General features: G+C 65.6%; 56 protein-coding genes, 1 tRNA gene and 1 pseudogene (1 of these 58 running past the window's edge). 21 read left to right on the plus strand and 37 right to left on the minus strand.

Going from position 1 to position 55,840, the window contains the following annotated elements; translation table 11 throughout:
• Positions 1–177 precede the first annotated feature (177 nt).
• The gene (locus tag WI26_RS33115) at positions 178–453 is read right to left on the minus strand and encodes a DUF2964 family protein (RefSeq protein WP_330996096.1); all 276 of its coding nucleotides are present in this window, start codon (positions 451–453) and stop codon (positions 178–180) included.
• Positions 454–844: 391 nt separating this feature from the next.
• Here WI26_RS33115 and WI26_RS23955 point away from each other — a divergent pair, with 391 nt between their 5' ends.
• The 8 genes from WI26_RS23955 (at position 845) to WI26_RS23985 (ending at position 6,196) form a co-directional block, all read left to right on the plus strand.
• Positions 845–2,734 carry a sigma-54-dependent Fis family transcriptional regulator gene (locus tag WI26_RS23955; protein WP_059538966.1) on the plus strand — a complete coding sequence of 630 codons (1,890 nt, stop codon included), beginning with the start codon at positions 845–847 and terminating at the stop codon, positions 2,732–2,734.
• Between the two features lie 99 nt (positions 2,735–2,833).
• Positions 2,834–3,136 carry a 2Fe-2S iron-sulfur cluster-binding protein gene (locus tag WI26_RS23960; RefSeq protein ID WP_059466787.1) on the plus strand — a complete coding sequence of 101 codons (303 nt, stop codon included), beginning with the start codon at positions 2,834–2,836 and terminating at the stop codon, positions 3,134–3,136.
• 56 nt (positions 3,137–3,192) lie between these two features.
• Entirely contained in the window at positions 3,193–3,687 is a 495-nt protein-coding gene (locus WI26_RS23965; protein ID WP_069227402.1) for an SRPBCC family protein, read from the plus strand.
• A 104-nt stretch (positions 3,688–3,791) separates the two neighbouring features.
• Positions 3,792–4,169, plus strand: coding sequence for a DUF2946 domain-containing protein (locus WI26_RS23970; RefSeq protein WP_069227403.1), 378 nt, complete (start codon positions 3,792–3,794; stop codon positions 4,167–4,169).
• Positions 4,170–4,392: 223 nt separating this feature from the next.
• Entirely contained in the window at positions 4,393–4,758 is a 366-nt protein-coding gene (gene copC / locus WI26_RS23975) for a copper homeostasis periplasmic binding protein CopC (RefSeq protein WP_069227404.1), read from the plus strand.
• A 61-nt stretch (positions 4,759–4,819) separates the two neighbouring features.
• Positions 4,820–5,266: a copper chaperone PCu(A)C gene (locus WI26_RS23980; RefSeq protein ID WP_069227405.1), complete on the plus strand. Its 447-nt coding sequence runs from the start codon at positions 4,820–4,822 to the stop codon at positions 5,264–5,266.
• Between the two features lie 32 nt (positions 5,267–5,298).
• Entirely contained in the window at positions 5,299–5,475 is a 177-nt protein-coding gene (locus WI26_RS32790; RefSeq protein WP_167359260.1) for a hypothetical protein, read from the plus strand.
• A gap of 91 nt (positions 5,476–5,566) precedes the next feature.
• Positions 5,567–6,196, plus strand: coding sequence for a LysE family translocator (locus WI26_RS23985; protein WP_069227406.1), 630 nt, complete (start codon positions 5,567–5,569; stop codon positions 6,194–6,196).
• Positions 6,197–6,240: 44 nt separating this feature from the next.
• On the opposite strand, the gene WI26_RS23990 is transcribed toward WI26_RS23985, so the two are convergent.
• Complete coding sequence (locus tag WI26_RS23990; RefSeq protein WP_069227407.1) at positions 6,241–7,566, minus strand: leucine-rich repeat-containing protein kinase family protein; 1,326 nt, start codon at positions 7,564–7,566, stop codon at positions 6,241–6,243.
• 140 nt (positions 7,567–7,706) lie between these two features.
• On the opposite strand from WI26_RS23990, the gene WI26_RS23995 reads away from it, so the two are divergent.
• A tRNA-Leu gene (locus tag WI26_RS23995) sits at positions 7,707–7,791 on the plus strand.
• A gap of 157 nt (positions 7,792–7,948) precedes the next feature.
• On the opposite strand, the gene WI26_RS24000 is transcribed toward WI26_RS23995, so the two are convergent.
• Positions 7,949–8,800, minus strand: a complete 852-nt coding sequence (locus WI26_RS24000) for a LysR substrate-binding domain-containing protein (RefSeq protein WP_069227408.1) — start codon at positions 8,798–8,800, stop codon at positions 7,949–7,951.
• A gap of 113 nt (positions 8,801–8,913) precedes the next feature.
• Between WI26_RS24000 and WI26_RS24005 the strand changes: the two genes are divergently transcribed.
• Positions 8,914–9,576, plus strand: coding sequence for an FMN-dependent NADH-azoreductase (locus WI26_RS24005; RefSeq protein ID WP_069227409.1), 663 nt, complete (start codon positions 8,914–8,916; stop codon positions 9,574–9,576).
• A gap of 136 nt (positions 9,577–9,712) precedes the next feature.
• Here the strand turns inward: WI26_RS24005 and WI26_RS24010 are convergent, their stop codons facing one another.
• Positions 9,713–10,597, minus strand: coding sequence for a LysR family transcriptional regulator (locus WI26_RS24010; protein WP_196480757.1), 885 nt, complete (start codon positions 10,595–10,597; stop codon positions 9,713–9,715).
• A 76-nt stretch (positions 10,598–10,673) separates the two neighbouring features.
• On the opposite strand from WI26_RS24010, the gene WI26_RS24015 reads away from it, so the two are divergent.
• Positions 10,674–11,975, plus strand: a complete 1,302-nt coding sequence (locus WI26_RS24015; RefSeq protein WP_059466795.1) for an aspartate aminotransferase family protein — start codon at positions 10,674–10,676, stop codon at positions 11,973–11,975.
• A 92-nt stretch (positions 11,976–12,067) separates the two neighbouring features.
• Here the strand turns inward: WI26_RS24015 and WI26_RS24020 are convergent, their stop codons facing one another.
• A complete protein-coding gene (locus WI26_RS24020; RefSeq protein ID WP_069227410.1) occupies positions 12,068–12,817 on the minus strand; it encodes an SDR family oxidoreductase in 750 nt (249 codons plus the stop codon).
• Between the two features lie 41 nt (positions 12,818–12,858).
• Between WI26_RS24020 and WI26_RS24025 the strand changes: the two genes are divergently transcribed.
• The 3 genes from WI26_RS24025 to WI26_RS24035 all read left to right on the plus strand — a co-directional run bounded on the left by WI26_RS24025 (position 12,859) and on the right by WI26_RS24035 (position 15,300).
• Positions 12,859–13,836: an AraC family transcriptional regulator gene (locus tag WI26_RS24025; RefSeq protein ID WP_069227411.1), complete on the plus strand. Its 978-nt coding sequence runs from the start codon at positions 12,859–12,861 to the stop codon at positions 13,834–13,836.
• A 154-nt stretch (positions 13,837–13,990) separates the two neighbouring features.
• Positions 13,991–14,848 carry an AraC family transcriptional regulator gene (locus WI26_RS24030; protein WP_069227412.1) on the plus strand — a complete coding sequence of 286 codons (858 nt, stop codon included), beginning with the start codon at positions 13,991–13,993 and terminating at the stop codon, positions 14,846–14,848.
• 44 nt (positions 14,849–14,892) lie between these two features.
• Positions 14,893–15,300 (plus strand): DUF2000 family protein, encoded by a 408-nt coding sequence (locus WI26_RS24035; protein WP_059512012.1) that lies wholly within the window; start codon positions 14,893–14,895, stop codon positions 15,298–15,300.
• 117 nt (positions 15,301–15,417) lie between these two features.
• On the opposite strand, the gene WI26_RS24040 is transcribed toward WI26_RS24035, so the two are convergent.
• From WI26_RS24040 to WI26_RS24060, 5 genes are all read right to left on the minus strand, one after another.
• Entirely contained in the window at positions 15,418–16,119 is a 702-nt protein-coding gene (locus tag WI26_RS24040) for an ABC transporter ATP-binding protein (protein ID WP_059466800.1), read from the minus strand.
• Positions 16,119–16,892, minus strand: a complete 774-nt coding sequence (gene livG / locus WI26_RS24045) for a high-affinity branched-chain amino acid ABC transporter ATP-binding protein LivG (RefSeq protein ID WP_059447698.1) — start codon at positions 16,890–16,892, stop codon at positions 16,119–16,121. Before livG ends, WI26_RS24040 begins: the two co-directional genes overlap by 1 nt.
• A complete protein-coding gene (locus tag WI26_RS24050) occupies positions 16,889–18,160 on the minus strand; it encodes a high-affinity branched-chain amino acid ABC transporter permease LivM (protein ID WP_059466802.1) in 1,272 nt (423 codons plus the stop codon). The genes livG and WI26_RS24050 overlap by 4 nt, the downstream gene beginning before the upstream one ends.
• A gap of 11 nt (positions 18,161–18,171) precedes the next feature.
• Positions 18,172–19,098: a high-affinity branched-chain amino acid ABC transporter permease LivH gene (gene livH, locus WI26_RS24055; RefSeq protein WP_034204313.1), complete on the minus strand. Its 927-nt coding sequence runs from the start codon at positions 19,096–19,098 to the stop codon at positions 18,172–18,174.
• 184 nt (positions 19,099–19,282) lie between these two features.
• Entirely contained in the window at positions 19,283–20,401 is a 1,119-nt protein-coding gene (locus tag WI26_RS24060) for a branched-chain amino acid ABC transporter substrate-binding protein (protein WP_059447700.1), read from the minus strand.
• 813 nt (positions 20,402–21,214) lie between these two features.
• On the opposite strand from WI26_RS24060, the gene WI26_RS31720 reads away from it, so the two are divergent.
• Entirely contained in the window at positions 21,215–21,838 is a 624-nt protein-coding gene (locus WI26_RS31720; RefSeq protein WP_081334338.1) for a hypothetical protein, read from the plus strand.
• Positions 21,839–22,081: 243 nt separating this feature from the next.
• On the opposite strand, the gene WI26_RS24065 is transcribed toward WI26_RS31720, so the two are convergent.
• From WI26_RS24065 to WI26_RS24075, 3 genes are all read right to left on the minus strand, one after another.
• A complete protein-coding gene (locus WI26_RS24065; RefSeq protein ID WP_069227413.1) occupies positions 22,082–22,591 on the minus strand; it encodes an OmpA family protein in 510 nt (169 codons plus the stop codon).
• 85 nt (positions 22,592–22,676) lie between these two features.
• The gene (locus tag WI26_RS24070) at positions 22,677–23,945 is read right to left on the minus strand and encodes a diguanylate cyclase domain-containing protein (protein WP_069227414.1); all 1,269 of its coding nucleotides are present in this window, start codon (positions 23,943–23,945) and stop codon (positions 22,677–22,679) included.
• Positions 23,942–24,649: a YfiR family protein gene (locus tag WI26_RS24075; RefSeq protein WP_069227415.1), complete on the minus strand. Its 708-nt coding sequence runs from the start codon at positions 24,647–24,649 to the stop codon at positions 23,942–23,944. The genes WI26_RS24070 and WI26_RS24075 overlap by 4 nt, the downstream gene beginning before the upstream one ends.
• A 512-nt stretch (positions 24,650–25,161) precedes the next feature.
• On the opposite strand from WI26_RS24075, the gene WI26_RS24080 reads away from it, so the two are divergent.
• Positions 25,162–26,403 (plus strand): NAD(P)/FAD-dependent oxidoreductase, encoded by a 1,242-nt coding sequence (locus WI26_RS24080; RefSeq protein WP_069227416.1) that lies wholly within the window; start codon positions 25,162–25,164, stop codon positions 26,401–26,403.
• A gap of 10 nt (positions 26,404–26,413) precedes the next feature.
• On the opposite strand, the gene WI26_RS24085 is transcribed toward WI26_RS24080, so the two are convergent.
• From WI26_RS24085 to WI26_RS24125, 9 genes are all read right to left on the minus strand, one after another.
• Complete coding sequence (locus WI26_RS24085; protein WP_069227417.1) at positions 26,414–27,175, minus strand: FadR/GntR family transcriptional regulator; 762 nt, start codon at positions 27,173–27,175, stop codon at positions 26,414–26,416.
• A gap of 71 nt (positions 27,176–27,246) precedes the next feature.
• Positions 27,247–28,137 carry an amidohydrolase family protein gene (locus tag WI26_RS24090; protein WP_059466808.1) on the minus strand — a complete coding sequence of 297 codons (891 nt, stop codon included), beginning with the start codon at positions 28,135–28,137 and terminating at the stop codon, positions 27,247–27,249.
• A 43-nt stretch (positions 28,138–28,180) separates the two neighbouring features.
• Positions 28,181–29,122, minus strand: a complete 942-nt coding sequence (locus tag WI26_RS24095) for an ABC transporter substrate-binding protein (protein WP_059466809.1) — start codon at positions 29,120–29,122, stop codon at positions 28,181–28,183.
• 76 nt (positions 29,123–29,198) lie between these two features.
• The gene (locus WI26_RS24100) at positions 29,199–30,236 is read right to left on the minus strand and encodes an ABC transporter permease (protein ID WP_059466810.1); all 1,038 of its coding nucleotides are present in this window, start codon (positions 30,234–30,236) and stop codon (positions 29,199–29,201) included.
• 30 nt (positions 30,237–30,266) lie between these two features.
• The gene (locus WI26_RS24105) at positions 30,267–31,808 is read right to left on the minus strand and encodes a sugar ABC transporter ATP-binding protein (protein WP_069227418.1); all 1,542 of its coding nucleotides are present in this window, start codon (positions 31,806–31,808) and stop codon (positions 30,267–30,269) included.
• 12 nt (positions 31,809–31,820) lie between these two features.
• Positions 31,821–32,597 (minus strand): SDR family oxidoreductase, encoded by a 777-nt coding sequence (locus WI26_RS24110; RefSeq protein WP_069227419.1) that lies wholly within the window; start codon positions 32,595–32,597, stop codon positions 31,821–31,823.
• A 74-nt stretch (positions 32,598–32,671) separates the two neighbouring features.
• Complete coding sequence (locus WI26_RS24115; protein ID WP_069227420.1) at positions 32,672–33,949, minus strand: L-fuconate dehydratase; 1,278 nt, start codon at positions 33,947–33,949, stop codon at positions 32,672–32,674.
• Between the two features lie 23 nt (positions 33,950–33,972).
• Positions 33,973–34,815: an ureidoglycolate lyase gene (locus WI26_RS24120; RefSeq protein WP_069227421.1), complete on the minus strand. Its 843-nt coding sequence runs from the start codon at positions 34,813–34,815 to the stop codon at positions 33,973–33,975.
• 38 nt (positions 34,816–34,853) lie between these two features.
• Positions 34,854–35,618 carry an SDR family oxidoreductase gene (locus tag WI26_RS24125; protein ID WP_069227422.1) on the minus strand — a complete coding sequence of 255 codons (765 nt, stop codon included), beginning with the start codon at positions 35,616–35,618 and terminating at the stop codon, positions 34,854–34,856.
• 675 nt (positions 35,619–36,293) lie between these two features.
• Here WI26_RS24125 and WI26_RS24130 point away from each other — a divergent pair.
• From WI26_RS24130 to WI26_RS24140, 3 genes and pseudogenes are all read left to right on the plus strand, one after another.
• On the plus strand, positions 36,294–36,584 hold the full coding sequence (locus tag WI26_RS24130) for a DUF3331 domain-containing protein (protein ID WP_044847789.1): 291 nt from the start codon (positions 36,294–36,296) through the stop codon (positions 36,582–36,584).
• A gap of 124 nt (positions 36,585–36,708) precedes the next feature.
• A pseudogene (locus WI26_RS33455) lies at positions 36,709–37,014 on the plus strand (SDR family NAD(P)-dependent oxidoreductase); the annotation flags it as partial.
• Positions 37,015–37,238: 224 nt separating this feature from the next.
• Positions 37,239–37,541, plus strand: coding sequence for a DUF4148 domain-containing protein (locus WI26_RS24140; protein WP_059466817.1), 303 nt, complete (start codon positions 37,239–37,241; stop codon positions 37,539–37,541).
• A gap of 190 nt (positions 37,542–37,731) precedes the next feature.
• Here WI26_RS24140 and WI26_RS24145 read toward each other — a convergent pair whose 3' ends face one another.
• The 7 genes from WI26_RS24145 to WI26_RS31730 form a co-directional block, all read right to left on the minus strand.
• Positions 37,732–38,919: a TauD/TfdA family dioxygenase gene (locus WI26_RS24145; protein ID WP_069227424.1), complete on the minus strand. Its 1,188-nt coding sequence runs from the start codon at positions 38,917–38,919 to the stop codon at positions 37,732–37,734.
• A 22-nt stretch (positions 38,920–38,941) separates the two neighbouring features.
• Entirely contained in the window at positions 38,942–39,898 is a 957-nt protein-coding gene (locus tag WI26_RS24150; RefSeq protein ID WP_069227425.1) for an alpha/beta hydrolase, read from the minus strand.
• Positions 39,899–39,941: 43 nt separating this feature from the next.
• Entirely contained in the window at positions 39,942–40,427 is a 486-nt protein-coding gene (locus WI26_RS24155; protein ID WP_059595071.1) for a thioesterase family protein, read from the minus strand.
• 6 nt (positions 40,428–40,433) lie between these two features.
• A complete protein-coding gene (locus tag WI26_RS24160; protein WP_059466821.1) occupies positions 40,434–41,399 on the minus strand; it encodes an L-carnitine dehydrogenase in 966 nt (321 codons plus the stop codon).
• Between the two features lie 87 nt (positions 41,400–41,486).
• Positions 41,487–42,416, minus strand: coding sequence for a 3-keto-5-aminohexanoate cleavage protein (locus WI26_RS24165; protein WP_059466822.1), 930 nt, complete (start codon positions 42,414–42,416; stop codon positions 41,487–41,489).
• Positions 42,417–42,520: 104 nt separating this feature from the next.
• The gene (locus WI26_RS24170) at positions 42,521–43,474 is read right to left on the minus strand and encodes a choline ABC transporter substrate-binding protein (RefSeq protein WP_059466823.1); all 954 of its coding nucleotides are present in this window, start codon (positions 43,472–43,474) and stop codon (positions 42,521–42,523) included.
• A gap of 721 nt (positions 43,475–44,195) precedes the next feature.
• Positions 44,196–44,708 carry a lipocalin-like domain-containing protein gene (locus WI26_RS31730; RefSeq protein WP_081334339.1) on the minus strand — a complete coding sequence of 171 codons (513 nt, stop codon included), beginning with the start codon at positions 44,706–44,708 and terminating at the stop codon, positions 44,196–44,198.
• A gap of 446 nt (positions 44,709–45,154) precedes the next feature.
• Here WI26_RS31730 and WI26_RS24175 point away from each other — a divergent pair, with 446 nt between their 5' ends.
• Positions 45,155–45,733, plus strand: coding sequence for a hypothetical protein (locus WI26_RS24175; RefSeq protein WP_069227426.1), 579 nt, complete (start codon positions 45,155–45,157; stop codon positions 45,731–45,733).
• A gap of 90 nt (positions 45,734–45,823) precedes the next feature.
• On the opposite strand, the gene WI26_RS24180 is transcribed toward WI26_RS24175, so the two are convergent.
• Positions 45,824–46,945, minus strand: a complete 1,122-nt coding sequence (locus tag WI26_RS24180) for a sensor histidine kinase (RefSeq protein ID WP_069227854.1) — start codon at positions 46,943–46,945, stop codon at positions 45,824–45,826.
• Between the two features lie 575 nt (positions 46,946–47,520).
• Between WI26_RS24180 and WI26_RS24185 the strand changes: the two genes are divergently transcribed.
• On the plus strand, positions 47,521–48,036 hold the full coding sequence (locus WI26_RS24185) for a hypothetical protein (protein ID WP_155768811.1): 516 nt from the start codon (positions 47,521–47,523) through the stop codon (positions 48,034–48,036).
• Positions 48,037–48,150: 114 nt separating this feature from the next.
• On the opposite strand, the gene WI26_RS24190 is transcribed toward WI26_RS24185, so the two are convergent.
• The 7 genes from WI26_RS24190 to WI26_RS24220 form a co-directional block, all read right to left on the minus strand.
• Positions 48,151–49,116 carry a GlxA family transcriptional regulator gene (locus WI26_RS24190; RefSeq protein ID WP_420480787.1) on the minus strand — a complete coding sequence of 322 codons (966 nt, stop codon included), beginning with the start codon at positions 49,114–49,116 and terminating at the stop codon, positions 48,151–48,153.
• A 327-nt stretch (positions 49,117–49,443) separates the two neighbouring features.
• Positions 49,444–50,700: an aromatic ring-hydroxylating oxygenase subunit alpha gene (locus WI26_RS24195; RefSeq protein ID WP_069227429.1), complete on the minus strand. Its 1,257-nt coding sequence runs from the start codon at positions 50,698–50,700 to the stop codon at positions 49,444–49,446.
• Positions 50,701–51,072: 372 nt separating this feature from the next.
• Positions 51,073–51,990 (minus strand): LysR substrate-binding domain-containing protein, encoded by a 918-nt coding sequence (locus tag WI26_RS24200; RefSeq protein ID WP_069227430.1) that lies wholly within the window; start codon positions 51,988–51,990, stop codon positions 51,073–51,075.
• Between the two features lie 149 nt (positions 51,991–52,139).
• Positions 52,140–53,057 (minus strand): glycine betaine ABC transporter substrate-binding protein, encoded by a 918-nt coding sequence (locus WI26_RS24205; protein WP_208604140.1) that lies wholly within the window; start codon positions 53,055–53,057, stop codon positions 52,140–52,142.
• Positions 53,058–53,318: 261 nt separating this feature from the next.
• Positions 53,319–54,434: a quaternary amine ABC transporter ATP-binding protein gene (locus WI26_RS24210; protein ID WP_081334340.1), complete on the minus strand. Its 1,116-nt coding sequence runs from the start codon at positions 54,432–54,434 to the stop codon at positions 53,319–53,321.
• On the minus strand, positions 54,427–55,314 hold the full coding sequence (locus tag WI26_RS24215; protein WP_069227432.1) for an ABC transporter permease: 888 nt from the start codon (positions 55,312–55,314) through the stop codon (positions 54,427–54,429). The genes WI26_RS24210 and WI26_RS24215 overlap by 8 nt, the downstream gene beginning before the upstream one ends.
• Before the next feature lie 67 nt (positions 55,315–55,381).
• Positions 55,382–55,840, minus strand: the end of a protein-coding gene (locus WI26_RS24220; protein ID WP_069227433.1) for an NAD(P)/FAD-dependent oxidoreductase. 867 nt of this gene lie beyond the right edge of the window; only the last 459 of its 1,326 coding nucleotides appear in the window; its start codon lies off the right edge, out of view — the gene reads right to left on this strand; it ends in the stop codon at positions 55,382–55,384.

Genomic DNA, 55,840 nt, shown 5'->3' on the forward strand with positions numbered 1-55,840 from the left:
ATGAACGCGGGCTCGCCGGCAGAGGCACTATCCACGGGGGTATGGCGCGGACAATGCGTGCCGGTTGCATTCCACTTTAGACGGTTTCGCGCAGGAGGCAAAATTTGCGATGTGCGTCGTTCCGACGCGCATTTTCATCAGACCAGCGCGGCATCCGGCACCGTTTGCCGAGCCGCGTCAGTGAGGATCGGTGGGCCAGACGTTCAGCGCGATCGCGGCGGTCGTGGCACCTGCCGCGATCGCGGCGGCCCCGTATCGCACCGCATCGCTCAGGTCGAACAGCAGACCATGGATCGCGACGGCGATACCGCCCAGCATGATGAAAGTGGCGATGGCCGCCAACACGACTCTCAGTTCCGTCCGAACCATGATGGGTCTCCCGAACGGATGCATGTCACGTCGCATGCATGTTGCGATGCGGAACACGGCGCGTGCGTGCTCCACTTTCATCATTGCAGGCGGGCGCTTAAAAGCAAGGGTTTTTTGTACGCAGTCGCAGAACGCGCGCGGCGCTTGTATGATGAGGCGATATCGATAGCGGCGGCCCGGATGACGGATGGTGCGGTGCAAAGGGTGAGCTCCCGGCGAACCGCGAAGCATGGGCTCCGGTAAGCGCTGAAGCGCGAACTACGGCCGACCGCGAAGCATGGGCTCCCGTAAGCGCTGAAGCGCTAACTGGGGCCGACCGCGAAGCATGGGCTCCCGTAAGCGCTAAAGCGCTAACTGGGGCCGACCGCGAAGCATGGGGCCCCAGTAAGCGCTAAAGCGCTAACTGGGGCCGACCGCGAAGCATGGGGCCCCAGTAAGCGCTAAAGCGCTAACTGGGGCCGACAGGAGACAAGACATGCCTCAATCTTTCGTGCTACCCGCCACCGCGGGCCGCAACGACCTGCTCGCGCAGGCGCATGCCCGTTCGACCGCGGTCGGCTTGCGCGCAAACGAGCGCCCCGATTTCTCGCCGCTGTCGCGGCTCGCACTGCGCGAACTGCTCGATACGAACCACGCTTTGTTCGCGCACGCCCGCCCCGTGATGGAAAACCTCCACGCGCAAATCGCCGACACGCAAAGCCTCGTGCTGCTCACCGACGCCGACGGCGTGATCCTGCACAGCATCGGCGACGCGGACTTCATCGAGAAGGCGAACCGCGTCGCACTGTGCACCGGCGTGTCGTGGGCCGAAGGCGCACGCGGCACCAACGCGATCGGCACCGCACTCGCATCGGGCCAGGCGGTCGCCGTGCACGGGTCCGAGCACTTCCTGCGCGCGAACCATATCCTCACCTGCTCGTGCGCGCCAATCATCGACCCGTTCGGCCGCACGCTCGGCACGCTCGACGTGAGCGGCGATCCGCGCGGCTTCAGCCCCCATACGCTCGCGCTCGTGCGGATGTCCGCGCAACTGATCGAGAACCACCTGTTCGCGAACCAGTGCGCGGAAGCACTGCGGCTGCGCTTCCACGCCCACGAGGATTGCGTCGACTCGCTGTTCGCCGGGCTCGTCGCATTCGGCCCCGATGGCGGGCTGATCGCCGCGAACCGCAGCGCGCAATTCCAGCTCGGCGCGACCTTCGATGCATTGCAGCATCAAGGCTGCGACGCGCTGTTCGGCATGCACTTCGGCCAGCTCGCGCAGCAGGCAGCCCGCGCTCCAGGCGCACCGTTTCGCCTCACGCTGTCGACCGGCGTGCGCGTGCTCGCACGCTGCGAATTCGCGGAAGCGCACAAGACGGCCGTCGCCGTCACGCCACCCGCGCCCGCCGTGCGCACGCGGGCGCCCGACCCCGACGCGATCACGTTCGCGACGCTCGACACCGGCGATGCGCGGATGGCCGCGGTGCTCGAACGCGTCGCGAAGATTCGTGGACGCGATCTGCCGTTGCTGATCCTCGGCCAGACCGGCACCGGCAAGGAATGGCTCGCGCGTGCGCTGCACCAGGCATCGCCGCGCGCGGACGGCCCGTTCGTCGCGGTCAACTGCGCCGCGCTGCCGGATTCGCTGATCGAGGCCGAACTGTTCGGCTACGAGGACGGCGCCTTCACCGGCGCCCGCAAGCGCGGCAGCCCCGGCAAGATCGCGCAGGCCGACGGCGGTACGCTGTTTCTCGACGAAATCGGCGACATGCCGCTCGCGCAGCAAGTCAGACTGATGCGCGTGTTGCAGGAGCGCGCCGTGATGCCGCTCGGCGGCGCACGCGCGGTGCCGGTCGACGTGCGCGTGGTCTGCGCGACCCACCGCGACCTGCGCGCGATGATCGCCGAAGGCACGTTCCGCGAAGACCTGTTCTACCGGATCAACGGGCTCGCGGTCACGCTGCCGCCGCTCGCCGCGCGCACCGACCTGCCTGCGCTGGTTGAGCGGATCCTCGCGCGGCTCGGACGCAGCGAGCCGATGCCGGGCCGCCTCGCGACCGACGTCCTCGACGCGTTCATGCGGCACCGCTGGCCCGGCAACCTGCGGCAAATGACCAACGTGCTGCGCACGGCCGGCATGCTCGCCGAAGACGAAGCCGAAATCACGCTCGCGCACCTGCCCGACGATTTCTGGCTCGATTGCGACGACGCGCCGGCGGCGCAGGCCGCGCCGGTCGACACGCGCGAAGCGACGACCCTGCAGAGCCACCAGGCGGCGGTGATCGACGCGGTGCTCGCGCGGCACGGCGGCAACGTATCGGCGGCCGCGCGGGAGCTCGGGCTCGCGCGCAATACCGTGTACCGCTACCTGCGCCGACACTGACGTCACGGGCCGGCTGCCCGACGGGCGTCGGCCGCACCGCCTTCGGGTATGCTTGGCGCTTGCCCTGTCTTGCCGCCGCGCCGGCATCCGCTTCGCCCCATGACCGATCCCGATCACCCGCCACTCGTACGCATCGAGCCGCTCGGCGCGACGTTCGACGCCCCCGATTCGCTGACGCTGCTCGAGGCCGCCGCGTTCGCGCATGTCAGGCTGCCGCGCTCGTGCCGCAACGGCACGTGCCGAAGCTGCCTGTGCAGGATCGTCAGCGGCAGCGTACGCTATACGATCGAATGGCCCGGCCTGAGCCGCGAGGAAAAGGCCGACGGCTATACGTTGCCGTGCGTGGCCATCGCGACCTCGGATGTCGTGCTCGACGTGCCCGACGCGGTGATGATCGACTGAACGCGGCGCGCGGCCGTGCGCCGTCCCGCATCGAGAATGCCCGACTGGAGAACGTGATGACTCAGTCCACCGATCGCATCGAGAAACAAGCGTTGCTCGCCGCGCCGCTGGCGCGCGTCTGGGAAGCCGTCAGCAATGCCGGGGAATTCGGCACCTGGTTCGGCGTGACGTTCGACGGGCCGTTCGTCGCCGGCCGGCCGCTGTTCGGCCGCATCACGCCGACGCGCGTCGACGACGACGTCGCCAAGGCACAGGAGCCGTATGCCGGCACCGTGTTCGAAATCGTCGTCGATCGCATCGAGCCGAAGCAACGGTTCTCGTTTCGCTGGCACCCGTTCGCGATCGATCCGAACTTCGATTACGCGTCCGAGCCGATGACACTCGTCACGTTCGACCTCGCCGAGGGGAACGGTGGCACGCTGCTGACGATCAGCGAAACGGGTTTCGACCAATTGATCGAAGCGCGTCGCACGAAGGCGCGCGAGATGAACGATCACGGCTGGGCCGCGCAGATCACGCTGATCACGAAATATCTCGCGAAGCACGCGTAAGCGCGCCACGCATCATTCCCGGTATCCGCGTGCCCGCATGCCCTCGCGGCGGGTGCGTGGCATAATCCGCTCCATCGTCGTTCATACGCCGCCCCTCGCATCGCATGCTGAGCCGTCGTTTCCGGAAGATCGTCAGTCTGATCGGGATGCTCGCCATCCTGATGACGACGCTCGCGCCGACGATCTCGCAGGCACTGACGACGCAAGACCGCGTCGACTCGCTCCTTGCCGGTTACTGCACGGCCGGGCCGTCGGGCGGCAACCATGCCGGCGATGCGTCATCGAAAAGCCTGCAGGCCCATCTGCAGGCTTGCGGCTATTGCAGCCTGCTCGCCCATACGCCGGCCCTGCCGACGCCCGAACTGACGTTCGCGGCCAACCTCCACCCGCTCCAGCATCGCGAAGCAACGCGCTTCGAAAGCCTGCGCCGCACGCTGCCGCACACGGCCGCGCAACCGCGCGCCCCGCCGTTCGTGTCCTGATTCGTCGTCACCGCGCCTGATGCCGTCGCGCATCGCGCCGTCCGCACGCGCGCTGCGCGTGCATGCCGTGTCACGTTTCGAAGGACGATCTCATGTTCGACCGTATTGCGCGCCGCGTCGCGCCGTACGCGCGTTCGCCCGCCTCCAGCGGTTACGGCACGACCGCACGGCCGTGCGTCGAATGCATCGTTCTCCTTGTCATTTTCAACCGGATCATCTCGTCATGAAAACTACTGCTTTCCTGCGCGGCGCACTCGTCGCACTCGGCTTCGTCGTCGCACAGGCCGCTCACGCGCACGCACACCCGAAAAACATGGAACCGGCCGCCGACGCCACGCTGTCGAGCGCGCCGCACGCGGTCACGATCGACTTCAGCGAAACGCTCGAACCCGCATTCAGTTCGATCGCCGTCACCGACAGCCATGGACAGTCGGTCGCCGACGGGAAATCCGCCATCGACGCCGGCAACCGGAAGCGGATGCATGTGGCGCTGGCGAACCTGACGCCCGATACGTACACGGTCGCATGGGTTGCGGTGGCGAGCGACGGGCATCGCACGCAGGGCCGCTACACGTTCACGCTGAAGTGATGCACGTAACGCACACGATGCCCGCGCGGCGCTCTTCCCTCCCCTTTAAGGAACCCACTCGATGAAACGCTCGATTCCGACCGGCCTGCTGTTTGCACTGCTGACGCTGCAGGCGCACGCCACGTTCGCCGCGTCGGCCGTCCAGGCCGATGCATGCTGGATCCGCACGATGCCCGCGACGGTGCCGTCGTCCGGTTATTTCACGCTGAAGAATGACGGCGACAAGCCCGTCACGCTCACGGGCATCGATACGCCCGCGTTCGGGATGGCGATGATGCACGAGACGCAGACGGCCGGCAGCACCGCGAAGATGGTTCACGTCGCGGCGGTCGACGTGCCCGCGCACGGCACGGTGACGTTCAGGCCGAAGGGCTATCACGTGATGCTGGAGGAACCGCGTCAGCCCGTCGCGCCCGGCGCGAAGGTGCCTCTGCGGCTGCATTTCGCCGACGGCTCGACGGTGTCCGTGACCTGCGACGCGAAGGCGCCCTCCTACACCGGCCAGTAAGGCCGCATACGCAACCGCCGAAGGAGATGCACATGAGCAAGGAACGCGTGCCGCTGGCCAACCTCATCGTCCGCTACCGGACGCCGCTGAACGTCGCCGTGTTGATCGCCTGCGGGTTGTGGGCCGCGTGGATCGCGTGGATGACGCGGCCTTCCGCGATCGATTCGCCGTCGTCGATCGCCGCATACTGCGTGCGCGACGCACGCTGACGCACCGCGTCGGTTCCGGCGGCGCTCCGCGCCATTTTGGCGTGGCATCATCGCATCATCCCGGCCGCCGGAACCCCTCTCGGAGCAACGCATGTCCATTCAGACCTGGATGCTGTTTGCCGCAGCCTACCTCGCGACGACGCTGTCGCCAGGCCCCAACGTGCTGCTCGTCATCCGCAACACGGTGCGCTACGGCTCGCGCGGCACCGCCGCGACGATCGCGGGCAACCTCGTCGCGCAAGGTGTGGTGGTCATGCTCGTCGCGCTCGGCGTCGGCGCGGTGCTGGCCGCGATGCCGCCGCTGTTCGTCGCGATGAAGGTCATCGGCGCCGCGTACCTGATCTTTCTGGGCATCCGGCAACTGCGCGGCGACCGCAACGCACGCTCGCCCGACAGCCGCGCCGCGATCGTCGAACCCGACCACAGGAAGCTGTTCCGCGAAGCGCTGTTCGTGTCGGGCAGCAATCCGAAGACGATGATCTTCCTGTCGGCGTTCATGCCGCAGTTCATCGCGTACGATCGCCCGGTCGCAATGCAGTTCGTCGTGATGTACGTGACGATCGCGTGCACCGTCGTCGTCGTGCACAGCGTCTATTCGTTCGGCGTGCGCCGGCTCCATCGCGGCATCGGCGTCGGCCCGTGGGTACGCGCGGCCAAACGCGCGAGCGGGCTGCTGTTCGTCGGGCTCGGGATCAAGCTGTTGGCCGCGCGGCAGGCATAGGCGCCGGCACGCGGACGGCCTGCGTCGCGACGCGGACGGCGCCGTCAGCCCTTCGATGCGGCCAGCGCCGCCGCGATCTCGCCGAACGACGGCCGCGCATCGATGTCCGCGTTCAGGCAGGCGGCCGCGAGCGCATCGAGTGCATGCGGATGTTCCCACGCACGCGGCTCGCATCGCGCCAGCAACTCGTCCAGCAGATAGCCGAACGCCCTGACTTCAAGCCGTTCGAGCCGCGCCGCGCGCACGCGGTCGTTCACGTCGTAGACCGACGCCGCGCCGAAATCGCCGAGCAGCGCGCCGCCCTTGCCGTCGTGCAGGATATTGTGCGCGTACAGGTCGCCGTGCATGATGCCGCGCGCGTGCAGGTGCGCCGCAACCGACGCGATGCCGAGCGCGATCCGCGATGCCTCGGCCGGCGCGAATCGCGCATCGGCCGCATACACGTCGCGCGTGCAGGACGCGAAGCTCGGCGGCCCGGCCAGGTTCGTCAGCGCCGGATCGACCAGTTCCATCACGAGGCCGTGCGTGCCGTCCGGATGGCCGTGCACCTTGCCGATCACCGGAATCATGTTCGGGTGACGCCCGGCGTGCAGGCAGGCGGCCATTTCACAATCGGGCAGCCCGTCGCTCGTCACGGCCCCCTTGAACAGCTTGACCGCGACCTCGCGCGGCCCGTGGCCGTCCGCCCGCCATTGCGCGCGATAAATGACGCCCGATGCGCCTTCGCCGAGCTTCTGATCGCAGGCAAGCGAGCTCCAGTCGATGTCCGCGACGCCCGGCTCGGCCGAAGCCGCAGCTTCCGGCACGGCGCCCAACGGATTGCCCGCTGACGCGAGCCACGCGAGGCGCGGCAGGCGCAACAGCCAGTCCGGCAGCGCGTCGAGCCGGTTCGCCGAAAGCCGCACCAGTTCGAGCGCACGGCAGGCAGCCATTTCTGGCGGCAATGCGCGCAGCCGGTTGCCCGCGAGCATGAGCTTCTGCAAGCGCGCACAATCGCCGATCCCGGCGGGCAGTTCATCGATTTCGTTGTCGGTCAGGATCAGCCAGCGCAGCGCGCGCGGCAGCGAACGGGGCGGCACCGTGCGGATCCGGTTCGCCTTGAAGCCGATCATGTCGAGTTCGGCGCACGTACCGAGCACTTCCGGAAATTCGGTGAAGCGATTGCCGGACGCGAACAGGATGCGCAGGCGTCGCAGCCGCGACAGGTCGTCCGGCAGCGCCGACAGCGCATTGCCGGACAGGTCGAGCACTTCGAGCGTGTCGGCCAGATCGAAGATCTCGCGCGGAAATTCGGTCAGCCCGCACGCGAGCTTGAGTTGCCGGGCGCCCGCCAGCTGGCCGGCCTGCAGTTGTTCGAGGGTGGTGGTCACGGTGGAAATCGGGTAGCCATGGCGACGGTCGTCGGACCAATCGCCCGAATTCTACCGGGATCGCTTTCGCGTATCCGCTCGATGTGTCACACCCTCTTCACAAACGCGCAATGTAACGCTACAATTCGGCCCCTTGCAGTGCCGACGTGGTGAAATTGGTAGACACGCTATCTTGAGGGGGTAGTGGCGAAAGCTGTGCGAGTTCGAGTCTCGCCGTCGGCACCAGACACGGTTCTTCCGTGTTTCGTGCATCTGTAAAAACCCGCGACAGCGCATGGCTTCGCGGGTTTTTTTATGGTTCCTCGTGGCATTTCGCGAACCGATGACGATGCACGTACCTCTGGCCGCGATAATCCCTCCTCTGCCGCCGCGACGAACGTGGTCATCCGTTGTGTGCGAATGCCAGCACGATCGCGTTGCCCAGTTCATCGATAACCCGGGCCGGCGCGCCCGGCGCCGCGAACATCGTGAATTCGACATCGGGCAGCGCGGGCAGGCCTGCATCCGACGGAATGGCACACAAGCCGTGCACAAGTTGTGTGTGCAGGATCGGTGTCACTGCAAAGCCCGCGTGCGCCGCGGCGCGCAGGCCGGCGCCGCTCGGGCACACGAGCACGATCCGGTAATCCACGCCGGCGCGGGCCAGTGCTGCCAGCGACGCCTCACGATACGGACAGGGCTCCGGCAGCAGCGCAATCGGCACCGGTACGCCAGGCGTGAGCGGCGCCCGCTCCGCCCCCGCCCACACGAGCGGTTCGCGCCAGAGCACGCGCCCGGTCGGCCCGTCGTGGCAGCGTCCACCGATCACCACATCCAGTTCACCGCGATCCAGCGCCTGGAGCAGTTCGCCCGGGATACCGACCCTGATGCTGAATGCGATGCGCGGGTACCGCACGGCAAACGCCTGCATCACATGCATCAGCCTGGCATTGGCGAGATCTTCCGACAGACCCACGCGGATCGTGCCCGCGCTCGGCTCGCGCATCAGTTGCGCGCGCGCGTCCTGATTGAGCGCGAGGATGGCGCGCGCGTAACCCAGCAGCAGTTCGCCATCCACTGTCAGCGTGACCGAGCGCGTGGTGCGCACGAGCAGGTCGCGACCGACCTGTTTTTCCAGGCGTCGCAGATGCGCGCTGACCGCGGACTGCGTGAGATTCAGACGGGCCGCGGCATGCGTGAACCCGCCTTCCTGGACGACGGCCACGAAAGAGCGCAGCAAAACGGTATCGAACATGAGATGCCCAGCAATACAGTGCGGATTCTACTGAATCCCGCGATGATACTTCATTTATATTTTGAATCTAACTATGTTCTTATGAGGGCCGTCAACCCGTCAGGAGCCATTCCATGTCGACCTTGCTGCATATCGAATCTTCCCCGCGCAAATCGCGGTCCGTGTCACTCGACGTTGCGCACGCATATCTGCAAGCGTGGCGCGACGCACATCCGGAGCATCGGGTCGACGTGCTTGACCTGTGGGCCACGCAGCTGCCGGAACTCGACGGCGATGCGCTCGATGCCAAATACGCGGACTTGAGCGGCACGCCGCTCAGCGAAAGGCAGCAGCAGGCGTGGGCAGGTTTCCGGCAACTGGCGCAGCGGATGTACGACGCGGATACGCTGCTGTTCTCCGTGCCGCTGTGGAATTTTTCGATCCCGTACAAGCTCAAGCATTTCATCGACGCAGTGTCTCACCGCGGCATCCTGTTCTCGTTCGACGAGCGTGGGTTGGCGGGATTGCTGAAGGGCAAGAAGGCAGTCGTGATCTATGCGAGAGGCCTCGACTATTCAAGGCAATCGAGCACGCCTGCCGAGTCGTTCGACTTTCAGCAGCCGTTACTCGAAGCGTGGCTGCGCTTCATCGGCATCATCGACATCGAATCGATCACCGTCGAGAAAACGCTGTTTGGACCGGATATTGATCACGCGGGCCGAGCGGCTGCGCGCGAACGGGCGCTGATGCTGGCGCACGCGGCGGCTTCATCCGCACCCGCTTCCGTCGATGGCTGACCGGCCGATCGCTGGAGAGCGTCGACGCGCTTGCTCGCGTTCATCGGTACTCCTTGATGAACCCTCTTATCGCGCCGGCGATCCGTCACGAAGCACTCGGCATGGGTGCCGGCGTTGCCGGCGCGATGACTTCGGGTCACAGCACCGGCAACACCGCCCGAATATGTTCCGCAAACGCCGCCGTCAGATGCGACGGCCGCTTCCGGTCGAATCGCAACGTGATGCCGACCGCCGGCAACGGCGGCAGCCCTCGATCCCCGGCGAGAATCGCCAGATCCGCCGGCACCGCCGTTTGCGTCATCACCGCGAACGCCTGCCCGGAGCGCACGAGCGCGATGAGCCCCGCGAGACTGCTGCTCGCGTACGCGACGCGATAGTCGCGCCCTGCGCGCGCCAACGCGTCGCGAGCCGCGATGTGATCGAGCGTGTCGGGATCGGACAGCGCGAGCGGCAACGGCTCGAACTGCGCGGCATCGAGCCCCGGATAGCCGATCCAGACCAGTTGCTCGCGGCGGATGAAATCTTCTCCCGAATCGTCGTCCGGCACGGAAACCATCGCCAGGTCCACCGCCCGCTTGTCCAGGTGCTCAAGCAACCGCGGCGTCGGCCCGCACACGACCTCGACGATCGCCTGCGGATGCTGGCTCGAGAACTGCCGCAGCAGCGACGGCAGGAACACGGCCGCGTAATCGTCCGGGCAGCCGAACCGGATCGTGCCCGACAACCCGGTGCCGCACAGGTCGGCCATCGCCTCGTCGTGCCGGCGCAGAATGCGCTGCGCATGCACGAGCAGCCGCTCGCCGGGATGCGTCAGCACCACGCCGCGGCCGGTGCGCTGGAACAGTGGCTGGTCGACGCTTTCCTCGAGCCGCCGCATCTGCTGGCTCAGCGCGGACTGTGTGCGGCCGACGCGCGCCGCCGCGCGGCTGAGCGAGCGCATCTCGGCGATGACGACGAACGAGCGCAACAGGTCGATTTCAAGCGAACGCGCCAAGGTATTAGCTCCTTTTCTACCTTGCATAAGAACTATTCGTTTCCATAAAACCAGACCGGCGCCTAGACTGCAAGCGTTCGCCGCCCTTGTCCGGAGAAGCCCGATGTCCCTGAACGACGACGCAACCTTCTGGCACAACGCCAGGCAGCACCTGATCCGCTACGGCGGCACGTTCGAGCCGATGATCGTCGAGCGCGCGCAAGGCAGCTTCGTCTACGACGCCGACGGCCGCGCGATCCTCGATTTCACGTCGGGGCAAATGAGCGCGGTGCTCGGGCACTGCCATCCGGAGATCGTCTCCGTCATCGGCGATTACGCGGGCAAGCTCGATCACCTGTTCAGCGGGATGCTGTCGCGCCCGGTAGTCGATCTCGCGACTCGCCTCGCCGACATCACGCCGCCCGGGCTCGATCGCGCGCTGCTGCTGAGCACCGGCGCGGAATCGAACGAAGCGGCGATCAGGATGGCGAAGCTTGTCACCGGCAAGTACGAGATCGTCGGTTTCGCACAGTCGTGGCACGGGATGACGGGCGCGGCGGCGTCCGCCACGTACAGCGCCGGGCGCAAGGGTGTCGGCCCCGCCGCCGTCGGTTCATTCGCGATTCCGGCGCCGTTCACGTACCGGCCGCGCTTCGAGCGCGACGGCGCCTACGACCCGCTCGCCGAACTCGACTACGCATTCGACCTGATCGATCGCCAGTCGAGCGGCAGCCTCGCCGCGTTCATCGCGGAGCCGATCCTCAGTTCGGGCGGCATCATCGAACTGCCGGAAGGCTACATGGCGGCGCTCAAGCGCAAGTGCGAAGAGCGCGGGATGCTGCTGATCCTCGACGAGGCGCAAACCGGCGTCGGGCGCACCGGCACGATGTTCGCGTGCCAGCGCGACGGCGTGACGCCCGACATCCTCACGCTGTCGAAAACGCTCGGCGCGGGGTTACCGCTCGCGGCCGTCGTCACGTCCGCGCGGATCGAGGAGCGCGCGCACGAACTCGGCTACCTGTTCTACACGACGCACGTGTCGGACCCGCTGCCGGCCGCGGTCGGCCTGCGCGTGCTCGACGTGGTGCAGCGCGACGGCCTCGTCCGGCGGGCGAATGTGATGGGCGACCGGCTCCGGCGCGGACTGCTCGACCTGATGGAACGCTTCGATTGCATCGGCGACGTGCGCGGACGCGGGTTGCTGCTCGGTGTCGAGATCGTCAAGGATCGGCGGACGAAGGAACCGGCGGACGGGCTCGGTGCGAAGATCACGCGCGAGTGCATGAAGCTCGGGCTCAGCATGAACATCGTGCAGTTGCCCGGCATGGGCGGCGTATTCCGGATCGCACCACCGCTCACCGTCAGCGAAGCGGAAATCGATCTGGGGCTGTCGTTGCTGGAACAGGCGATCGGGCGCGCGCTGTAACGGCGCTCGGCAACGCGCTTCGCTTCGTCACGCGGGCCGTCGCCCGATTCGACCGAACCGCGTGACGGAGCACAGCCCGGGTTCCCCCCCGATCAGCGCGCCTCGGCCGCCCACGCTTCGGCGTCGGCGCCGGCCGGGATGCGCAGCGGGCTCGACGGATCGGTCGCCGCACGCCACACGGCGTCGGCAACGTCTTGCGCATGGGTAATCGGCGCGGACGCATCGAGCATGCGCGCGACAGCCTGCTGAACAAATTCCGCATACGCGTCGTGCTCGAAGCCCAGCATGTTTCCGCGCGCGTTGTCGGTGAAACGCGTATCGGGCGCGCGCCCCGGCAACACCAGATGCACACGCACGCCGAACGGTTCGAGTTCACCGGCCATCGATTCGGTATACGCGTTGACCGCCGCCTTGCTCGCGCGGTATGCGCTGACGAGCGGCAACACCTTCAGCGTGACGCTCGACGTGACGTTCACGACCACGCCGGCCCCGCGCTGCCGAAATTGCGGCAGCACCGCCTGCGTGACGGCCATCGTGCCGAACGTGTTGGTCTCGAACAGTGCGCGCACCGTGTCGACCGGCGTCAGCTCCGCCGGCGCAGCCGCCCCGATGCCCGCGTTGTTCACGAGTACGTCGATCGGTCCGGCGGCGTCGATCGCGGCGCGGATGCTGTCCGGTTTCGTCACGTCGAGCGCCAACACGCGCAGACGTTCCGACGACGGCAGCACGTCCTCTCGCGGCGTGCGCATCGTCGCGACGACCTGCCAGTCGCGGGCCAGGAAATGACGCGCGATCTCGAGGCCGAAGCCGGAGGAACAGCCGGTGATCAGTACGGTTTTCATGCGAACTCCTGTGATGTGTTGGGCATGTGTGCGTACGATAGATGGCCAAACCCGTATTCGCTACAATCGAAAATCCGCTTTTCTTTTGCGAAAGTCCAGCGATGATCGACCCGCTTACCGAAGTCGTGACGCTGCTGAAACCGGGCGCACAGCACTCCAAGCTCGTTCACGGCGCAAGCCCCTGGGCGATCAACCGCACGGTCGCGGGCGAGCCGTTCTATTGCGCGATCCTCGACGGCGGGTGTCGGATCGCGATCGACGGGCACGCGCCGCTCGAGCTGCAGCCCGGCGATTTCGTGCTGATTCCGGCAGCCTACGGCGTCGCGATGTCCAGCCTCGAACCGCCGCCGCCCGGCGTCGAAACTGCGCCGCCGGTCCCGCTCGACAATGGCGAATACCGGATCGGCGACGCCGGCAACCCGATCGACATGCAGATGATGGCCGGTAACTGCAGCTTCGCTTCGCCCGACGCCGCGCTGCTGGTGTCGCTGCTGCCGCAATGCGTGCACGTGCGCGGTGAACCGCGCCTCACCACGCTCGTGCAGCTCGTGCGGGATGAATCTCGCGCGCAGCGGCCCGCGCGCGAGATCGTGCTGTCGCGCCTCGTGGAAGTGCTGCTGATCGAGGCCCTGCGATTCTCGACCGGCACGGACGCATCGCCCGGCCTCGTGCGCGCGCTCGCCGACAGCCGCCTCGCGGCCGCGATCCGCGGCATGCACGCGCGCCCCGCGCACCCGTGGACGGTCGCCGAGCTCGCGAAGGAGGCTGCGTTGTCGCGCTCGACCTTCTTCGAGCGCTTCAGCCGCGCGGTTGGCGTCGCGCCGATGGAATACCTGCTCACGTGGCGAATGGCGCTCGCCAAAAACCTGCTCCGCCGCAATGACGCACGCATCGCCGAAATCGCCGCGCGCGTCGGCTACAGCTCCGCGAGCACCTTCAGCGTCGCGTTCGCGCGGCATGTCGGCCGGCCGCCCGCGCAATACGCGCGCGACGAACGGGCGGCTGCACTCGACGAATGAACCGCGCGGACGGGCCACCGCGGGCGCCACACGGCTCATCGGACATGCGCCGCCGTTTTCGGACGCGGCACCGCGCGATCGTCGGCCATGCGCGCAGCGGGCCGCCCCCGGCTTGCGTACACTACGGCGCAGACGACGACCCGCGAGGCAAGCCATGACGACAACCACTCACGGTGCGGTCGAGCCCGGCAACTGGCTCGACGCGCGGCGCGATCCGGAAACGGGAATCGAGAGCCTGCATGCGCATTTCAGCGGCCATGCGTACGATCCGCATGATCACGACGACATGCTGATCGGCTATACCGAACACGGCGTGCAGCGTTTCCGGTGCCACCGGTCGCTGCATACGAGCGTGCCGGGCCGCGCGATCCTGATCGAGCCGGGCGCGCTGCACGACGGCCATGCGCCCGACGAAGGCGGCTTTACCTACGGGATGCTGTACCTGCCGCTGCCGTGGGTCGAACAGGCCGCGAGCCGGCTGGGCCTGCCGGGCCTCGGCAGTGTCGAAGCTTCCTTCGGCCATACGCTCGTCGACGACCGCGACCTCGTCCACGCGATCCGGCAGGCCTTTCTCGCGATTCATGGCAATGAGGGCCGGCTTGCGCGCGATCAGACGCTCGACCGCCTGCTGACGCGGCTCGGCGGTGAGCTGCGCGCCCCGCTCGCGGCGCACGAGCTTGCCGTGCCGCCCGCGATCGCAAGCGTACGCGACCTGCTGCACGCGCACATGGATGGCAACCTCGGGCTCGACGAACTCGCCGCGCACGCCGGCATCGACCGCTTCCGGCTGACGCGACTGTTCCAGCGCGCATTCGGCACGTCGCCGCACGCGTACCTGGTGCGCTTGCGGCTGCGCGCCGCGCGCCGGCTGCTGGCGGCCGGCCGCACGCCCGCGCAGGCGGCCGCCGACGTCGGATTCGCCGACCAGAGCCATCTGGGTCGCTGGTTCCGGCGCGCGTACCGGGTCACACCGGCCGCGTACCGGCGGATGTGCACAAACGTTCCAGACTGATCGCGCGCGTCGCACGATCATGAGCGCTTCAACGAGGAGCACTCATGTTCGATACGAAAGTGGCATTGATCGTGCGCGACGATCTCGCGACGTGGCAGAAACTCAACGTGGTCGCGTTTCTCGCGACGGGCATCGCGGCCGGCGCGCCCGAAGCGCTCGGCGAGCCTTACGAGGATGCGGCCGGGAATCGCTACGGCCGCATGTTCGGGCAGCCGATGCTGGTGTTCGCGGCCGACCTCGACGGCCTGCAGGCCGCGCATCGGCATGCGCTGTCGCGCGAAGTCAGGATCATGCCGTACGTGCGCGCGATGTTCTCGACCGGGCACGACGCGGCCAATCGCGAAGTGTTTCGCGCCGAGGATGCGGCGAATCTGGATCTGGTCGGCCTGGCGCTGCACGGGCCGAAGAAAGCCGTGGACAAGGCTGTGAAGGGATTGACACTGCACGCATGAGCGCGGCGGGAGGAGGATTCGACGGGCGTCGATTCGGCTTCGATCGAAACCGAATCGACGATGGATTTCCGTCGGACGGCTCGCCGCCGATCCGCGCCGGATCGGCGGCGCCTGAAATCAACCGCCGAGATACGCCTGCTTGATCCGGTCGTTCGCGAGCAGGTTCGCGCCCGTGTCCGCCAGCACCACACGCCCCGTTTCGAGCACGTAACCGCGATCGGCCACGCCCAGCGCCTTGTTCGCATTCTGCTCGACCAGGAACACCGTGACGCCCTCGTCGCGAATCGTGCGGATGATGTCGAAGATCTGCGCGATCACGAGCGGCGCGAGACCGAGCGTCGGCTCGTCGAGCAGCAGCAGGCGCGGCTTGCTCATCAGCGCGCGGCCGATCGCCAGCATCTGCTGCTCGCCGCCCGACATCGTGCCGGCCCGCTGCGCCGCGCGCTCCTTCAGGCGCGGAAACAGCTTGAACACGTGCTCGATGCCGTCGTCGATCTCATGACGGCTCGCGAAGAACCCGCCCATCTTCAGGTTCTCGAGCACCGTCAGGCTCGGGAATACGCGTCGCCCCTCCGGCGAGATCGCCATCCCCTGCCGCATGATCTGGTGCGTCGACATCGCGGTGATGTCGGTGCCCTCGAACAGCACGCGGCCCGACGATGCGCGCGGCGTGCCGCACACGGTCATCATCAGCGTCGTCTTGCCGGCGCCGTTGCTGCCGATCAGCGTGACGATCTCGCCCTTGTTCACCTCGATCGACACGCCCGCGAGCGCCTCGACCGCGCCGTAGTGCGTATGGACCTGTTCCAGCTTCAGCATCACTCTTCCCCCAGATACGCCTTGATCACGCGCGGGTCGTTGCGGACCGCTTCCGGCGTGCCGATCACGATCGGCCGGCCGTGCTCCATCACGAGGATGCGGTCCGACACGCCCATCACGAGGCTCATGTCGTGTTCGATCAGCAGCACCGATACGCCGAACTCGCGGCGCAGCTTGTCGATCAGGTGCTGCAGCTCGATCTTTTCCTGCGGGTTGAGACCGGCCGCCGGCTCGTCCAGCATCAGCAGGCGCGGCTCGGTGATCATGCAGCGCGCGATCTCCAGGCGCCGCTGGTGCCCGTACGACAGCGTGCCGGCCGGCCGGTTCGCGACCGACGTCAGGCCCATCCGTTCGAGCCATACGGCCGCGCGTTCGAGTGCTTCCTTCTCCGCACGACGATACGCGGGGGTCGCGAACAGGCCGTGCAGCATCCCCGACTTCACCTTGCGATGCTGCGCGACGAGCAGGTTCTCGACGACCGTCAGCGACTTGAACAGGCGGATGTTCTGGAACGTGCGCACGAGACCCTTCAACGCGATCTTGTGGCTAGGCAGCCCCGCGATCGCGTGACCGTCGAGCACGACGTCGCCGCCGGTCGGCTTGTAGAAGCCGCCGACGCAGTTGAACACCGTGGTCTTGCCCGCGCCGTTCGGCCCGATGATCGCAAACACCTCGTTGCGGCGCACGTCGAAATCGATGCCGTCGACCGCGAGCAATCCGCCGAAGCGCATCTGCAGCCCGGCGACCTTCAACAATTCTGCATTCGCGCTCATTGCGGCAGCTCCACGTGAGGACGGCTCGCGGGCAACAAGCCCTGCGGACGCCACATCATCATCAACACCATCACCAGGCCGAAGATCAGCATCCGGTACTCGGCGAAGCCGCGCGCGACTTCCGGCAGCACGGTCAGCAGGATCGCCGCGAGAATCACGCCAAGCTGCGAACCCATCCCGCCGAGCACGACGATCGCAAGGATCAGCGCCGATTCGATGAAGGTGAACGATTCAGGATTCACGAGGCCCTGACGCGCCGCGAAGAACGCGCCGCCAATGCCCGCGAACGCCGCGCCAAGCGTGAACGCCGACAGCTTGATGCGCGTCGGGTTCAGCCCCAGCGAACGGCATGCGATCTCGTCGTCGCGCAGCGCTTCCCATGCGCGGCCCATCGGCATGCGGATCAGGCGGCTCGTCACGAACAGCGTGAAGCCGACCAGCACCAGCGCGATCAGGTACAGGAAGATCACCATGTGCTCGCCGCTGTATTCCAGCCCGATCAGTTCATGGAACGTCTTCGCGCCCTCGACGCTCGCCGAGCGCGCCATCTCGAAGCCGAACACCGTCGGCTTCGGAATGCTCGAGATGCCGTCCGGGCCGCCGGTGAGGCTCGTCAGGTTGTTCGCGAGCAGGCGAATGATTTCGCCGAAGCCGAGCGTGACGATCGCGAGATAGTCGCCGCGCAGGCGCAGCACCGGGAAGCCGAGCAGGAAGCCGAACGTCGCGGAGGCAATCGCCGCGATCGGCAGACACTCCCAGAACGACAGCCCGAAATACTGGTTCAGCATCGCGTACGTATAGCCGCCGACCGCATAGAACCCGACGTAGCCGAGATCGAGCAGCCCCGCGAAACCGACCACGATGTTCAGCCCGAGGCCGAGGATCACGTAGATCAGCGCGAGCGTCGCGACGTCCACGGCACCGCGCGAGCCGAAGAACGGCCACACGAGCCCGACCGCGAGCAGCACCCAGATGATCGCGCGCTGCTGCTGCGCGCCCATCGCGGGCATCGACGGCAGCTTCACCACGGATTTCGCGCGCACGAGCCACGGCTTGAACAGCTGGAACAGGAACACGGCCGCGACCGCGATCCACACCGGCCGCCAGTGCGGCGTGAGCACCACCTGATAGCCGTCGAGCTTCAGCTGCAGGCCGAGCACCGGAATCGTGAGGATCGCCGTCAGCAGCGCGGCGGCCGCGGCATTCTTCAACGCCTGGCCGATCGACGCGTCGGCGGCCGGGCGGCGAACGGAAATGACTTGACTCATCTGCGTCTCCCTCAAACCTTTTCGATGTCCGACTTGCCGAGCAGGCCGGTCGGGCGGAAGAGCAGGATCAGCACGAGCAGGCCGAACGCGACGACGTCCTTGTACTCGGCCGGCATGTAGCCTGCGGCGAAGGTTTCGGCGAGGCCCAGCAGCACGCCGCCGAGCATCGCGCCCGGAATGCTGCCGATCCCGCCCAGCACCGCGGCGGTGAACGCCTTGATGCCCGCGACGAAGCCGATGTACGGATTCAGCTTGCCGATCGTCAATCCGATCAGCACGCCGCCGACGGCCGCCAGCATCGCGCCGAGCACGAACGTGAACGAGATCACGCGATTCGTGTCGATGCCGAGCAGGTTCGCCATCTTCATGTCCTCGGCGCACGCGCGGCACGCACGGCCCATCCGCGAATGCGAGATGAACAGCGTGAGCGCGATCATCAGCACGAGCGTCACGCAGACGATCAGCAGACGCGCATACGGAATCGTCACGTCGTAGTCGCCGCCGAGGTGGATGTCGAATGCGCCGGAGATCAGCACCGGCACGGACACGTCGCGCGCACCCTGGCCGATCTGCACGTAGTTCTGCAGGAAGATCGACATGCCGATCGCGGAAATCAGCGGCACGAGGCGGGGGCCACCGCGCAGCGGGCGATACGCGACGCGCTCGACCGCGAAGCCGTACAGGCCGGTGACGATCACCGACACGATCAGTGCGGCGCCGAGCACGAGCGGCAGCGGATAGCCGGCGGAGATGCCGATGGCCGTGAGGGTCACGAGGCCCACGTACGCGCCGATCATGTAGATCTCGCCGTGGGCGAAGTTGATCATGCCGATGATGCCGTAGACCATCGAATAGCCGATGGCGATCAACGCATAGATCGCACCCAGCGTCAGGCCGTTGACCAGCTGCTGGGCGAATTGAGGAAAGAAGTCAGTCATGTGCGGGAAGCTCCCGTTGGCGCTGGGTCGCGTGCCGTCGCCGGATCACGGCGTTCGGCCGCGCGCAACGCACGGTGTCGTCTCGGGCCGCCCGTTGGTCGAGCAACGGGCCGATGCTCGACCAATACGCACCCGCCCCGTCCGGGTCTCGGACAGGGCGGGTGCGCGGGCGGATACTCCGTTGTTACTTGGCGGCGGTCTTCGTCGCGTCCTTGTGCCACGTGTAGACGACGAACTTGAACGCCTTCAGGTCGCCCTGTGCGTCATACGCGACCTTGCCGATCGGCGTGTCGAACGTCGTCTTGTGCATGTACGCGGCAACCTTCGTCGGGTCGGTCGTCTTCGCGCCCGCGATCGCGTCGGCGATGATCTTCACCGCCGCGTACGCCGGCATCTGGAACGGGCCGTTCGGGTCGCGCTTCTTGTCCGCGAATGCCTTCACGAGCGCTGCGTTGGCAGGATCGGCCGAGAAGTCGGCCGGCAGCGTGACCAGCATGCCTTCCGAAGCCGGGCCGGCGATCGCCGTCACGTCCTTGTTGCCCACGCCTTCAGGCCCCATGAACGTGGCCTTCACGCCCTGCTCGCGCGCCTGGCGCATCAGCAGGCCCATTTCCGGGTGATAGCCGCCGAAGTACACGAAGTCGACGCCTTGCGACTTCAGCTTCGTGATGATCGCGGAGTAGTCCGAATCGCCGGCGTTGATGCCTTCGAACAGGACGACCGGGATTTTCGCGGCTTCGAGGTCCTTCTTCACCGACGACGCGATGCCCTGGCCGTACGACTGCTTGTCATGCAGGACCGCGACCTTCTTCGGCTTCACGTTGTTGATGATGTAGTGCGCGGCGGCCGGGCCTTGCTGGTCGTCACGGCCGATCGTGCGGAAGATGAAGTGGCGCTTCTTGCCTTCCGTCAGCTGCGGCGCCGTGGCCGACGGCGTGACCATCACGATGCCTTCGTTTTCGTAGATGTCGGATGCGGGGATCGTCGAACCCGAGCACACGTGGCCGATCACGTACTTGATCTTCTGGCTGACGATCTTGTTCGCGACGGCGACGGCCTGCTTCGGTTCGCATGCGTCGTCCATCTGCACGACTTCGAACTTGTTGCCGCCCGCACCGCCGGCCGCGTTGATCTGTTCGATCGCGGTCAGCGCGCCGGCCTTCACCATGTCGCCGTATTGGGCGACCGAGCCGCTCATCGGACCAGCGATGGCGATCTTCACGGTTTCCGCTTGCGCGGCGGCGGCGCCGGCGGCGAACAGCACGGCGGCGACGGAAATGGACGTAAGACGGGACAGCGTCATCTGGGAGCTCCTCGATGTTGTTTAGTCATACGGGCAAAGGCGGCATGACTTGCGCAATCGAACAGCACCCGGGGCGAGGACATGGGACACGCCCGAGACACATGAAGACGGACCTGCGGAGGGATGTTGCGTAGCGGGGCCCGGCTCTTGCAGTCCCCCAAGGGGGACGTCTGGTTCGGAAAGACATCGTGATGCGTCTTGCATTGCGCAAGCGTTTCGCCTGCCCCGCTTGCCAACTGCTCGTTCGGAGGGATGGTCCGACAGCCGTTGGCAAGGCAGTCGAAATTATATGGGGGTTTTTAAATCGTCTGTCAAAAATGCCGCTTCTATGAGGGAAAACACGGAGAAACTTGGCGCGTGCGAGGTGGCGATTCGGGAGCAACTACGGCCGACGGAGAACGTTTGCCAGGGGTGCAATTCGGTTGCGATTTCGGGTGAGCCTGTGAGGTGAGGCCTTGATGGGTTTGGGTTTTCGGCGAATGGCTGTCGCGCGTTGCATGCTTTTTCGGGCGGTTGGGGTCTGATCATCGAAATTCAATCGACTGATGATTGCGTTGGCGTGCAGCGGGGCCGGACGATGCATCCGCGCGGACAATCCTTCTGTTTGCCGACATTCATCCGGCACACGAAAGCTGGTTGTTAATTGTGTAAAATAATGCGGACTCCCTTCAGCAATCCAGCCAGCCTTCCTGCGAGTCGCACCGTCCGCGCTTCGCAGTCGCTTCAGGGCCGCTTCGACGCCCAGTCGTCGCCGAGCCGCCAGCCAGTGATCTGCCGTTTTTTCTCAGTGCATATCACCTGGTTCGGATCCCGATGAATCGCCCTCTCCGATTTTCTTCCGTCGCTGCGCTTGCCTCTGCGCTTTCTGTTTCTATTGCCGACGCTTCGGGCCACGATCCGCTGGTTGATCGCTCCGGCAGTGCCAATGTGTTTCGTGCGGAACGTCGGGCTGTGGTTGGACATGGTGCACGAGCAGCGCAAACGACGCCGCGTGTGAAATTCGCAGCCCCGATTGAACGTAGTCCGTTCGATACGCCGGATACGCGGCCGTTGCGGGTTTCGGGCGATACGCTCGTCAAGCCGCGGCCTTCGGTTGAACACGGGGCTGGCGATTCTGCATGGCCTTCGAATCGCGTCGCGCTCGGCGCGGGCGGCAGCGATAGCTTCGGTCGCGCATTGCCCCGATACGAACAGCGCGCGCAGAACTGGACCGATTATCTGAGGGCCAACGGATCACAAGCGCCTGGCGGCAGGATTTCGTATGCGCCCACGCGCCCTTTCGATGCCGCGCGCGGTTTGCACGGTGCGCCGAATCCGTACGATCCGTCAATGCCGCAGCCGGAGACGCGGACGTTCCATGACAACGGCGCGGGTTCGCATTGCAGGGCGACAGGCGGTGCAGGGGCATCGCGCTCGTCTTTCCATATCGCTTGGTGAGGATGGGGCGATCGGCAACGGCCTCACACAGCATGCGGCGAAATCTCGTTCAGTGTGCATCCGCGCCCTGCTGCGGCTTGCCGTTCCGCACCGAGCCACGCCCCCGTCGACGCATGGAGTTCCGTCATTGGCTCCCTTCCAAACGGCGTGCGACCGATCTTGGCAGGCAACTGAACGCGATCGGTCACGAACACAACGCGCTCGATGCGCACCGCCAAAGGGCGACATCGCATTAGAGCGCCCTCACCTCGGCGAAACCACAATCGCCGCCCGCCGATTCTGCGCGCGCCCGGCCGGCGTCCGGTTATCGCCCACCGGATCATTCTTCCCCTTCGCCACCACCGCGATCCGCTTCCCGTCCAGCCCGACATCCGCAAGCTCGATCGCCACCACCTCCGCCCGCCGCCGGGACAACTCGAGATCGTAGGCAGCGTCCCCTTCCTCGTCGGAGTAGCCGTACACCCGCACCCCGTTGATCCCCGCCGACCTCAACGTCCTGCCGATTCGCTCGACGATCCGCCTGACATCCGGCTTGAGGTTGTACCGGTCGAAATCGAACAGAATCGGCCCGGTCGACCCGAACTCGAACCCCTGCTCGGTCTCCTGGAAGCCGGCCGACTTCAGCGCCGTAACCTGTGTCTGCGTGAGCCCCCGATGAAGCGGCGGCGTCTTGCATCCGCCAAGCAGCAGGCATAGAAGCACCGCGCTCGCGACGCACATCCTCCCAATGCTCACAGGCAACGCGTCATCCATGATCGTCCCCTTCGTGCGCGCCCGCTTCGAGCGCGCTTATTATCCCGCCGCCGCGGCCTCGCCCCGCGACGCGAAACGATAGACATCAAACCCGTCCCGCTACGCCCTCCGCCAGCTGCCACGACCCCGGCCGCGCACGCTTGGCGCGGTACATCGCGGCATCCGCCGCGCGCAGCAAGCCGCTCGCGTCGGACGCATGCTCGGGATACAGCGCAATCCCGGCACTCATCATGGTGGCCACCATGCGTCCGTCGGGCAGTTCGATCGACGGCACCATGCCGGACAAGATCTCGTCGGCGATCCGGGACGCGCTGTCCGTATCGCGCACGGCCGTCAGCATCACCGCGAATTCATCGCCGCCCAGCCGGGCGACGAGATCGGTCTCGCGCACCTGCGTGCGCAACCGCGCCGCGACGCCGATCAGCACCGCGTCGCCCGCATCGTGGCCAAGGCCGTCGTTGATTTCCTTGAAACGATCGCAGTCGAGATACAGGATGGCGACGCGCTGGCCCGTCACGACGGCGTCGCAGAGCGCAACCGACAGACGCGACTCGAACTGCACGCGGTTGGGCAGCCCCGTGAGCGCGTCGTGCGTCGCCTTGTGTTCGAGCGACGCGTTCTCGTCGCGCAGCGTGTTCTGCCAGTCTTCGAATTCGTCGAGCAACGCGTTGAAGTCGTCGCCAAGATCGTTCAGTTCGGCGATCGCCACCGGCTCGACGCGACGCGCGAATGCGCGCTCGCGCCGCACGGCGTGCGCGACGCCGGCCAGCGCGCGCAGCGGCGCAACGATGTTGCGCAGCAAACGCTTCGAGCTGACATACGCGCCCAGCACGCTGACGGCGAGGCCACCGAGAATGCCGCCGATGCTGCCGATCAGGAATCCAAAAAACTGATGCCCGCGACCGCGTACGATGACCTGGCCAATGACGATGCCGTCGTGCATCACCGGTGCGCTCACGGGCCCGGGCAGCGCCAGCGTGGCGACGTCGCGCTCGAGCCGGGCGATCCGGCCTTCGGCCGGCAGTTTCCACGTCGCGAACAACTGGCCTCTGCCATCGGTGACCACCACCTGCGCGACGTCCTCGTCGTTGGCGATCATCGCGATCGCCTCGTTCGCCGCGACGCGGTCGCCGAACACGAGGGCCGCCTCGACCGTGTAACCGAGCGAGCGCGCCAGCAGGTTCAGGTTGTTGCCGGCGTACGCGCGCAACGCAATCACGGCGACGACGATCAGCGACACGGCGGCCATCGCGACCGCGACGAACGCGAGACGAAAATGGGCGCGGCGCAACACGCTCTGCAGCGTCGGGCGCGACACACGCGAAGGCGAAATGGAGGGCGCGGAACGTGTCATGGCGTCAGCGTCCGCCGCGCGAGATTGAGCACGTTCGGATGCACGCGCACGCCGCTGCGCGCGACGGCATCGAGATTGATGTCGAACGTGACGTGTTCGCCTTCGACCGTGAGACAGAACATGCTGCCCGCGGTGCATGACGGATCGTGTTCGGCGATGGTCAGCACCGGATGGCCGGCCAGCGCGGTTCTCACCCGCTTTCGCTCATCGTTTCCGAGCGCGCCGAGATACACGACGTCGCACGCGAGGCCGAGCGCGGGATCGTCGACGCGGACGCGCTGCACGTCGAGCACGGTCGAGCCGGCCTGCATCGTGTCGGTCAGGTCGCCGGCGTAGTCGGGCCTGCCCGTCACGCACAGATGCAGCCGGACGGGCGTCGTCGGCCAGCGCGTGAAACTGACGATGCCGAGCACGACCTGGCGCACGGCGGAGTCGTGTGACGAAAAGGCGGGGCTGGTCGGGCCGACGGGCGTCGCGGCGGCGGCGAGCTGCACCGCGTCGTTCGGTGCGCCGGTATCGGCCGGCGCACCGGCAGGGACGGCCGGGGCAACGCTCAGAACGCAAACGATTGCGATGAACGCGTGGCGCAACCTGGCGACTCGGCCCGACCGGCCGGACGCCATCCGTGCGGCGATTGCCGCCGCGCCCGCTGGCGTCGATGCGGCCGCATGACTCGCGGCCGCCGCGCAAACACTCGCATCCATGATGGAAACATCAGCTGCAGTCGTTCCCCGCCTTGCCTCCCGCCTGCCGTGCGCGCGCAGGCACCGTGTCGCGCGCACGAATGCTTCCATCTTAGGTAAAAATCTGCATCCCGAACCAGTGGGATACACCCGCGACTCGCGTCGGAAAGTATGCGGAATCGGTGCTGTTCGCGCCGATGCGACGCCGGTAATTGATCAGCTGACAGTACGACCGTGCGGGTCAAACTTCATACGTTCCGCAGCGGCGCACATCGACTTGCGCGATCCGGTCCGGAACACCTGCCAGTTCGTGTGCTCCACGGACATGGCGAGTTCGGACGAAGGGCTCGAATGCGATCAAGTCACCCGGTCTCCAGATACTCCATCGCTCCGGGCGAGGGAGCGCAATTCGCACATCACCGCGTTCACGAGTATCCTTGCTGATTCATTCGATTGCAGTTCCGGACACCGGCCGACGCGCTCGTCGCCGACTTCGAGTGTCGATCATCAACCGTCTATTTCGCGTTCCCTCCATGGACTTCGACGTCATCGTTCTAGGCGCGGGCATCATCGGCGTCTCCGCCGCACTGCACCTGCAGGATCGCGGCCGCAAGGTCGCCCTCGTCGACCGCGGCGCACCCGGCGAAGGCACAAGCTTCGGCAATGCGGGGCTGATCGAACGCTCATCGATCGAACCGTATCCGTTCCCGCGCAGCCCGTTCACGCTGATGCGCTACGCGCTCAACCGCTCCACCGATCTCTACTGGCACAGTGCGTCGCTGCCCGCGTTCGCGCCGTGGCTCGCGCGTTTCTGGTGGGAATCGGCGCCGCTGCGTCACGCCGCGGCCTCGCGCGACATGCTGCCGCTGATCGAACGCTGCATCGTCGAGCACGATGCGCTGATCGCGCGCGCCGGCGCCGGTGAACTGGTGCGCGCGAGTGGCTGGATGGAAGCGTTCCGCACGCCGGCCGCGTTCGAACGCGCGGTCGCCGATGCGGGGCTCACTGCGCGCCGCCACGGGCTCGGCATCACGCCGCTCGATGCCGCGGCACTTCGCGCCCGGGAACCGAGCCTTGCCGCCGGCTTCTGCGGCGCGCTGCACTGGCTCGATCCGAAAAGCGTCGTCGATCCGTCCGCGCTCGTCAAAACCTATGCGCAACTCTTCGTGCAAGGCGGAGGCACGCTGCTCACCGGCGATGCCGCGAGCCTCGACGCGCTGTCGCCCGGCTGGCAGGTCACGACGGACGAAGGCGGGATCGCCGCGCCGGCCGTCGTCGTCGCGCTCGGCCCGTGGTCCGACACGGTGTTCGGCAAGTTCGGCTACAAGATTCCGCTGCGCGAGAAGCGCGGCTATCACATGCACTACGCGCCGTCCGAACGCGGCACGCCGTCGGCGCCGATCGTCGATCGCGAATACGGCTACGTGATCGCGCCGATGCGGCGCGGATTGCGGCTGACCACCGGCGTCGAGATCGCGCGGCGCGGCCTGCCGCCAACCGGCGTGCAGCTCGATCGCGCGGAACGCATCGCACGCCCGGTGTTCGGCTTCGGCGAACGGCTCGACCCGCACCCGTGGCTCGGCTTCCGCCCATGCACGCCCGACATGCGGCCGGTGATCGGCCCCGCGCCCGCGCATCGCGGGCTGTGGTTCTCGTTCGGGCACAACCATCACGGGCTGACGCTCGGCCCGGTCTCAGGTCGCCTGCTGGCCGAGATGATGACCGGGGAAACGCCGTTCACCGATCCGACGCCTTACCGCGCCGACCGGTTCTGACCTCGCGCGCTCAGTCGAGCGCGCGGCCGAAGATCCGGATCACTTCGTCGAGATGCTCGGCCATCGCGCGGCGCGCGGCCTCCGGATCGCGCGCGCGGATTGCGTCGAGGATCGCGCGGTGTTCGAGTTCCGACCGATGCGGCATGTCGTCCGGCATGTACAGCGACTGCAGCCGCTGGAACATCAGGTCGTACTTGTGCGCGAGCAGCTGTTTGATCATCAGCGCATACGCGGGGTTGTCGCTCGCTTCCGCGATACGGATATGGAACAGCCGGTCGCCCGGATGCGTGAGCGAGCCGCTGCGGTTGTCTTCCTGATTGCGCAGGAACGCCTCGTGAATCGCTTCGATCTGCGCGTCCGAGCCGTGTTTCGCGGCAAGCGACGCGGCCTCCGGCTCGATCAATCGGCGCGCCTGGAGCAGCGCGAACGGCGGGATTTCGGTATCGAGGTCGATCGCGATCCCCAGCTCCGGATCGATCTCGACGATCGAGAACGGCGCGACCGTCGTATGGACCCGCGATTCCGGTGCGGCGACCGCTTCGGGTTGCCGCACCTTCACGCCGTCGCCGACGCGCACGCTGACGAGACCGTTCACCTCGAGCGCGATCAGCGCCTCGCGCACCGACGTGCGGGACACGCCGAACTGCTCGGCCAGTTCGCGCTCCGGCGGCAGGTAGCTGCCCGGCGGGAAGTCGCCTGACTCGATCATCGCGCTGAGCTTGTCGGCGATCTGCTGGTAGAGGCGGCGGTTCTGAATCGGCTGGATGGACATACGTTGATACAGGTAAGCGGTTGCGTTGCGGACGGTCCGACGAATGCAGCATCAGGCCGTTCGCGCCTATTCTATATGCCGGGCTTCGTATCGCCCGGCACCGCATAGCACCGCGCGGCGGTACCGCCCCACAACGCATCGCGCTCGGCCGCCGACAGCCGGGCTTCGGCCCAGCGCTCGACCAGCGACGCCACTTCGTCATACGACGCCGCGAGCAGGCACACGGGCCAGTCCGACCCGAACATCAGCCGCTGCGGGCCGAACGCATCGAGCGCCGCATCGAGGCATTGCTCGATGTGGCGGATGTCCTGCCCGCGCAGGCCGCGCCGCCAGTCCGTCTCGGTCACGAGCCCCGACAGCTTGCACACGACATGCGGCAGCGCGCCCAGTTCCCGCAACCGGGCACGCCAGCGCGCAAGCGCGGTGTCGTCGCGATCGAACGCCGCGAGCGCGGGCTTGCCCGCATGATCGAGCACGAGCCAGTGCGCATCGTGCCGCGCGCAGAACGCGCGCACATCGGGCAACTGACGTTCGAACACGAGCACGTCGTACACGTAACCGTTCGCCTGCAGCCATGCGACGCCGCGATTGAACGCGGGATCCGCGACGAACGCACCGACGTCGGGCTCGTCTTGCACCTGATGACGGAAGCCGCGCAGCTTCGGGCTCGCCCATTCGGCGATGCGCTCGGCAAGTTCCGGCGCACCGAGATCCTCCCAGCCGACCACCGCCGCGATACGCGCGTCGTTGCGGGCAAGATCGAGCAGGAACGCCGTCTCGTCGCGTCCGGCGCGCGCCTGCACCGCGATCGATGCACCGAGCGCCTGCGCATGCATCTGCGGCCACAGCGCGTCGGGCAGGTAATCGCGGGCGAGCACGCTCATCCCCGGGCCGATCCACGGATAGTCGGCCGCGCGGTAACGCCAGAAATGCTGGTGGGAATCGATACGCACTGCGCCCATGGTGCCCTCGTGTTTCATCGTCGTGCGTCGCGTGGTGTCACGCTCAGTCGTACAACACCGCCGTGATTTTCGGGTCGTCGATGTTGGTCTTGTCGTACCAGTAGAAACCGGTATCGATGACCTTCGGCAACTTCTCGCCCTTGATCGCCTTCACGGCCGCCTCGACGGTCTTGTAGCCGATGCCGACCGGGTTCTGCGTGATCGCGCCGGCCATCAGCCCGCTGCGGATCGCGTCCTTCTGCTGCTTGCCGGAATCGTAGCCGACGATCACGACCTTGCGCTTCATCTCGCGCACACCGTTCACCACGCCGATCGCCGAGCCTTCGTTGGTGCCGAACAGTCCCTTGAGCTTCGGATACGCCTGCAGGATCGACTTCGTCACCTCGGTCGACTTCAACTGGTCGCCTTCGCCGTACTGCACGGTCACGACCTGCACCTTCGGGTGCGCCGATTTCATCCGTTCGAGAAAGCCGTCGCGACGGTCGATGCCGGTGCGGCTCGTCTGGTCGTGCGCGACCACGGCCACCTCGCCCTCGTCGCCGATCAGCGCGGCGAGCTTGTCGGCGGCGAGCGCGGCGGCGGCCTTGTTGTTGGTCGCGGCGGTCGTCACCGGGATGTCGCTGTCGACGCCGGAGTCGAACGCGATGACCGGGATCTTCTCGGCCTGCGCCTTCTTCAGGAGCGGCAGCGCGGCCTTGCTGTCGAGCGCCGCGAAGCCGAGCGCGGCCGGCTTCTTCGCGATCGCGGCGGACAGCATGTCGATCTGCTTGTCGACCATCGCTTCGGTTTCGGGGCCTTCGAACGTCACCTTCACCTTGTAGTCCTTCGCGGCCTGCATCGCGCCCGCCTTCACGGCCTGCCAGAACTGATGCTGGAACCCTTTCGAAATCAGCGGAATGTAGGCTTCCTGCGCCTGCGCGCCGGCCGTGACGCCGACGGCGAACGTCAGCCCGACGATCGCGTTCAACACCTTGCTCCTGATCACTTCGCGTCTCCTTGGTTGGTATCGACTGAAATGCCGGCCCGGCCGGCGGTGAAGCGCATGTGTGTTCGTGCGTGCGTCAGCGGCGACGCCGGCGCAGGATGTCCACGTAGACGGCGAGGATGATGATCACGCCCGTCACGACCGTCTGCCACTCCTGCGCGACCGACATGATGCGCAGGCCGTTGGTCAGCACGCTCATGATGAACGCGCCGATGATGGTGCCGACGATGCTGCCCGCGCCGCCCGACAGCGACGTGCCGCCGATCACGACGGCCGCGATCGCGTCGAGCTCGTAGCCCTGCCCGAGCGCGGGCTGCGCGGAATTGAGCCGCGACGCGATCAGGAGCCCGGCGATCCCGCACACCGCGCCGCTGAACGTATAGACGGCGATCTTCCACGCGTCGACGTTCACGCCGGACAGCCGCAGCGCCTCCTCGTTACTGCCGAGCGCGAACGTGTAGCGGCCGAAGATGGTCCGGTTCAGCACGATCGACGCGCCGACCGCGACGAGGAACAGGATCAGCACCGCGTTCGGGATCGGCAGCGCGGGAACCAGGCTGCCGATCAGCGAATCCTGCGCGATCGACGTGAAACCCGGCGTGTCGTTGAAGTAGATCGGCCGCGTGCCCGAGATCACGAGCGACAGCCCCTTGAGCAGCATCATCATCCCGAGCGTCGCGATGAACGGCGGCACCTTCATCTTCGCGATCACGAAGCCCGACACACTGCCCGACAACGCGCCGAAGCACAGCGCGGCCAGGATCCCGAGCGGCAGCGGCATGCCCCAGTTCGTCAGCACGACGCCGGCCATCACCGCGCAGAACGTCATCAGCGTGCCGACCGACAGGTCGATGCCAGACGTGATGATCACGTAAGTGCACGCGACCGCCAGCACGCCATTCACGGCGGTGGCCTGCAGGATCGCGACCAGGTTGTCGACTTCGAGGAAGTTCGACGACGCGAAGCTGAAGAACACGATCAGCAGCACGAGGCTCGCGAACGCGAGCAGCTTCTGCCGCGCGGCCGGATTGAAGAAGCGCGACCTCAGGCTCGATGCGGTGGCCGGCGTGTCGCCGGAAGCAAGGGGCGGAACGGGATGCGTATCGTTGGACATGGTCGGTAGGCGTCTGGATCGGCGGCTGAATCAGGACAATACGGTCGACTCGCGCTGCGTCGCGAGCTGCATGATCTTTTCCTGCGTGGCGTCGGCCGCGCGCAGTTCGCCGGTCACGCGCCCTTCGCACATCACGAGAATCCGGTGGCTCATGCGCAGCACCTCGGGCAACTCCGACGAGATCATCACGATCGCCTTGCCGTCGGCGGCGAGCGCGTCGAGCAGCTTGTAGATCTCGCTTTTCGCGCCGACGTCGATACCGCGCGTCGGCTCGTCGAAGAACAGGATGTCGCAGTCGCGCAGCAGCCACTTCGCGATCACGATCTTCTGCTGGTTGCCGCCTGACAGCAGGCGCGCCGGCTGCGCGACCGACGGCGTGCGGATCGCGAGCTGCCGCACGTACGACTGCGCGGTGTCGCGTATCCCGCGCGCATCGAGGAACATGCCGCGGCGCACGAAGCGCTGCATGCTCGACAGCGCGATGTTGTTCTGCACGTCCATGCCGACCGCGAGCCCGAAGTGCTTGCGGTCCTCCGACAGATAACCGATGCCGTGCGCGACCGCGTCGGCCGGCGTGCGAATCGTCACGGCCTTGCCGTGCACGCGAATCTCGCCCGCGTCGACCGGGTCAGCGCCGAACACCGCGCGCGCGACCTCGGTGCGGCCCGCGCCCATCAGCCCCGCGAAGCCCAGGATCTCGCCGCGCCGCACCGTGAAGCCGACATCGCGGATCGCCCGGCCGCGCGACAACCCGCGCACTTCGAGCGCGACTTCGTTGGCCGATGTATCGGGCGGCGTGCGGAACGTCGTATCGAGCTGGCGGCCGACCATCATCGCGATGATCGCGTCCATCGACGTGTCCGCCATCGGCACGGTCGCGACGTACTTGCCGTCGCGCATCACCGTCACGCGATCGGCGATCTGGCGCAGTTCGTCCATCTTGTGCGAGATGTAGACGATCCCGACGCCATGCGCGCGCAGGTCGCCGATGATGCGGAACAGTTCGGCGATCTCCGCGTTGTTCAGCGCGGCGGTCGGTTCGTCCATGATGAGCACGCGCGAGTCGAACGACAGCGCCTTCGCGATCTCGACCATCTGTTGCTTCGCGACCGTCAGCCGGCCGACCTGCGTGCGCGGATCGAGATCGAGCCGCATCCGCGCGAAGATCGCGGCCGCGTCGCGGTTCAGCTTGTCCTCGTCGACGAACACGCCGAAGCGGCCGCGCGGTTCGCGCCCGATGAAGATGTTCTGCGCGACGCTCAGGTGGTTCATCAGGTTCAGTTCCTGATGGATGATGCCGATGCCGAGCGCCTGCGCGGCGCGCGGATCGTCGATTTCCACCGTGCGGCCGTCCATCCTGATCTCGCCTTCGTCCTTCTGATAAACGCCGGCAAGAATCTTCATCAGCGTCGACTTGCCGGCGCCGTTCTCGCCCATCAGCGCGTGGACTTCGCCGGCATGCAGGTCGAACCGACAATCGTCGAGCGCCTGCACGCCCGGAAAGCGCTTGCCGATACCAGTCAGCGCAATCAGCGCGGCGGGTGCGTCGGTCAAGTTCGGATCGGATTGCATGGCTCGATGCCCTCAGTCGATCGCGCGATCGAGATGCGTATAGCCGCCATCGACGAACAGCCATTGGCCCGTCGTGTGCGATGCGCGTTCCGACAGCAGGAACACGGCCGTGTCGGCAATCTCGTCGGCGGTCGTGAAGCGCTTGCCGAGCGGCACCTTGCCGGCGATTTCCGCGAGCTTCGCGTCGGGGTCGTCGAAACCGGCGATCCAGGTCTGGTAGAGCGGCGTCATCACCTCGGCCGGAATCACCGCGTTCACGCGCACGCCGTCGTTGCGCAACGCGACGGCCCATTCGCGCGTCAGCGCGAGTTGCGCGCCCTTCGACGCGCAATAGCCGCTCGTGTTGCCCTGCCCGGTCACCGCCGTCTTCGACGAGATATTGACGATCGCGCCGCGCGTCGCCTTCAGGTGCGGCACGCAGTAATGCGCCATCACGTAGTAGTGGATCAGGTTGCGCTCGAGCGATGCGACGAACGCGTCGCGCCCGGCGTCGAGCCCGATGCCGTCGTTGATGCCCGCATTGTTGACGAGGCCGTCGATGCGGCCGAAACGCGCGACGGTTTGCGCGACCGCATCGCGGCATTGCGCGTCTTCCTGCAGCTCGACGGACACGCACGCGGCGCGTGGCTGCTTCTGCGTGAGTGCGCGCCAGAAACCGTCGTCCGGCGTGTGGCGCGCGAACACCACCGGAATCGCGCCTTCGCCGGCCAGCCGCATCGAGATCGCGGCGCCGATGCCCGACGCGCCGCCGGTCACGATCACGACCTTGTCTTGCAGATTCAAATCCACTTCGCGTCTCCGTCGTTCATGTCGTCGCCGCGCGGGCCGCGCGCGGTGCATCGTGCGTCGTCGTACCGCGTGCGTCAGCCGCGGAACCGATACTGCTCGAGCGATTCAGGCTTCATCTCGATCGAAAAACCGGGCGCCGTCGGCGGCATGTAAGCCGCGCCGCGCACGACGCACGGCTCGACGAAATGCTCGTGCAGATGATCGACGTATTCGGTCACGCGCCCTTCCTTCGTGCCGGAAATGCATACGTAGTCGATCATCGACAGATGCTGCACGTATTCGCACAGTCCGACGCCCCCCGCATGCGGACACACCGGCAGCCCGTACTTCGCGGCCAGCAGCATCACCGCGAGAATCTCGTTCACGCCGCCGAGCCGGCACGCGTCGATCTGCACGACGTCGATCGCGCCGCGCGCGATGAACTGCTTGAACAGCACGCGGTTCTGGCACATCTCGCCGGTCGCGACCTGCACCGGCGCGATCGCCTCGCGGATCTTGCGATGCCCTTCGACGTCGTCGGGGCTCGTCGGCTCCTCGATGAACCACGGTTTCGCGAATGCCAGCTCGCGTACCCAGTCGATCGCGACGTCGACCTCCCACACCTGGTTCGCGTCGATCATCAGCTTGCGGTTCGGGCCGATCACTTCGCGCGCGATCGTCACGCGGCGGATGTCGTCCTCCATGTTCGCGCCGACCTTCAGCTTCACGTGGTCGAAGCCGGCGTCCACAGCTTCTCGACACAACCGGCGCAGCTTGTCGTCGCTGTAGCCAAGCCAGCCCGCCGACGTCGTGTAGCACGGGTACCCGTCGCGCTCGAGCGCCGCGATCCGCTCCGCCTTGCCCGGCGCCTGCCGGCGCAGCAGGTCGAGCGCTTCGTCCTGCGTCAGGCAATCGGTCAGGTAGCGGAAATCGATCGCGCGCACGATCTCCTCGGGGCTCATGTCCGCGATGAGCCGCCAAAGCGGTTTGGCCGCGGCCTTCGCCCAAAGGTCCCACACCGCGTTGACGACGGCGCCCGTGGCCAGGTGGATCGCGCCCTTGTCGGGGCCGATCCAGCGCAACTGGCTGTCCGACGTTATGTGCCGCCAGAAGCGGCCCATGTCCTCGCGAATCCAGTCGAGGTCGAGGCCGACGACGAGGTGACGCATCGCGTCGATCGCCGCGCAGCAGATTTCGTTGCCGCGCCCGATCGTGAACGTCAGCCCGTGGCCCTGGAGCCCGTCGTGGTCGGTTTCGAGCACGACGTACGCGGCCGAATAGTCGGGGTCCGGATTCATCGCGTCGGAGCCGTCGAGCTGCCGCGAAGTCGGGAAGCGCACGTCGAGGACGCGCATCGATCGAATGATAGGCATGACGAACCGTCCGTAAAAGGAAATCAGGCCTGCACGGTGCGCTGGCGCTGCTCGCCGAGCCCGTCGATGCCGAGCGTGATCACCTGCCCGGCGCGCAGATAGACCGGCGGCTTCTGCCCGAGGCCGACGCCCGGCGGCGTGCCGGTCGAGATCACGTCGCCCGGCTGCAGGCTCATGAAGCGGCTCAGGTAGCTGATCAGGTGCGGCACGCGGAACACCATCGTCGCGGTCGTGCCGTTCTGGTAGCGGTGGCCGTCCACCTCCAGCCACAGCCGCAACGCGTGCGGGTCGGGCACCTCGTCCGCCGTCACGAGCCAGGGCCCGAGCGGGCCGAACGTGTCATTGCCCTTGCCCTTGTCCCACGTGCCGCCGCGCTCGAGCTGGTATTCGCGCTCGGATACGTCGTTCACCACGCAGTAGCCGGCGACGTGCGACAGCGCGTCGGCCTCGTCGATATAGCGGCCACCCTGGCCGATCACCACGCCGAGCTCGACTTCCCAGTCGGTCTTCTGCGAGCCGCGCGGAATCTCGACGTCATCGTTCGGCCCCGAGATCGCGCTCGTCCATTTGCCGAACACGACCGGCTCCTTCGGGACTTCCATCCCCGATTCGGCCGCGTGGTCGGAATAGTTGAGCCCGATGCAGATGAACTTGCCGACGCGGCCGACGCACGCGCCGAGTCGCGGCGTGCCATCGACGAGCGGCAGCGACGACGGGTCGATGTCGCGCAGCCGAGCGAGCGACGCGGGAGCAAGCGCATCGCCGGCAATGTCGTCGATCACGCCCGACAGGTCGCGAATTTTCCCCTGCGCATCGAGCAGGCCCGGCTTTTCGTGGTGTTTGTCGCCAAATCTCAGCAGTTTCATGTCGTGTGAGGAAACGGAAAGTGAATGGGAACGCTCGGTCAGTTCGACCAGCCGCCATCGATCAGGTGAATCGCGCCAGTGGTGAACGAAGATTCGTCCGACGCGAGATACAGCGCGAGTGCGGCCACTTCGTCCGCGGTGCCGATGCGGCCCATCGGCTGGCGCGCAACGAATGCCTGGCGCACGGTGTCGGTCGACACCTGGCGCGTGCGCGCCTGCTCGGCGATCCGCTGTTCCAGCGACGGCGACTCGATCGTGCCCGGGCAGATCGCGTTGCAACGGATGCGCTGCTCGACGAAATCGGCGGCGACCGCCTTGGTCAGGCCGATCACGGCCGCCTTGGTCGTGCCGTAGACAAAGCGGTTCGGCACGCCCTTCACGCTCGATGCGGCCGACGCCATGTTGATGATCGACGCACCGCCCGCTGCCAGCATCGCCGGCAGCAGCGCGCGGATCAGCCGGTACATCGAAGTGACGTTGAGGTTCAGCGAGAACGTCCACGCGGCCTCGTCGCAATCGAGGATCGACCCGTGGTGCACGAACCCCGCGCAGTTGAAGAGCACGTCGAACGCGCGCTCCCGCGCGGCCAGTGCCGAAACGTCGCCCGCATCGGTGACGTCGAGCCGCCGCGTGACCAGCCTGCAGCCTGCATGTTCAGCGTCGGCCGCGAGTTGCGCGAGCGCGGCTTCGTTGATGTCGGTCGCCAGCACGTCGGCGCCCTCGCTTGCGAACCGCAGCGCGGTCGCGCGGCCGATCCCCTGGCCGGCCGCCGTCACCAGCGCGCGCTTGCCCTGCAATCTCATGAGCACCACTCCTGTAGAAGCCGGCCGGACCGGCTGATTGGCACAAAGGACTAAAGGTCCAACCAATCATAGGAACTGGTTCGCGATTTGTCACGATCGCGTGATTCAGTATTTTCCCGAGCAGCAGAATCGGCCAGCGGCCGTGCCGCGGACTTCGCTCGTCGTCTTTTTTCCGGTTCCCGCGATCGACCTCTTGTCCCGCAAAGCCAATGCCGGCGGGGCTTTGCGCCGGCCTCGCACGCGCAGGTCGCGCCGCCGCAGAGCGAAACTGACAAAAAAGTCATGTTCCCGTCAGGGTGTCAACGGGGGGCGCGCGCGATCATGGTCTTGCCGGACCGCGCCTCCCGGACCACCGCCCCCGCCCGTCGCCGATCCCTGACGGGCACCTCCGTCCCCCGCGGTGTTCCACGTGACTGAGCGAGCAGACACGGTGGCGCGGGCCGATTTTCCGCCCCGGGCGTTCGCGTCCGGGGCGCTTTTGTCGCTGGTTTTTCAAGAAAATGCGCGTCGATTGTTTCTAAATCGGCAAAAGGTAATTTGAGCCAGACAGGATGTTTTTTCCGGTCACAGACGCTTACATTTAGCGCACCACTCATGGAAACCGCTACGGAATCGCCGTTGGGTAGTGACATCCACTGCCACCGCCGAAACCGCACGAGCTTTAGGAAACGGCAAATGAAGGCCTCCAAATCCCTGCCTGTGCTCGATCCCGCCGACGTCCACGTCGAAATTCTGGAACGCTCCGATACGCTGCTCGTCGTCCGCTGGGTCGAACCCGGCCGCTGTCACTACGGCGAACAGCGCTGGCGCCGCCGCTTCGCGCAGCGCACCGGCACCTGCGCGCTGTCGCGCCAGGTCATCCAGCGCGGCGACGAAGTCTTCCGCCCGGCCGAGCGCCCCGCGCCGGCGAATGCGGCCGCGATGATCTCCGCCGCCGAAGTGCTCGCGCTGGCCGGCAGCCGGTAACGCGCGACGCCAACGCCGACGCCGACGCCCAAGCCGGCCCTAGAACCGCCGGTCTGGTTCCCCCGCTTGTCTGCCCCGCCTGCGCGGATTATCGCTACATCACTCAATGTAACGATTACGCATCGTGGCGCACTGCCACGCCGATGGAGGCAGACATGCATTGAGCGCGCGCCACGTCCCGGTGCAAGGCGGCAAGGTCGCCGTCGTGACCGGCGCGAACAGCGGCCTCGGCTGGCACGTCGCGGAAACGCTGGCCGCGAAGGGCGCGACCGTCGTGATGGGCTGTCGCGATGCCGCGCGCGCCGCGCAGGCCGCCAATGCGATTCGCCGGTTCCATCCCGCCGCACGGGTCGAAGCCGATCCGCTCGACCTCGCCGATCTCGCGTCGATCCAGTCGCCCGGCCGCCAAATCGTTCGACACAACGGCCGAGGCGCGCTGAATCGCGCGTCGCCCGCCTCCCCAATCTTGATGCTTATTACACTTACAAAAACGAAAGCTTGCCGAAAGCCCGATTCGACCGCCCACTGTTACCAGTCCGGAAACAATCTATCGTCAAAATCAGCGTTTACCCTGAACGACCCGGTGACTAAGATTTAGTCAATCGCTGCAGACATGGTGTCGAAAGCGAACTCAATAAAACACCGGAGGTCATCATGAAATCGCTCGTTTCCGCAGTTGTTGCCGCTGTCGCCCTGTCCGCTTCGTTCGGCGCTTTCGCACAAAGCACCGTGACCCGCGCACAGGTCCGCAACGAACTGGTTCAGCTCGAACAAGCCGGCTACAAGCCGGGTCTGGCGAGCCCGTACTACCCGAACGACATCCAGTCGGCGGAAGCGCGTGTTCATGGTGCCGACGCCAGCGGCTACGGCGCGCAACCGGCTCCGGTCGTCCATTCGGGCGCCCCGGCTGCCGCAGCGTCGTCGAACGCCCGCGACTCGGTCTTCTTCGGCCAGTAAGCCGATGCGCCCCGGCGGGCGCACGCGCACCGCGCAACGAAGCTGTACCCGGACGAGCCCCTGATGCGGGCTCGTCTTTTTTGTGAAACGCATACCTCCGCCACCCGGCAGCGGGTGGCTTCGCCCGGGCGCGTTGCGTCCGGGCGCTTTTTCCGCGGCGAGGTATGCGTCGCGATGCCGTATGCGCCGGTCAACGCCCGTCGGCTGCCGCACGCGACAGCACACGCCAGCGCGACAGCAATTCGTCGCGATCGACGTAGCAGCCCTGCAGATGCCGGCGGCCCGTCGACGGATCGAACTCGGTGCGCGCGTGCAGCACGCGCCGGTTGTCGAACGCCCACATGTCGCCCGCCCGCAGCCGGCGCTGCACCCGGAAGCGCGGCTCGCGCGCGAGCGCGAGAAACCGCCGGTACGCGCGATAGATGGCCGCGACCGATCCGGCCGGCGCATCGAGCGGCCCGCGCAGGAAGTTCGCGACGCGCACTTCCGTCACGTTGCCGCGTGCATCGAGCCCGATCACCGGCGCCGAACACCGGTAATCGCTGTTCGCGCTCTTGTTCCAGAACTCGAACGGCGTCGAGGCAAGGTGTTCGAAATCGGCCGGATAGTCGCGCCGCAGCGCATCCGCGAGCGCAAAGCCGTCAAGGAAAATGCTGTCTCCGCCCGTTGCGTCGTTCGCGAGGCAATGCAGGAACTGCACGCCCGGCTGCAATTCACGCGTCGGCAGGTCGGTGTGCGGCGGCAGGTTGAGCGACGTATAGGCATTGCTGTCCGGTCGCGGCTTCGACTCGACATCGAACAGCACGCCGAAATTGCTTTCGCGGATCAGGCCAACACGGCGCGCGATCTCGTCGACCCGGCCAGGTTCGGCCGGCACACCCTCGACGAGCGTCAAACCAGTGCGCTGCAACGCGGCGAGCCACCCGCGCAACGTACCGTCGTCCTCCATCACGTCGCGCCACGCGAACACGCCGATCGCCGTCGCATCGTCGCCAGCCCACACGTGCCGCCCGTGCGCGGCCTGGCGTTCGGCGCGCGACGCATCGTCGTATGCATGCGCGCGCAACCATCCCGGCGACCAGGTACTGCGATGCCCGTCGTTCCACTCGACGTGCAGCGCGCCGTCGGTTTCGACATGCACGACGAGCGCCGACAGATCCTCGCGGGCATCGGCGATCTCGAACACCTGTTCGCGCGTAAGCGCATGCACGCACGCGGAACACGTGCAGTTGTCGCGCAGCCAGTCGAAGTGAAACGGCGATCGTCGCGTGTCGCTCCACTCGATCTCCACCGCTCCATCGCCGATCGTCGCCGCCGCAATGGACACGTCGGCGGAAAAGGTCCGCCAGTCCTCGATACGGTGTTGCGCTGCCTGCATCGTTGCCTCCCGGAAACGCCCGCTACGCGTGTGGTGCGAGCAGAAACCCGCCGATCATCCGGTGCATCCGCGCCGCCTGCGGGCTCGTTCCGAGCGCGCGCCAGCAGCCATGCACCAGCCCCTGTCCCCTCCAGTAACGCGCGGCGCCGCCGGCCGCAAGAATGCATTCGACATAGACGCGCGCGTCGTCGCGCAGCGGATCGTGTTCGGCGCCGATCGCGAGCACGGGCGGCAACCCGTCGAAGCATGACGCCGCGAGCGGCACCGATGCGCGCAGCAGCGGATCGTCGTTCAATGCGGGTTCGTCCGCGTCGCCCCAATACAGCGCGCGATAGCGATGAACGTCGTCGAGCGTCAGCATCGGCGCGTGCGCTTCCGTCTCGCGCGCCGGCGATTGCGGTTCGATGCCGAGCATCGGATACACGAGTGCGATCCCGTCGATGCCGCCTTCGCCCGCATCACGCAACGCGGTCGCGACGGCCGCCGCGAGATTGCCGCCCGCGCTGTCACCCGCGAGCGTCAGCGGTCGTGCGCACGAGCCGAATGGCCAGCCCGCCGCGTCGCGCGCGGCACGCGTGACGGCCAGGCAATCCTCGAGCGCGGCTGGTGCGCGGTGTTCGGGCGCGAGCCGATAGTCGACCGCGATCACGGCAAGCCGCGTGTCGGCCGCCAGTTGCGCGGTAATCAGCGCGTGGCTGTCGAGCGAGCCGACGACGAAACCGCCGCCATGAAAGAACAGCACGGTGCCGCGCGGCTCGCCCAGCGCGGGCGCGAAGCGCCGTAGCGCGATCGCGCGTCCGTCCGGTGCATGCCACACGGCGTCCTGCTGCACGATGCCGGCCGGCAGGTCGGCGGGCGTCCATGCGGCCGCGAAGCGATCGTAGACGCGGCGTTGCTCGACGGGCGAGCGCGCCGCCGCATCGGCCGGATACCACGCGTCGACAGCGGCAACGAACGCCGCGATTTCCGGTTCGAGCATCGTATGCGCTCCGCGGTCGAAGGTCGAAAGTTGAACGTCGCTGCTAGCGACGCGGCAGTCCGATCACGCGCCCCGCATACGCAGGCGCCGCGCAGTCGCGCTGCAACGCGTGCAGTTCGGCCACGCGCGCGGCGACGTCGTCATCGAACGGCGCCGACTTCGCGCCGCCGCGCGTATCGACGTGCAGCAGCATCTGCTCGCTCGCCGACACCGCGCCTTCATGGCCGTCCGCAAACAGCTCGAGGTACAGGTGCAGCCGCTTCGCGTCATGCGCGAATACCCGCGCGTCGACGCGCACGCGCGTGCCCTCCTTGATCTCCTGCAGATAGTTCACGTGCGCTTCGAGCGTATAGACCGAGCGGCCCCGCTCGCGACGCGCGGCGTCGTCGAGACCGATGCGGTCGAGCAGCGCATCGGTCGCGAAGCTGAAGATCAGCAGATAGAACGCGTCGCGCAAATGGCCGTTGTAGTCGACCCACTCGGGCCGCACGACGTCGTGATAAATCGTCAGCGGGGTATCGCCGGTCATGTTCGTTCAGTCCTCGAATCGCATCCCGTGCCGCGCCTTCACCGCGGCGATCGCCTTCAGCACCTCGGTGATGCACTCGTCGCGATAGCGTTCGAGTTCCTTGATGCTGCGCGTGCCCTGCTGCTCGCTCGTGCCTTCGACGACGCTGTCGATCAGTTCGTCGGTTAGCTTCGGCGCGACCAGCTTCGTCCATGGCAGTTCGAGCGCGGGGCCGAACTGCTGCATGAAGTGTCGCATGCCGGCGTCGCCGCCGGCCAGCGTATAGGTCAGGAACGTGCCCATGAACGACCAGCGGATGCCTGCGCCGAAGCGGATCGCATCGTCGATCTCGCCGGTCGTCGCGACGCCTTCGTTGACGAGATGCAGCGCCTCGCGCCACAGCGCTTCGAGCAGCCGGTCCGCGATGAAGCCCGGCACCTCCTTGCGCACGTGCAGCGGCCGCATGCCGAGCTTGCGATAGATCGCCATCGCCGCCTCGACCGCTTCCGGCGACGTGCGCGCGCCACCGAGCACCTCGACGAGCGGCAGCAGGTAGACCGGATTGAACGGATGGCCGACCACGCAGCGCTCCGGGTGCGTCGCACGCGCGTAGAAGTCGGTCGGCAGCAGCCCCGACGTCGACGACGCGATGATCGCGTCGGGCTTCGCCGCGCGGCTGATCTGTTCGTGCAGCTCGAGCTTCAGCGTCTCGCGCTCGGGAGCGCTCTCCTGGATGAAGTCCGCGTCGGCGACGCAGGCCTCGATCGTCGACTCGAAGCGCAGCCGCGCGGGATCGGCGCCCGTCGCGAGGCCGACGCGTTCGAGCGCGGGCCATGCGTTCGCGACGTTCGCCCGCAACCTCTCCTCCGCGCCCGGCGCCGGATCCCACACGACCACGTCGAGTCCGTGCGCGAGCGCACGGCAAATCCATCCGCTGCCGATCACGCCGGTGCCGATCGCGGCGAACGTCCTGATGTCGGTCTTCACTGCCATGTCAACGCATCCTTCAAATCGAGGGAAATCGGACGGCGGCCGCGCACGTGCGCGCCGCCATATTGAATCGGAATCCGCCGTGAAAACTCACGCGAATTCGGTCGCCGCGCGGCGTTCGAGCGGACGCTCGCCGCGCGCCGGCAGGCCGAGCTTGCGACGTCCTTCGGCCGGCGTCAGCACGCGGCCGCCAAGGCGTTCGACGATTTCGCGCGCGCGCTCGACGAGCGTGCCGTTGGTCGCGTGCACGCCGCGATCGAGCCAGATGTTGTCTTCGAGACCGACGCGCACATGACCGCCGAGCAGCATCGCCTGCGCGACCATCGGCATCTGCATGCGGCCGATCCCGAAGCCGGCCCAGTGCGCGCCCGGCGGCAGGTTGTCGACCATCGCCTTCATCGTGCCGGTGTCGGCCGGCGCGCCCCATGGAATGCCGAGACACAGCTGGAACAGCGGCGGATCGTCGAGCAACCCTTCCTTCAGCAACTGCTTCGCGAACCACAGATGGCCCGTATCGAAGATTTCCAGCTCCGGCTTCACGCCGAGTTCCTGGATGCGCTTCGCGCCGGCGCGCAGTTGCGCGGGCGTCGACACGTAGATGTAGTCGCCGTCGCCGAAATTCAGCGTGCCGCAGTCGAGTGTGCAGATCTCCGGCAGCAGTTCCTCGACGTGCGCGAGACGCGTGAGCCCGCCGACGAGATCGGTGCCCTTGCCGAAGCGCATCGGATCCTCGCCCGGGCCGATCTCCAGATCGCCGCCCATGCCGGCCGTCAGGTTGATGATCACGTCGACGTCGGCCGAGCGGATCCGGTCGACCACTTCGCGGTACAGGTTCGGGTCGCGGCTGCCGCGGCCCGTCTGCGGGTCGCGCACGTGGCAGTGCGCAACCGTCGCGCCGGCCTTCGCCGCTTCGATCGCGGCGGCCGCGATTTCCTTCGGCGTGACCGGAATCGCCGGATGCTTGCCGACCGTATCGCCCGCGCCGGTGACCGCGCAGGTGATGATGACTTCGTTGTTCATGCCGTGAGCCCTCGCTTGATTCGATGTGTGTCGTTCGGTTTCCGTCGTACTACAGATGATTTTTCGCTGCGCGCCGCCGCACGGCGACGGCGCGCGGCCGACCGTTACAGGCCGAGATACGCCTTCACGGCAGGCAGCCCGTCCTTGCCGTCGAACGTCTTGACGCCGGCAAGCCACGCATCGAGCACCTGCGGATTCTTCTTCAGGTACGCCTTCGCGGCGTCCGACGGTTTCGTCTTGTTCATCACCGACTGCATCAGCTGGTTCTCGAGCTGCGTCGTGAAGCGCAGGTTCTCGACGAGCTTGCCCGCGTTCGGGCAGCGCGAGATGAAGTCGGGCGCCGTAAGCGTGTACACGCGCGCTTCGCCATAGTTCGGGCCGAACGCCGCATCGCCGCCGGACAGGTAGTTCATGCTGATCTGGATGTTCATCGGATGCGGTTCCCAGCCGAGAAACACGACCCACTTCTTCTCGCGGATCGCGCGCTCGACCGTCACGAGCATCCCGGCCTCGCTCGATTCGACCAGCTTGAAGCCGCCGAGGCCGTACTGGTTCGTATCGATCATCTTCTGGATCGTCGCGTTCGCGCTGCTGCCCGGCTCGATCCCGTAGATCTTGCCGTCGAGCTCCGCGCGGTGTTTCGCGATGTCGTCGAAGGTCTTCAGGCCGGCCTGGTATTCATAGCTCGGCACCGCGAGCGTCGCCTTCGCACCGGACAGGTTCGGCGGCTCGACCACGTTGATCGACTTGCTGTCGAGGAACGGCTGGAGCTGCTTTTGCTGCACCGGCCACCAGTAGCCGAGCGAGATGTCGAGCTGCTTGCTCTTCAGGCCGGCGAACGAGATCGGCACCGATGCGATCGTCGTCGTCGGCTTGTAGCCGAGCCCTTCGAACACCGTCGACGCGAGCGCCGTGGTGGACGTGATGTCGGTCCAGCCGATATCCGCGAAGCGCACGTTGCGGCAGGTCGCGGCATCCGTTTCGGCGTGCGCCGCGGTCGCGAATGCGCCGGTCGCCAGCACGGCCGCGACGAACGCGGCGATCTTTGTCGACTTCATGGTTTCTCTCCCGATTGGACCGATGTCCGACGGGTTCGCGGAGTGCGTCCCGGCCTGCATCGTGGGAGTAAAAGTAACGAGCCATATTGGTGGAAAGACGACCGGCGGCGACCTTTTCTTGACTATTTGCGACTATCGGTGGAAACCACTACGCTCTGGCAATGGCTTGTGCGGCGGGGGTTTGAGGCGAATTCTCGCGGAGCGGGGTTTGTCCGGATGCGGCGTTCCGGATGCCGGCGGAGCGCGCGTCGACGGCGATGCCGCTGTGATCTTCGATTAGATGTGGATACGACTTTCGATTAGATGCGGATGCGGACACCCAACACCGGCCCGGTACGCCCGCAGTACATGGCGTATCCACATCTAATCGAAAACGGCTTTGAGCCCGCCCGGGAGGCTACATCACATTCCCGCCCACAAGTCAATAGGCGGCCCGATGGGAGATCGAACCGGGTATTCCGAACGCCCCGTTCGCAAAATTCGCATAGCCTCTTTGAAAGGTCCCGCCGCGGCCGGCGCGAACGGCGCGAGCGGAGCATCTTGTCCAGCAGGGTCCGCCTGTCTCTAGGTCGCCTAAGAACGAGGCATATAAGGCCACAGCCCGCCCAGCGCCTCCCGATCGCCTTGCGTGCCGGCATCGATCCAGCACGCTACGACAGCCGCGCTCAATCCCGGGGCGGTCATTCCTGGGGGACGACACTCACTCGGCCTGTACTCGAAGTCATTTGGCTCGCCTTAGCACAACCTCACCCGAACCTCCCCCCGATGCTGCAGGCGTGGTCCACCTGAGTTCGTCTCCCGAGAGGACAAACGGCCTGCGCTGCTCAACCCCGTTCCAGTTTGGAAATGTGCTTGTGTCGATGCGAAAGGTGATGGTTTTGTCTGCTTCGTTGACGACGTACGTACCAAAGTGGGCGATCGAACCTTGCACCACGGCGCGGTATTCCTCTGCACTGCCTTTCATGCGATCGTTGGACACATACTTGGGTAGGTCGCTGCGCGAATTCATCAGTGCGTAGTGACCATGGCCGTCAAAAATCACGAGACCGTGCGGATTGGGTCCGTACATGGGTGTGCGGCTTCCGTCCGGGCGGACTGTGTCGACCGAGACATATGTCCATGCGCCGGCCAGTTGCTGGTCCACTGACTGTTGACTTAACGCAACGCCCGATTGAAGCCCAAGCACCAGAAGCACCCATCGCGAAGCGGTGGTGACGATGTGGATGTGATTCACGGCCCCTCTCCTCTCGCAAAGCGACCCATAACGACAAATATAGAATGTCCGCACGGAAGGGTGGAGGCAATCGCCGCCGCTCCGAATGCTCGGTGCACGTGCAAACGTGTCCGCGTTACGACCGCGTGCTCTCGCGAAGTACCGGGCCGATACTTGCATCCGCCGGCCATGTGGATTGCCACGGCGAAGTTCAATCCGTCTCTAGACGCCTGCTCAGACATTACCCGCTGCGCGTCGACCTGGAGGGTTTCGGGTGCAGCGTGGCCCGGAGTCTGGGCCAATGCGGAATACCATCTGGTCCCGCGCCGCTCATGGCCTACAAACGTGGGCCGGGAAAAACGGCGAGAGGCCTTCGTGGTCCAGCAACTCAAGGGCAAGCGAATATTTGCACCGTCATGCCCTGACTACGCAGCTATACGGGCCAAGTCCACTCCTTCACGTACCCCATGCAATTCAACGCAACTCGAGAAGCCCACGCTGGAACCGTCGACGCACTGGTTTCCTTCATGAGCGATTGCCGATTCGGCGCATCAGACCTAACGGGCGCGACTGTCTCGCTCGCGCTCGAATACGCCTATCAGCCTCACCCGCGCTTCTGGCGGGACTTCAACATGGCATTCCTCGTTCGGGCGCTCACGCTCCGCGTCGCTGATTGGCGCGCCGCCGTCAATAGCGCCGGCCATGTGTCGGGAGGTGCGAAAAGGCTGCTTGCGGACGTCGAGGATTACGTGCGCGCCAACGCGTTCGACGAAGCGAATGCCGAAATGCTCCGCGCGCTACCGGGTCACATGCGACCCGCGGACGGAGCCGCCGCGCTCGACTGGATTTCTGCTCAGTTGGCCAGGAAAGGAATGACGGAGGAACTCGAATTCGCAAGGCGCGACGGCGACGTCTGCGGCGACAGTGCACTCGACGTATTGCACTGCCTCGAGGAAGCGGCAGGAGGGCGACACATCGAGAGGACCGGGACGCTCGTCGCTCGCGTGTATCGCGATGCAGTCGTAAAAGAACATGTTGCTAAGTGAGCAACCGGACACTCAGTTCAACGCCTCGGGAAGCGACATGCGGACGGACAGGCGCCAGTTCGTCCGTCGAGTGCCGCTCGGGAGACCTGTTCACATGCCTCTTGGCAGGCGCACCTCGAATACTGTTTCCGTCGGATCGGACCGCGCGTCAATACGGCCGTGATGTGCCTTCGCGATTTCGCTGGCGATATACAAGCCGAGCCCCAATCCGGCGTCGTCACCCGCACTTGCCGACTGGCCGGCGCCGCGCTGGAGCGGGTCGAAGATGCGGTCGAGAGTCGGTCCGTCCATGGCCGGCCCTCTATTCCCGACCTCGACGAGCACTTCCTTGTCGGCCGATACCGCCGTCACTCGCACCGGCGTATCGGGCGTGCCATACCTGATCGCGTTGCTCACCAAATTACTCAGCAATTGCTGCATGCGCTGATCGTCCCAGTCCCCCCGGAGGTCGCCGCTTACGTCGACCTCGATTTCCCGATTCGGATGAGCCGCCCGCAGTTCGTCGACCACATTGGCGAGCACACGTGCGAGATCGACATCGCGCGGAACAACGTTGATGCCCAGCCCGAGCTGGGTTCGATTGAAATCGCAGAGATCGTCAAGGAGGCCTTGCATGCGCCCCCCGCTTCTGATCAGCCGGGCGGCGGCCTCCGATACCTCCTCTCCCGCATTGAGCGCCGCCAGATAAGTCGCCGTGATCTGAATGGTCTGCAGCGGCGTGCGCATGTCGTGACCCAGCATGCCCAACAACAAGTTGCGAGCCTGCTCGACCTGCTCGGTAAAGAAAGCGACTGATTCCGCGAGCGCCTGATCGATCGCCTCGTTGAAACGAATCATGTCGTCCATGTGAGGCAACCCCGGCTGGCACTCGTCGATCCACAGGCGCAGCACACTCGCACGCAACGCCCGATACTCGGCCGCCAGCTGATTGATGTTGAAACCTCTTCGGGCGCGCAGCACGGCATGCGTCTGCGCGGCGGTTTCCGTGGCGTTCACCGGCTCGGGCGCGCGCCCGAGCGATTTTTCGTGTTGCTCGTCCCGTGTTTGCGGGGTGCCGATGTCCTTGGCCACGGCCTCCAGGATCTGCCGTGAATGGTCGCGTAGCGCGAACGAGTCCATGCCCCTTGCGGCCGGTAACAGCGTGGCGGCAAACGCTTCCCACTGCACCAGGATCGACTCCATGTTCCGCACGATGAAATCAGCTAGTCGCATGTCGCCCCACATAACGAAATGAACGGTGGATGCATCCTGTGATGCTGCACGATATCATGCGAATACCAACGATCGAAGGTGCTTACATTGCAAGCCGCGCGCAATCCCGTCGTCGGTTGCCCGCTATCGTATGGGGATTTGTTCAGCCCCAAGACGGGTCAGCGTGCGAACCCGCTACTGCTAATGTGCAACAACTCGCGGTAAGGCGAACTTCGTGGTTCCCCTGCGCGTCTATAGTCTGTCACCAAGAACAGCCTGGCGACCCAGCCGAAATCTCGCCCCTCCTGCGTTGAATTTCTGCCGAGTCACATTTTTGGGCTTTGGGTCTCGCCGGCGCCCGAACGGGTACAACAGCCGAAGTGTTCAAGTTTGAGCACATCATGCCCCATCGGCAAACCTACACTCATATGCAGGCGACGTACGCTTGTGCGAGTCGCCAGCCGGCTGGACTCGCAACCCCTGAAAAAGGCATGGCTCGACCATCTGGCGCTACATCACAAAAAATGTTGGCAGGCGCTGAGCATTGCCGAGAGTGCGTGCTCGAATAACTGAATATGGTCGGTGTGGCGGCGAACATGATTTATTTTACGGAAGAGCAGATAGCTGCCAGAGAGCTCCGAAACGCCGCATACCACGAAGCGGGCCACAAAATGCTCTACGAGCGCTTCGGCGGCGCTGGCGACGCAGTCGTGTGGAAAAACGGGAGTGGTAATCCTGAGGAAAGGGCGTGGCTTGGCCAGTTCCGTCCCCGCACCTGCCCCGATGAGATGCGCAGAACGGCGTTGAACCATGGGTTTCCCGCTGCCGAGCTACCTGAGAATTGGATGGTGCTCGTCGGCATGGCAGGCCTGTTGGCCGAGGACATCCTGAGCGGCGAGACGGATGATACGGCCGCCATGGCGGATACCCTGTTTCTCAGAATTTCCAATGGAGAGGCATCGCCCTCCGACCTCGCGCACATGGGCGTCACGGATATCGAAAACTGCGAACTGAGCTATGAAGTGGTCGACGAAGCCGTGCGGATGCTGCGCGAGGGATGGCCGGTGGTGCAGAAAGAAGCCGAGTATTTGATAAAGGCCGCGGCAAGCTGACCCGGCGCGATGAAAACTGGCCCCACCGCTCGGAATTCTGGCGCACCGGCGTCGATCGGAAGGCATAGGCCGGCTGCATTCCTCGGCGGCGCGGGACGCTTCAGTTTCTCGCGCTTACCTCGGCACGCGACGTTCGAAGATCGGCGCATGACCGAACTCTCGCCGATACGCCTTGCTGAAGCTGCACGCGGAAGGAAAGCCGCACCGCGCCGACACGTATCCGACGAAATCACTGCCGCGGCGCAGGAGATCGCGTGCATGCCCGAGGCGGACGCCGCGGTAATAGTCGCGCGGCGACGCGTTCAGAAACTGCTTGAACATGCGCTGCAACTGCCGTTCCGACAGTCCGACGAGCCGCGCGATCTCGGCGCACGACAGCGGGTCCTCAACGTTAGCTTCCATCAGCTTCACCGCCTCGACCAGCTCGTCGCACGTCGCCTCAAGACGCGCGCCCACCGGTATCCGCTGGGGTTCGTGCACGCCGCGAAGGCGGTCGACGACGAGATGCTTCGACACGTCGACGACGAGATGCGGGTCGATCTGTTTCGACATCAGCGTAAGCATCATGTCCATCGGCGCGATGCCACCCGTGCACGTGATGCGGTCGCGGTCGATTACGAATATCTCGTCCGTGATCGCAACGTCGGGAAACTCGCCACGGAGTGCATGCAGGTCCGCCCAGTGCGCTGCGCATCGATACTGATCAAGCAGGCCCGCGACCATCAACGCATAGGTGCCGCTGCAGAGCGCTCCCATCGTGATCCGGCGGTCCGCCAGCGCGCGCAATGCGTGCTGCGTGCGCGCGTCGACCGCCTCTCGGATATGCGTACCTCCACATACGAACATCACGTCGGGTAACGGCCCGGACACGTCGAGTACCTGCGTCGGCCGCATCACGATGCCATTGCTGGCCTCGACCGGCTCGCCGTCGATCGAGAAAGCCGTCCAGCGATAATGTTCGGTTCGGTCCACGTAATTGGCGACGCGCAGCACCTCGATCGCGTGGGTAAGCGCGATCATCGAATACGACTGCAGCGTGAGAAAGCCGAAATGGCAAGGTCGTGAAGTCAGCAAAGGCACGGTATCGCACTCGATTGGAATGTGGGAGGGACAACAGATCGACGCGTGTTGGGCGGCGCGCGTCGATTCCGGTCGGGGTCGGATCGACGCGCCTCGCGATCGCTACGGTTATCTCATTCCTGTTTCGAAGAGCAGTTTCAGTACGTCTTGCCTCACGCACTGCCCTCTACCACTGGCATGATTTCACCTGCCTCGACGTGACGACAGCGCCCTGTCTCCCAGGCGTTTGCCACCTGAGAAAACGAAAGGCGGCTCAGCCGCCCTTCGTTTTTGTCATCGCTTATCTGTCACCTGGATTCTCGGAAGAATTCGCCGCATCTTCTAAGGTTAGATTCCGTGCGCGCTGAGGCGGGAGGCATACCAGTCAACAAATTGGTCGACGTAATTTTCCGTTGCAGGTGAATACGGACCCGGTATATAGCCAGGGTCTTGCGCGCCACGATGATTGATTGCGACCAGGCTCGCATCTTGTGCGTTCGTTGCGACCCAAACTTCAGTCAGCTTCGTGAGGTCATAGTCGACACCTTCCACAGCATCGGCATGCACCAACCACTTCGTACGAACCAGCGTCTTTTCCGGTGTGAGCGGGATGATGTAAGAAATCATTGCGTGGTCGCTCATTACGTGCGTCCACGAGTTGTGCGTCCACATGTGCGTGTCGCCGAGATCGCGCCGCGCGATGTTGCCCAGCAGCTTCTGCGATGCGACTTTCGTATCCATCGTCTGTGACTCGCCGTGACCGGCGATCAGCAGTCGCTCGGTGCGGAAATGCGTAGCGACGTCGCCAGACAGCGCTTCGACCGCCTTGCACAGCCACCCTTCGTTTTCCCAGTTGCGCTGCGTGTCGGCATTGAGCTTCTCGTAGGCTTGCTGGGCCTTCAGTGACGCCTCGTCCATGTCGTCCGCGCAGGAGCCGGTCGACTCCGGCAGGAACGACTGGGTCAGCTCGGGATGCCCGGCCTCGCAGTGGTAGCACTCGCGGTTGTTCTCCATCACGAGCTTCCAGTTACCGTCTTCGACGATCTCCGACTCGAACGCGATCTTCGTGTTCTGCAATTCATACGGAGCGAACCGCGGCCCCATCGTTTCCTCGAGGTACGCAATGTCGGCCGGCGGCTCGTCCGCGAAGCACACGAACACGTGCGTACCGACCACCTTCACGTGCACGGGCAGAAGATTGCGGCAGGTGCGGTCGAAGTCCTTGCCCATGTGCTTGGTGTGGCGCAAGCTGCCGTCGAGATCGTAGGTCCATTGGTGATACGGACACACGAGCATGCCGACCGTCGACTTCCCCGCTTCCTTCAGACGCGCGCCGCGATGGCGGCACACGTTGCGATACGCGCGGATCACTTCGTCGTCATCACGCACGATCATGACCGACGCCTTGCCGATGTCGACGACCGACACGTCGCCCGGTTCCGGCACGTCCGCGGTCACGCCGACCACAATCCAGTGCTTGTGGAAAAAGATGTCGACGTCCGTCTCGAATACATCGGGCCGGCTAAACACTTCACCCGGCAGTCCACAACCAGGCTCGCGGCTGCGCACGAGTTCGCCGAGCGGCTTCAATTGAACGTCTGACATCGTTTTCTCCAACGTTGATGGGGAAGCGGGACTTCGAACGATCCCGCGTTAGCCGCAGTATTCGATTGCCGTGAACAGGCGTCAATGCGCTTTATTTTCCCCGATTCATTACATTAGTTTATGGGTCGGTCGGGGACGGTGGGACGTGGCTTTCCGGCGCAATTCCGGGACAGTCATGCGCGAAAATAGTGCTCCGCAGCATTGAGAGAATTCGCTCGAAGCTGACGGGACAAGGCATTTCACCCAAGCACCGAGACTGCGTCGGTGACAATGATGGTTACGCGACCGAAACCAGCGGTTGTGCATGCGGCGGCCCTGAATGCGCAATGGCGTCTCCGACATCGCGTCGGCACGCTCCCGTTCCCGCTCATCTCAGGCTACGCCGGCGTCGGCCCTCAACAGGTCAATCAGCGCCTGAATCGTCGGCGTAATGGACCGTCCTTGCGGCACGACGAGGTAATACGCATCGCTCATCGGCAGCGATACGTCAGTCAGGCGCACGAGTTCGCCCGACTCCAGATGCTCGTGGAGCAACCGGCTCCACCCCAGCGCGACACCCTGTCCAAGCAGCGCGGCCTGCACCGCGTCCGGATACAGGCAGGTACGCACGCCATACTTGAGCCTAGTTGGACGCGCGCCGACGGCCCGGAACCACTTGTCCCAGCTCAGCCAGCCTTCGGATGTCGAGTCTTCCTCGATGAACGTCATCTGCGCGAGTTCGTCCAGCGAACCTGGCGCCCCGTGCTGGTCCCGCCACGCGGGTGAACAGACCGGAAAAACCTGCTCGTCGAACAGCAGGTGGGCGGTGCCGTCGCTCCACTTGCCGTTGCCCCAGCGCACCACCGCATCCACCTCGGTGTGGCGCAGATCGGCGGTGAACATCGTCGTGGTCAGACGGATACGCAGATTCGGGTGCGATTCCTTGAGCCGCGCGATGCTCGGCATCAGCCGAAAGCGCGAGAAAGCCGCGGTCGTGGCAAGCACGATTTCCTCGTCCTCGATGCCGGTCGAAAGCCTGTCGAACACGCCGGCGATCTTGCCCATCGCCTCGGCAACGACCGCGTAAAGCGCCGCGCCTTCGGCAGTGAGCGTCGTCGTCCGGTGTAGACGATCGAGCAGGCGCACGCCGAGCAGTTCCTCCAGCAGACGGATCTGGCGGCTGACCGCAGCCTGCGTGACGCCCAGCTCGGAAGCGGCCTGAGTGAAGCTGCGCAGCCGTGCGACGGCCTCGAACTCCACGAGTGCCGTCAACGAAGGAATGAGACGCCGATAACCTTTTGCACTGTCCATGAGTGCTTCACCGTGAAGTTGTCGTTGTATGCGTAGCCCGTTTCGATGTTCCGTATACGCCACCGGCGGGCGCACGGCAATCGTAGCCGCGCGCCCGCCGGTGCTTGACGCGTCGGGAACGAACGACGATCCCGGCGTTGCGTTCGCGCTTAGAGCGACGCCTTGATCTTCTCCGCCGCGGCCGGCGTCACCCACTTCGTCCATACGTCCTGCTTTTCCTTCAGGAAGCGCTTCGCACCGTCGTCGCCCGTGGCCTGGTTGGTCGTCATCCAGAGCATGACCTGTTGCAGGTCAGCAGTCTTGAAGCTGCGCGTGTTCAGATACTTCATCACGTCCGGATTGGCCTTGTCCGCGAACGGCTTCGACACCAGCGTATACAGCTGACCGACCGGCCAGCCCGTCGGCTTCGGATCGGGGCAGTTCGCCACCGTCGTGCAGCGCTTCCATTCTGCCTCATCGACTGGCACCCCTGCGTCAAGCTTCACCATCTGGTATTTGCCGAGCAGCGACGTCGGTGCCCAGTAGACGCCGAGCCACGGCTTCTTGCGTTCGTAGGCCTTCGCAATCGACCCGTCGAGCCCCGCTGCGGACCCCGTATCGATCAACCGGAACCCGGCCTGCTCCGCCTTATACGCCTTGAAGAGCTGCGTCGTATTGGTTGTGATCCCCCAGCCTTGCGGGCCATTGTAGATCGCCCCCTTGCCGGGATTCTCCGGGTCGGCGAACAGTTCCGGATGCTTCAGCGCATCCGGAATCGTCTTGATGTCGGGATGCGCATCCGCGATGTACTTCGGGATGTACCAGCCGTAGACTGCCCCCTCCTGGATGGTCTTCGCGCCCATCACGATCTTCTTCTCGTCGATCCCGCGCTTCACGATCGCCGGCAGCAACGCAATGGCCCCTTCCGAAACGATGTCCGGCTTACCCTTGTCGACCATAGACGTGATCGTCGGCACGGTATCGCCGATCACCGTGTTCACCTGGCAGCCGTAGCCCTCGCTGAGGATCGCCTTGTCGACGGACGCTTCCAGTTCGGCACTTTGCCAGTTCATGTTGGCGATCGTCACGTTCCCGCATCCGGCAGCGTAGGCGTGCGAGCCGCCGAAGAAAACGCCAACTGCGGCAAGTGCGCCAAGATATTTCAGTTTCATAGCAGTTCCCTAAAAGTTGCCGGACCTTCCCCGGTTTGCGTTGGTCTGTACGCTCTTCCGCTTCCAACAGAATCGGAAATGGTCGAGCGCATTACTACGGGCACGTACGATTTTTCGAATCGCCGACCTGATTGCGATATGCGGGCTGATGACAATGCGCGCGCGTCACGATGATTCTCATCCGCGGACCGCTGCCACGGATACATCCGCACGCGCTTGCGTGTCCAGACGGATGGGCTGCACGTCCGCTACGTCTTCCGGCGTTGCCAGCGCACATGCCAGCTGGCGCAGGTCGACCGTGCCGAGCGGCTGGTTGCCGTCGCCGATGACCGTCAGGCGATCGATATCGGGATCGCGCGTGAGTATCGACAGCGCACTCTCAAGCGTCGTTCCGGCGGGAACATGTGCGCCAACCGCCGACACGCCGGCGTGAAGCGGCGCCATCACGTCCTCAACGCAGACCACGCGCCCGCGATTCACCTGCCTGACGAAGTTGGTCACGTACTCGTCGGCCGGGCGCAGCACGATGTCCTGCTTCGTGCCCTGCTGGACGATGTTGCCGTCGCGCAAAATCGCAATCTGGTCGCCGAGCCGCAGCGCCTCGTCGAGGTCGTGCGTGATGAATACGATCGTCTTGCGGATTTCCTTCTGGAGATCCAGCAGCACCGTCTGCATGTCCATCCGAATCAGCGGGTCGAGTGCCGAGTACGCTTCGTCCATCAGCAGGACGGGCGCGTCCATCGACAGCGCGCGGGCGAGCCCTACGCGCTGTTGCATGCCGCCGGACAACTGGTTCGGATAGCGCTGTTCGAAGCCATTCAGGCCGACGCGTTCGAGCCAGCGCATCGCCGTGTCGACCGATGTGTTGCGTGCGACGCCGCACACCTCGAGCCCGTAGATCACATTCTCGAGCACGTTGCGATGCGGCAGCAGCGCGAACTTCTGGAACACCATCGCCGTCTGGCGTCGGCGGAACTCACGCAGTTCCTTCAGTTTCATGCGGCACACGTCGACTCCTCCGATCAGCACCTCGCCGGCCGTCGGGTCGATCAGCCGGTTGATGTGCCGGATCAGCGTTGACTTGCCCGAGCCGGACAGGCCCATGATCACCTGGATGGAGCCGGCCGGAATGTCGACGTTGATGTTCCTGAGCCCCAGCACGTGGCCCGTCTGCGCGAGCAGTTCGGCCTTGGACAGGCCGTTCTTCACGGCTTCGACATGGGACGCGGCTTTCGGCCCGAAGATCTTGTAGAGATTGCGGATCGCGATGCCGCCGGATTGAATGTCAGCCATGGACCACCTCCTGATGCTTTTGAAGCCGCTTGCCGTAGGCCTGACTGACGCGGTCGAAGATGACGGCGATGCCGACGATCGCGAGGCCGTTGAAGATGCCGAGCGTGAAGTACTGGTTGGCGATGGCCTTCAGTACCGGCTGGCCGAGCCCCTGGACGCCAATCATCGCGGCGACCACCACCATCGCCAGCGCCATCATGATGGTTTGGTTGACGCCCGCCATGATGGTCGGCAGCGCGAGCGGCAGCTGCACCTTCACGAGCCGCTGCCAGCCCGACGAACCGAATGCGTCGGCGGCTTCGATGATGTCCACGTCGACCAGACGGATCCCGAGATTGGTCAGCCGGATCATCGGCGGAATCGCATAGATAACGACCGCGATGAGACCGGGCACGCGCCCGATGCCAAGCAGCATCACGACCGGAATCAGGTACACGAAGCTCGGCATGGTCTGCATCACGTCAAGCACGGGGTCGACTAGCTTGCGGATGCGATTCGACTTCGCCATCAGGATCCCAATCGGTAAACCGATCAGGATCGACAGGAACGTGCAGACGAAAATCATGGACACGGTTCGCATCGTGTCCTCCCACATGTCGAGATAGCCGATTGCGGCCAGCGTGACGAAGCAGCCTGCGACGATTTTCCAGTTCCGGCTCGCGACCCACGCAACCGCGAGCACCAACAACATGATGATGGGCCACGGGGTGCGCGTCATGAAGTGCTCGGCCGCTGTCAGGAATTGCTGAAGCGGCTGGAACGCCGCGTCGATCGGGTCGCCATATGCGGCCGTGAACGCACGAAAGCCGTCGTCGATCGAGCGCTTCATATTCAGAAGCGCGTCGTCCTGCATGTGTGGGAAAGTGTGTATCCAGTCCATTTGATCCTCCATCAGTCCGATGCCTGCCGGGCGGCCTGCCGATGTGCCGGCGTGCCACGGTTGTCGTTCATTCGATTCCAGCCGACCATTCCTTGACGCTCAAGTTGGCCGTCGCGCCGATTGTCAGGAACGGTTGCGGCGGCAATCGCTTCGGCGCGGCGAAGCCACGGAAAACCTGTACGAGCCACGAATCCATTCCGAGTGCCGCCTCGGCCGCCGCGATGCCCGACGCGGTCGCCTTGGTCGCGCCGACGCCGTTGCATGCGATCGCCGCGAAGATCCCCGGCTCGATTTCGCCGAACGCCGGCACGCCGTTCCACGTCAGTGCCATCGCGCCGGCCCAGCGGTACTCCATTGGCAGGCCCTTGAGCATCGGGAAGCGCGCGTCGAACTTGCGATCGTGCACGCGGCCCGCGCGGGCGATTGCGCCTTCGGTCACCTGCAACCGAGGGTTGTATGTGTAGCGCGAGCGGATCAGTATTCGGTCGCCATCGTCGCCGCGCACACGACGCACCGTGGTACCCAT

This window comes from Burkholderia diffusa (genome assembly GCF_001718315.1).
Taxonomy (GTDB): domain Bacteria; phylum Pseudomonadota; class Gammaproteobacteria; order Burkholderiales; family Burkholderiaceae; genus Burkholderia; species Burkholderia diffusa_B.

Excerpts from the sequence above, each read along its gene's own strand:
- WI26_RS33115 (WP_330996096.1), bottom strand. The coding sequence starts at position 453 with ATGATGAAAGTGGAGCACGCACGCGCCGTGTTCCGCATCGCAACATGC.
- WI26_RS23955 (WP_059538966.1), top strand. The coding sequence starts at position 845 with ATGCCTCAATCTTTCGTGCTACCCGCCACCGCGGGCCGCAACGACCTG.
- WI26_RS23960 (WP_059466787.1), top strand. The coding sequence starts at position 2,834 with ATGACCGATCCCGATCACCCGCCACTCGTACGCATCGAGCCGCTCGGC.
- WI26_RS23965 (WP_069227402.1), top strand. The coding sequence starts at position 3,193 with ATGACTCAGTCCACCGATCGCATCGAGAAACAAGCGTTGCTCGCCGCG.
- WI26_RS23970 (WP_069227403.1), top strand. The coding sequence starts at position 3,792 with ATGCTGAGCCGTCGTTTCCGGAAGATCGTCAGTCTGATCGGGATGCTC.
- copC (WP_069227404.1), top strand. The coding sequence starts at position 4,393 with ATGAAAACTACTGCTTTCCTGCGCGGCGCACTCGTCGCACTCGGCTTC.
- WI26_RS23980 (WP_069227405.1), top strand. The coding sequence starts at position 4,820 with ATGAAACGCTCGATTCCGACCGGCCTGCTGTTTGCACTGCTGACGCTG.
- WI26_RS32790 (WP_167359260.1), top strand. The coding sequence starts at position 5,299 with ATGAGCAAGGAACGCGTGCCGCTGGCCAACCTCATCGTCCGCTACCGG.
- WI26_RS23985 (WP_069227406.1), top strand. The coding sequence starts at position 5,567 with ATGTCCATTCAGACCTGGATGCTGTTTGCCGCAGCCTACCTCGCGACG.
- WI26_RS24000 (WP_069227408.1), bottom strand. The coding sequence starts at position 8,800 with ATGTTCGATACCGTTTTGCTGCGCTCTTTCGTGGCCGTCGTCCAGGAA.
- WI26_RS24005 (WP_069227409.1), top strand. The coding sequence starts at position 8,914 with ATGTCGACCTTGCTGCATATCGAATCTTCCCCGCGCAAATCGCGGTCC.
- WI26_RS24010 (WP_196480757.1), bottom strand. The coding sequence starts at position 10,597 with ATGCAAGGTAGAAAAGGAGCTAATACCTTGGCGCGTTCGCTTGAAATC.
- WI26_RS24015 (WP_059466795.1), top strand. The coding sequence starts at position 10,674 with ATGTCCCTGAACGACGACGCAACCTTCTGGCACAACGCCAGGCAGCAC.
- WI26_RS24020 (WP_069227410.1), bottom strand. The coding sequence starts at position 12,817 with ATGAAAACCGTACTGATCACCGGCTGTTCCTCCGGCTTCGGCCTCGAG.
- WI26_RS24025 (WP_069227411.1), top strand. The coding sequence starts at position 12,859 with ATGGCCAAACCCGTATTCGCTACAATCGAAAATCCGCTTTTCTTTTGC.
- WI26_RS24030 (WP_069227412.1), top strand. The coding sequence starts at position 13,991 with ATGACGACAACCACTCACGGTGCGGTCGAGCCCGGCAACTGGCTCGAC.
- WI26_RS24035 (WP_059512012.1), top strand. The coding sequence starts at position 14,893 with ATGTTCGATACGAAAGTGGCATTGATCGTGCGCGACGATCTCGCGACG.
- WI26_RS24040 (WP_059466800.1), bottom strand. The coding sequence starts at position 16,119 with ATGCTGAAGCTGGAACAGGTCCATACGCACTACGGCGCGGTCGAGGCG.
- livG (WP_059447698.1), bottom strand. The coding sequence starts at position 16,892 with ATGAGCGCGAATGCAGAATTGTTGAAGGTCGCCGGGCTGCAGATGCGC.
- WI26_RS24050 (WP_059466802.1), bottom strand. The coding sequence starts at position 18,160 with ATGAGTCAAGTCATTTCCGTTCGCCGCCCGGCCGCCGACGCGTCGATC.
- livH (WP_034204313.1), bottom strand. The coding sequence starts at position 19,098 with ATGACTGACTTCTTTCCTCAATTCGCCCAGCAGCTGGTCAACGGCCTG.
- WI26_RS24060 (WP_059447700.1), bottom strand. The coding sequence starts at position 20,401 with ATGACGCTGTCCCGTCTTACGTCCATTTCCGTCGCCGCCGTGCTGTTC.
- WI26_RS31720 (WP_081334338.1), top strand. The coding sequence starts at position 21,215 with ATGAATCGCCCTCTCCGATTTTCTTCCGTCGCTGCGCTTGCCTCTGCG.
- WI26_RS24065 (WP_069227413.1), bottom strand. The coding sequence starts at position 22,591 with ATGGATGACGCGTTGCCTGTGAGCATTGGGAGGATGTGCGTCGCGAGC.
- WI26_RS24070 (WP_069227414.1), bottom strand. The coding sequence starts at position 23,945 with ATGACACGTTCCGCGCCCTCCATTTCGCCTTCGCGTGTGTCGCGCCCG.
- WI26_RS24075 (WP_069227415.1), bottom strand. The coding sequence starts at position 24,649 with ATGGATGCGAGTGTTTGCGCGGCGGCCGCGAGTCATGCGGCCGCATCG.
- WI26_RS24080 (WP_069227416.1), top strand. The coding sequence starts at position 25,162 with ATGGACTTCGACGTCATCGTTCTAGGCGCGGGCATCATCGGCGTCTCC.
- WI26_RS24085 (WP_069227417.1), bottom strand. The coding sequence starts at position 27,175 with ATGTCCATCCAGCCGATTCAGAACCGCCGCCTCTACCAGCAGATCGCC.
- WI26_RS24090 (WP_059466808.1), bottom strand. The coding sequence starts at position 28,137 with ATGGGCGCAGTGCGTATCGATTCCCACCAGCATTTCTGGCGTTACCGC.
- WI26_RS24100 (WP_059466810.1), bottom strand. The coding sequence starts at position 30,236 with ATGTCCAACGATACGCATCCCGTTCCGCCCCTTGCTTCCGGCGACACG.
- WI26_RS24105 (WP_069227418.1), bottom strand. The coding sequence starts at position 31,808 with ATGCAATCCGATCCGAACTTGACCGACGCACCCGCCGCGCTGATTGCG.
- WI26_RS24115 (WP_069227420.1), bottom strand. The coding sequence starts at position 33,949 with ATGCCTATCATTCGATCGATGCGCGTCCTCGACGTGCGCTTCCCGACT.
- WI26_RS24120 (WP_069227421.1), bottom strand. The coding sequence starts at position 34,815 with ATGAAACTGCTGAGATTTGGCGACAAACACCACGAAAAGCCGGGCCTG.
- WI26_RS24125 (WP_069227422.1), bottom strand. The coding sequence starts at position 35,618 with ATGAGATTGCAGGGCAAGCGCGCGCTGGTGACGGCGGCCGGCCAGGGG.
- WI26_RS24130 (WP_044847789.1), top strand. The coding sequence starts at position 36,294 with ATGAAGGCCTCCAAATCCCTGCCTGTGCTCGATCCCGCCGACGTCCAC.
- WI26_RS24140 (WP_059466817.1), top strand. The coding sequence starts at position 37,239 with ATGAAATCGCTCGTTTCCGCAGTTGTTGCCGCTGTCGCCCTGTCCGCT.
- WI26_RS24145 (WP_069227424.1), bottom strand. The coding sequence starts at position 38,919 with ATGCAGGCAGCGCAACACCGTATCGAGGACTGGCGGACCTTTTCCGCC.
- WI26_RS24150 (WP_069227425.1), bottom strand. The coding sequence starts at position 39,898 with ATGCTCGAACCGGAAATCGCGGCGTTCGTTGCCGCTGTCGACGCGTGG.
- WI26_RS24155 (WP_059595071.1), bottom strand. The coding sequence starts at position 40,427 with ATGACCGGCGATACCCCGCTGACGATTTATCACGACGTCGTGCGGCCC.
- WI26_RS24160 (WP_059466821.1), bottom strand. The coding sequence starts at position 41,399 with ATGGCAGTGAAGACCGACATCAGGACGTTCGCCGCGATCGGCACCGGC.
- WI26_RS24165 (WP_059466822.1), bottom strand. The coding sequence starts at position 42,416 with ATGAACAACGAAGTCATCATCACCTGCGCGGTCACCGGCGCGGGCGAT.
- WI26_RS24170 (WP_059466823.1), bottom strand. The coding sequence starts at position 43,474 with ATGAAGTCGACAAAGATCGCCGCGTTCGTCGCGGCCGTGCTGGCGACC.
- WI26_RS24175 (WP_069227426.1), top strand. The coding sequence starts at position 45,155 with ATGCAATTCAACGCAACTCGAGAAGCCCACGCTGGAACCGTCGACGCA.
- WI26_RS24180 (WP_069227854.1), bottom strand. The coding sequence starts at position 46,945 with ATGCGACTAGCTGATTTCATCGTGCGGAACATGGAGTCGATCCTGGTG.
- WI26_RS24185 (WP_155768811.1), top strand. The coding sequence starts at position 47,521 with ATGATTTATTTTACGGAAGAGCAGATAGCTGCCAGAGAGCTCCGAAAC.
- WI26_RS24195 (WP_069227429.1), bottom strand. The coding sequence starts at position 50,700 with ATGTCAGACGTTCAATTGAAGCCGCTCGGCGAACTCGTGCGCAGCCGC.
- WI26_RS24200 (WP_069227430.1), bottom strand. The coding sequence starts at position 51,990 with ATGGACAGTGCAAAAGGTTATCGGCGTCTCATTCCTTCGTTGACGGCA.
- WI26_RS24210 (WP_081334340.1), bottom strand. The coding sequence starts at position 54,434 with ATGGCTGACATTCAATCCGGCGGCATCGCGATCCGCAATCTCTACAAG.
- WI26_RS24215 (WP_069227432.1), bottom strand. The coding sequence starts at position 55,314 with ATGGACTGGATACACACTTTCCCACACATGCAGGACGACGCGCTTCTG.